56 protein-coding genes (1 of these 56 running past the window's edge) are annotated in these 56225 nt (G+C 65.8%); 26 read left to right on the top strand and 30 right to left on the bottom strand.

Features of this window, described 5'->3' with window-relative positions:
• Positions 1-26: 26 nt before the first annotated feature.
• From ribH to VFQ64_RS12900, 13 genes are all read right to left on the bottom strand, one after another.
• Positions 27-449: a 6,7-dimethyl-8-ribityllumazine synthase gene (ribH, locus tag VFQ64_RS12840; RefSeq protein WP_325103732.1), complete on the bottom strand. Its 423-nt coding sequence runs from the start codon at positions 447-449 to the stop codon at positions 27-29.
• A gap of 172 nt (positions 450-621) precedes the next feature.
• Entirely contained in the window at positions 622-1752 is a 1131-nt protein-coding gene (ribB, locus tag VFQ64_RS12845) for a 3,4-dihydroxy-2-butanone-4-phosphate synthase (RefSeq protein WP_325103733.1), read from the bottom strand.
• Complete coding sequence (locus tag VFQ64_RS12850) at positions 1736-2344, bottom strand: riboflavin synthase (protein WP_325103734.1); 609 nt, start codon at positions 2342-2344, stop codon at positions 1736-1738. The genes ribB and VFQ64_RS12850 overlap by 17 nt, the downstream gene beginning before the upstream one ends.
• Positions 2317-3339 (bottom strand): bifunctional diaminohydroxyphosphoribosylaminopyrimidine deaminase/5-amino-6-(5-phosphoribosylamino)uracil reductase RibD, encoded by a 1023-nt coding sequence (gene ribD / locus VFQ64_RS12855; protein WP_325103735.1) that lies wholly within the window; start codon positions 3337-3339, stop codon positions 2317-2319. The genes VFQ64_RS12850 and ribD overlap by 28 nt, the downstream gene beginning before the upstream one ends.
• Before the next feature lie 252 nt (positions 3340-3591).
• The gene (locus tag VFQ64_RS12860) at positions 3592-3939 is read right to left on the bottom strand and encodes a hypothetical protein (protein WP_325103736.1); all 348 of its coding nucleotides are present in this window, start codon (positions 3937-3939) and stop codon (positions 3592-3594) included.
• A 203-nt stretch (positions 3940-4142) separates the two neighbouring features.
• On the bottom strand, positions 4143-4805 hold the full coding sequence (locus tag VFQ64_RS12865) for an energy transducer TonB (protein ID WP_325103737.1): 663 nt from the start codon (positions 4803-4805) through the stop codon (positions 4143-4145).
• A gap of 107 nt (positions 4806-4912) precedes the next feature.
• Complete coding sequence (gene gltX, locus VFQ64_RS12870; RefSeq protein WP_325103738.1) at positions 4913-6253, bottom strand: glutamate--tRNA ligase; 1341 nt, start codon at positions 6251-6253, stop codon at positions 4913-4915.
• A gap of 18 nt (positions 6254-6271) precedes the next feature.
• A complete protein-coding gene (locus tag VFQ64_RS12875) occupies positions 6272-7027 on the bottom strand; it encodes a sulfite exporter TauE/SafE family protein (protein WP_325103739.1) in 756 nt (251 codons plus the stop codon).
• Positions 7028-7113: 86 nt separating this feature from the next.
• Positions 7114-8091: a hypothetical protein gene (locus VFQ64_RS12880; protein WP_325103740.1), complete on the bottom strand. Its 978-nt coding sequence runs from the start codon at positions 8089-8091 to the stop codon at positions 7114-7116.
• 131 nt (positions 8092-8222) lie between these two features.
• On the bottom strand, positions 8223-9431 hold the full coding sequence (gene rlmN / locus VFQ64_RS12885) for a 23S rRNA (adenine(2503)-C(2))-methyltransferase RlmN (protein WP_325103741.1): 1209 nt from the start codon (positions 9429-9431) through the stop codon (positions 8223-8225).
• 252 nt (positions 9432-9683) lie between these two features.
• Entirely contained in the window at positions 9684-10853 is a 1170-nt protein-coding gene (locus VFQ64_RS12890) for an NAD(P)/FAD-dependent oxidoreductase (protein WP_325103742.1), read from the bottom strand.
• 131 nt (positions 10854-10984) lie between these two features.
• Positions 10985-11449, bottom strand: coding sequence for an invasion associated locus B family protein (locus VFQ64_RS12895; protein WP_325103743.1), 465 nt, complete (start codon positions 11447-11449; stop codon positions 10985-10987).
• Complete coding sequence (locus VFQ64_RS12900; RefSeq protein ID WP_325103744.1) at positions 11449-12084, bottom strand: histidine phosphatase family protein; 636 nt, start codon at positions 12082-12084, stop codon at positions 11449-11451. Before VFQ64_RS12900 ends, VFQ64_RS12895 begins: the two co-directional genes overlap by 1 nt.
• A gap of 135 nt (positions 12085-12219) precedes the next feature.
• Here VFQ64_RS12900 and VFQ64_RS12905 point away from each other — a divergent pair, with 135 nt between their 5' ends.
• The 9 genes from VFQ64_RS12905 to gyrB all read left to right on the top strand — a co-directional run bounded on the left by VFQ64_RS12905 (position 12220) and on the right by gyrB (position 21497).
• Positions 12220-12894 carry an outer membrane protein gene (locus VFQ64_RS12905; RefSeq protein ID WP_325103745.1) on the top strand — a complete coding sequence of 225 codons (675 nt, stop codon included), beginning with the start codon at positions 12220-12222 and terminating at the stop codon, positions 12892-12894.
• A 201-nt stretch (positions 12895-13095) separates the two neighbouring features.
• Entirely contained in the window at positions 13096-14211 is a 1116-nt protein-coding gene (dnaN, locus tag VFQ64_RS12910) for a DNA polymerase III subunit beta (protein ID WP_325103746.1), read from the top strand.
• Positions 14212-14262: 51 nt separating this feature from the next.
• Positions 14263-14484 carry an AbrB/MazE/SpoVT family DNA-binding domain-containing protein gene (locus VFQ64_RS12915; RefSeq protein WP_325103747.1) on the top strand — a complete coding sequence of 74 codons (222 nt, stop codon included), beginning with the start codon at positions 14263-14265 and terminating at the stop codon, positions 14482-14484.
• The gene (locus tag VFQ64_RS12920) at positions 14477-14812 is read left to right on the top strand and encodes a type II toxin-antitoxin system PemK/MazF family toxin (protein ID WP_414712904.1); all 336 of its coding nucleotides are present in this window, start codon (positions 14477-14479) and stop codon (positions 14810-14812) included. The genes VFQ64_RS12915 and VFQ64_RS12920 overlap by 8 nt, the downstream gene beginning before the upstream one ends.
• A 51-nt stretch (positions 14813-14863) precedes the next feature.
• The gene (locus tag VFQ64_RS12925; protein WP_325103749.1) at positions 14864-15655 is read left to right on the top strand and encodes a Coq4 family protein; all 792 of its coding nucleotides are present in this window, start codon (positions 14864-14866) and stop codon (positions 15653-15655) included.
• 25 nt (positions 15656-15680) lie between these two features.
• On the top strand, positions 15681-16727 hold the full coding sequence (recF, locus tag VFQ64_RS12930; protein ID WP_325103750.1) for a DNA replication/repair protein RecF: 1047 nt from the start codon (positions 15681-15683) through the stop codon (positions 16725-16727).
• A gap of 82 nt (positions 16728-16809) precedes the next feature.
• On the top strand, positions 16810-17556 hold the full coding sequence (locus tag VFQ64_RS12935; RefSeq protein WP_325103751.1) for an OmpA family protein: 747 nt from the start codon (positions 16810-16812) through the stop codon (positions 17554-17556).
• Positions 17557-17681: 125 nt separating this feature from the next.
• A complete protein-coding gene (locus VFQ64_RS12940) occupies positions 17682-18911 on the top strand; it encodes an MFS transporter (RefSeq protein WP_325103752.1) in 1230 nt (409 codons plus the stop codon).
• 45 nt (positions 18912-18956) lie between these two features.
• Positions 18957-21497: a DNA topoisomerase (ATP-hydrolyzing) subunit B gene (gene gyrB / locus VFQ64_RS12945; protein ID WP_325103753.1), complete on the top strand. Its 2541-nt coding sequence runs from the start codon at positions 18957-18959 to the stop codon at positions 21495-21497.
• A 152-nt stretch (positions 21498-21649) separates the two neighbouring features.
• On the opposite strand, the gene VFQ64_RS12950 is transcribed toward gyrB, so the two are convergent.
• From VFQ64_RS12950 to VFQ64_RS12970, 5 genes are all read right to left on the bottom strand, one after another.
• Positions 21650-22411 (bottom strand): exonuclease domain-containing protein, encoded by a 762-nt coding sequence (locus tag VFQ64_RS12950; RefSeq protein ID WP_325103754.1) that lies wholly within the window; start codon positions 22409-22411, stop codon positions 21650-21652.
• 30 nt (positions 22412-22441) lie between these two features.
• Positions 22442-22945: a PH domain-containing protein gene (locus VFQ64_RS12955; RefSeq protein ID WP_325103755.1), complete on the bottom strand. Its 504-nt coding sequence runs from the start codon at positions 22943-22945 to the stop codon at positions 22442-22444.
• Between the two features lie 60 nt (positions 22946-23005).
• Positions 23006-24388, bottom strand: coding sequence for a phosphoglucomutase/phosphomannomutase PgmG (gene pgmG, locus VFQ64_RS12960; RefSeq protein ID WP_325103756.1), 1383 nt, complete (start codon positions 24386-24388; stop codon positions 23006-23008).
• Between the two features lie 130 nt (positions 24389-24518).
• The gene (locus tag VFQ64_RS12965) at positions 24519-24797 is read right to left on the bottom strand and encodes a DnaJ domain-containing protein (RefSeq protein WP_325103757.1); all 279 of its coding nucleotides are present in this window, start codon (positions 24795-24797) and stop codon (positions 24519-24521) included.
• Complete coding sequence (locus VFQ64_RS12970; protein WP_325103758.1) at positions 24794-25615, bottom strand: division plane positioning ATPase MipZ; 822 nt, start codon at positions 25613-25615, stop codon at positions 24794-24796. The genes VFQ64_RS12965 and VFQ64_RS12970 overlap by 4 nt, the downstream gene beginning before the upstream one ends.
• Positions 25616-25704: 89 nt before the next feature.
• Between VFQ64_RS12970 and panC the strand changes: the two genes are divergently transcribed.
• The 5 genes from panC (at position 25705) to VFQ64_RS12995 (ending at position 32253) form a co-directional block, all read left to right on the top strand.
• On the top strand, positions 25705-26547 hold the full coding sequence (gene panC / locus VFQ64_RS12975) for a pantoate--beta-alanine ligase (RefSeq protein WP_325103759.1): 843 nt from the start codon (positions 25705-25707) through the stop codon (positions 26545-26547).
• Between the two features lie 163 nt (positions 26548-26710).
• Entirely contained in the window at positions 26711-27007 is a 297-nt protein-coding gene (locus VFQ64_RS12980; protein ID WP_325103760.1) for a hypothetical protein, read from the top strand.
• A 742-nt stretch (positions 27008-27749) separates the two neighbouring features.
• Complete coding sequence (locus tag VFQ64_RS12985) at positions 27750-30638, top strand: hypothetical protein (protein WP_325103761.1); 2889 nt, start codon at positions 27750-27752, stop codon at positions 30636-30638.
• Positions 30635-31084, top strand: coding sequence for a response regulator (locus VFQ64_RS12990; protein WP_325103762.1), 450 nt, complete (start codon positions 30635-30637; stop codon positions 31082-31084). The genes VFQ64_RS12985 and VFQ64_RS12990 overlap by 4 nt, the downstream gene beginning before the upstream one ends.
• Positions 31081-32253: a hypothetical protein gene (locus VFQ64_RS12995; protein WP_325103763.1), complete on the top strand. Its 1173-nt coding sequence runs from the start codon at positions 31081-31083 to the stop codon at positions 32251-32253. Before VFQ64_RS12990 ends, VFQ64_RS12995 begins: the two co-directional genes overlap by 4 nt.
• A 305-nt stretch (positions 32254-32558) precedes the next feature.
• On the opposite strand, the gene VFQ64_RS13000 is transcribed toward VFQ64_RS12995, so the two are convergent.
• From VFQ64_RS13000 to VFQ64_RS13010, 3 genes are read right to left on the bottom strand one after another with little or no spacing between them, the layout of a single operon-like run.
• Positions 32559-35453: a hypothetical protein gene (locus tag VFQ64_RS13000; RefSeq protein ID WP_325103764.1), complete on the bottom strand. Its 2895-nt coding sequence runs from the start codon at positions 35451-35453 to the stop codon at positions 32559-32561.
• On the bottom strand, positions 35428-35859 hold the full coding sequence (locus tag VFQ64_RS13005) for a hypothetical protein (RefSeq protein WP_325103765.1): 432 nt from the start codon (positions 35857-35859) through the stop codon (positions 35428-35430). Before VFQ64_RS13005 ends, VFQ64_RS13000 begins: the two co-directional genes overlap by 26 nt.
• 10 nt (positions 35860-35869) lie before the next feature.
• Positions 35870-36103 carry a hypothetical protein gene (locus tag VFQ64_RS13010; RefSeq protein WP_325103766.1) on the bottom strand — a complete coding sequence of 78 codons (234 nt, stop codon included), beginning with the start codon at positions 36101-36103 and terminating at the stop codon, positions 35870-35872.
• Positions 36104-36523: 420 nt separating this feature from the next.
• On the opposite strand from VFQ64_RS13010, the gene VFQ64_RS13015 reads away from it, so the two are divergent.
• Positions 36524-37516 carry a hypothetical protein gene (locus tag VFQ64_RS13015; RefSeq protein ID WP_325103767.1) on the top strand — a complete coding sequence of 331 codons (993 nt, stop codon included), beginning with the start codon at positions 36524-36526 and terminating at the stop codon, positions 37514-37516.
• Between the two features lie 25 nt (positions 37517-37541).
• Entirely contained in the window at positions 37542-38603 is a 1062-nt protein-coding gene (gene cas1, locus VFQ64_RS13020) for a CRISPR-associated endonuclease Cas1 (RefSeq protein ID WP_325103768.1), read from the top strand.
• A gap of 57 nt (positions 38604-38660) precedes the next feature.
• On the opposite strand, the gene VFQ64_RS13025 is transcribed toward cas1, so the two are convergent.
• The 3 genes from VFQ64_RS13025 to topA form a co-directional block, all read right to left on the bottom strand.
• Entirely contained in the window at positions 38661-39215 is a 555-nt protein-coding gene (locus tag VFQ64_RS13025; RefSeq protein ID WP_325103769.1) for a nucleotidyltransferase family protein, read from the bottom strand.
• A 188-nt stretch (positions 39216-39403) separates the two neighbouring features.
• Positions 39404-39871, bottom strand: coding sequence for a GNAT family N-acetyltransferase (locus VFQ64_RS13030; RefSeq protein ID WP_325103770.1), 468 nt, complete (start codon positions 39869-39871; stop codon positions 39404-39406).
• Positions 39872-40070: 199 nt separating this feature from the next.
• The gene (gene topA / locus VFQ64_RS13035) at positions 40071-42638 is read right to left on the bottom strand and encodes a type I DNA topoisomerase (protein ID WP_325103771.1); all 2568 of its coding nucleotides are present in this window, start codon (positions 42636-42638) and stop codon (positions 40071-40073) included.
• Between the two features lie 103 nt (positions 42639-42741).
• On the opposite strand from topA, the gene VFQ64_RS13040 reads away from it, so the two are divergent.
• Positions 42742-43029: a type II toxin-antitoxin system ParD family antitoxin gene (locus VFQ64_RS13040; RefSeq protein WP_325103772.1), complete on the top strand. Its 288-nt coding sequence runs from the start codon at positions 42742-42744 to the stop codon at positions 43027-43029.
• A complete protein-coding gene (locus VFQ64_RS13045) occupies positions 43026-43328 on the top strand; it encodes a type II toxin-antitoxin system RelE/ParE family toxin (protein WP_325103773.1) in 303 nt (100 codons plus the stop codon). The genes VFQ64_RS13040 and VFQ64_RS13045 overlap by 4 nt, the downstream gene beginning before the upstream one ends.
• Before the next feature lie 5 nt (positions 43329-43333).
• On the opposite strand, the gene dprA is transcribed toward VFQ64_RS13045, so the two are convergent.
• Together dprA and plsY are read right to left on the bottom strand one after the other, a co-directional pair.
• Positions 43334-44407 (bottom strand): DNA-processing protein DprA, encoded by a 1074-nt coding sequence (gene dprA / locus VFQ64_RS13050; RefSeq protein ID WP_325103774.1) that lies wholly within the window; start codon positions 44405-44407, stop codon positions 43334-43336.
• Positions 44400-45020, bottom strand: coding sequence for a glycerol-3-phosphate 1-O-acyltransferase PlsY (plsY, locus tag VFQ64_RS13055; RefSeq protein WP_325103775.1), 621 nt, complete (start codon positions 45018-45020; stop codon positions 44400-44402). The genes dprA and plsY overlap by 8 nt, the downstream gene beginning before the upstream one ends.
• 163 nt (positions 45021-45183) lie before the next feature.
• Between plsY and murI the strand changes: the two genes are divergently transcribed.
• The 6 genes from murI (at position 45184) to VFQ64_RS13085 (ending at position 50671) form a co-directional block, all read left to right on the top strand.
• Positions 45184-45933, top strand: a complete 750-nt coding sequence (murI, locus tag VFQ64_RS13060; protein ID WP_414712905.1) for a glutamate racemase — start codon at positions 45184-45186, stop codon at positions 45931-45933.
• Between the two features lie 24 nt (positions 45934-45957).
• Positions 45958-47202: a 5-aminolevulinate synthase gene (gene hemA, locus VFQ64_RS13065; protein WP_325103777.1), complete on the top strand. Its 1245-nt coding sequence runs from the start codon at positions 45958-45960 to the stop codon at positions 47200-47202.
• A gap of 164 nt (positions 47203-47366) precedes the next feature.
• Positions 47367-48692 (top strand): serine hydroxymethyltransferase, encoded by a 1326-nt coding sequence (gene glyA, locus VFQ64_RS13070; RefSeq protein ID WP_325103778.1) that lies wholly within the window; start codon positions 47367-47369, stop codon positions 48690-48692.
• A gap of 5 nt (positions 48693-48697) precedes the next feature.
• On the top strand, positions 48698-48874 hold the full coding sequence (locus tag VFQ64_RS13075) for a hypothetical protein (protein ID WP_325103779.1): 177 nt from the start codon (positions 48698-48700) through the stop codon (positions 48872-48874).
• 127 nt (positions 48875-49001) lie between these two features.
• Entirely contained in the window at positions 49002-49475 is a 474-nt protein-coding gene (nrdR, locus tag VFQ64_RS13080; protein ID WP_325103780.1) for a transcriptional regulator NrdR, read from the top strand.
• Positions 49476-49591: 116 nt separating this feature from the next.
• Positions 49592-50671, top strand: a complete 1080-nt coding sequence (locus tag VFQ64_RS13085) for a TrmH family RNA methyltransferase (RefSeq protein WP_325103781.1) — start codon at positions 49592-49594, stop codon at positions 50669-50671.
• A 59-nt stretch (positions 50672-50730) separates the two neighbouring features.
• Here VFQ64_RS13085 and VFQ64_RS13090 read toward each other — a convergent pair whose 3' ends face one another.
• From VFQ64_RS13090 to VFQ64_RS13100, 3 genes are read right to left on the bottom strand one after another with little or no spacing between them, the layout of a single operon-like run.
• The gene (locus VFQ64_RS13090) at positions 50731-51747 is read right to left on the bottom strand and encodes a histone deacetylase family protein (RefSeq protein ID WP_325103782.1); all 1017 of its coding nucleotides are present in this window, start codon (positions 51745-51747) and stop codon (positions 50731-50733) included.
• A complete protein-coding gene (locus VFQ64_RS13095) occupies positions 51744-52322 on the bottom strand; it encodes an SOS response-associated peptidase family protein (RefSeq protein ID WP_325103783.1) in 579 nt (192 codons plus the stop codon). The genes VFQ64_RS13090 and VFQ64_RS13095 overlap by 4 nt, the downstream gene beginning before the upstream one ends.
• Positions 52315-53889, bottom strand: a complete 1575-nt coding sequence (locus tag VFQ64_RS13100) for a lysine--tRNA ligase (protein ID WP_325103784.1) — start codon at positions 53887-53889, stop codon at positions 52315-52317. Before VFQ64_RS13100 ends, VFQ64_RS13095 begins: the two co-directional genes overlap by 8 nt.
• Before the next feature lie 54 nt (positions 53890-53943).
• Between VFQ64_RS13100 and VFQ64_RS13105 the strand changes: the two genes are divergently transcribed.
• Complete coding sequence (locus VFQ64_RS13105; protein ID WP_325103785.1) at positions 53944-54519, top strand: Uma2 family endonuclease; 576 nt, start codon at positions 53944-53946, stop codon at positions 54517-54519.
• On the opposite strand, the gene VFQ64_RS13110 is transcribed toward VFQ64_RS13105, so the two are convergent.
• A complete protein-coding gene (locus VFQ64_RS13110; RefSeq protein WP_325103786.1) occupies positions 54516-55544 on the bottom strand; it encodes a fatty acid desaturase in 1029 nt (342 codons plus the stop codon). The genes VFQ64_RS13105 and VFQ64_RS13110 overlap by 4 nt on opposite strands.
• 205 nt (positions 55545-55749) lie before the next feature.
• Between VFQ64_RS13110 and VFQ64_RS13115 the strand changes: the two genes are divergently transcribed.
• Positions 55750-56225: the 5' portion of a hypothetical protein gene (locus VFQ64_RS13115; RefSeq protein WP_325103787.1), read on the top strand. Its footprint extends 472 nt past the window's final position; the window shows 476 of its 948 coding nt (coding positions 1-476); the start codon lies at positions 55750-55752; its stop codon lies off the right edge, out of view.

Consider the following 56225-nt stretch of genomic DNA (forward strand, 5'->3'; position numbering starts at 1 on the left):
TCCCCCCCCCCCCCCCCCCCCCCCCGTTAGACCGAGAACCGCTCCCGCAGCGCGATCATCGCCAGCGCCGCCTGCGCGGCGCCGCCGCCCTTGTCCAATTGTGCGGGATCCGCGCGTGCCAGCGCTTGCGCCTCGTTCTCCACCGTCAGTACGCCGTTGCCGATCGCCAGCCCGTCGAGCGTCAGCGCCATGATCCCGCGCGCGCTTTCCAGCGACACGACATCGAAGTGAAAGGTCTCGCCCCGGATCACCACGCCCAGCGCGACGAAGCCGTCATACCGCCCCGTCTCCGCCGCCAGCGCGATCGCGCCGGGCAGCTCCAGCGCGCCGGGCACCGTAACCACCTCGGCGGTATGCCCCGCTGCCTCCACCGCCGCCCGCGCGCCGGCGACCAGCAGGTCGTTCAGATGATCGTAGAACCGCGCCTCGGCGATCAGGATACGGGCCATGTCTGCTCCTGCAAAATCCTCCCCGTTCACGGGGAGGGGGACCACTCGCGCATCGCGCGAGTGGTGGAGGGGGTTCTCCGCACGCGATACACCCGATGGAGAGCACCCTCCGTGACGCGCTACGCTTGCGCCACTCCCCCGTAAACGGGAGGATCAGGTCTCTGCCGCCACGCTAGGTGATCGCGCGCTCGCCGACGATGCTCAACCCATACCCCTCCAGCCCCACCAGCGTGTGGTGGGTGTTGGTCAGCAGCACCATCTCCTCGACCCCCAGCTCGGTCAGGATCATCGCGCCGACGCCATAGTCGCGCAGCTCCTCCATCTCGGCCGCCGGCAGCGTGCCCGCCTTGGCCTGCACCGCCGCGGTCATCCGGTCGGGGCGCGCGCGGTTGATCACCACCACCACGCCCGATCCTTCCTCGCCGATCAGCTCCATCGAACGGTGGAGCAGCTCACCGCGCTCGCTCTCCTCGCCAAAGGTGTCGGCGAAGATCGACAGCGCGTGCATCCGCACCAGCGTCGGCTTGGTCGGATCGATGCGCCCCTTGACCAGCGCGATCTGCTCGGTGCCCGTCGCCTTGTTCCAGAAGGTCAGCGCGGTCCACTCGCCGCCCCAGCGGCTGGTGAACTTCGCCTCGGCGCGCTTCTCGACCAGATGGTCGTAGCGGCGGCGATAGGCGATCAGGTCGCGGATCGTGCCGATCTTGAGCGCGTGATGCTGCGCGAAGGCGACCAAGTCGTCCATCCGCGCCATCGTCCCATCCTCGTTCATGATCTCGCAGATCACGCCCGAGGGGTTCAATCCGGCCAGCCGCGACACGTCCACCGCCGCCTCGGTATGGCCGGTGCGCACCAGCACGCCGCCGTCGCGCGCGACCAGCGGAAAGACATGGCCGGGCGTGACGATCTCGTCGCGGCCCTTGCCGCCGTCGATGGCCACCGCGATCGTGCGCGCGCGGTCGGCGGCGGAGATGCCCGTCGTCACCCCCTCGCGCGCCTCGATGCTGGTCGTGAACGCGGTCTCGTATTGCGTGCCGTTGTTGCGGCTCATCAGGTCGAGGCCGAGCTCGTCCACCCGCTTCTTGGTCAGCGCCAGGCAGATCAGCCCGCGGCCGTGCTTGGCCATGAAGTTGATCTTTTCCGGCGTCGCCATCTGCGCCGGGATCACCAGGTCGCCCTCGTTCTCGCGGTCCTCGTCGTCGACCAGGATGAACATCCGCCCGTTGCGCGCCTCGTCGATGATCTCCTCGGGGCTCGACAGGAAAGCATGGCGAAGCCGCGCCAGTTCAGCCCGCTTTTGCACGATAAGCCTCCATCCGTTGCAGGTAGCGGGCGAGCACGTCGATCTCGATATTGACCGCCTGCCCCGTCTCCATCTCACCCAATGTGGTGTGCGCCTGCGTATGCGGGATGACGTTGACGGAGAAATGTGTGTCGCGCTCGTCGCGTACGTCGTTGACTGTCAGCGACACGCCGTCGATCGTGATCGAGCCCTTGGGAGCGATGAACGGCGCCAGCTCGGCCCCGAGCCGCAGGCCGATGCGCTTCGAATCGCCGTCCGCGCGGACATCGATCACCGCCGCGACGCCGTCGACATGACCGGTCACGATATGCCCGCCCAACTCGTCGCCGACCTTCAATGCGCGTTCCAGGTTGAGCCGCTTGCCTTCAGTCCATTGCCCCTGCGCGGTGCGGCTCAGCGTCTCGCCCGACACGTCGACCGCGAACCACCCCGTGCCCTTGTCGACCACGGTCAGGCACACGCCGGAGCACGCGATCGAGGCGCCGAGATCGACCGTCGCGGTGTCATAGGCGGTCCCGACGACGACGCGCGTGTCGCCGCGCATCTCCACCGAGCGGATTTGGCCTATGTCGGAGACGATACCGGTGAACATCGGGTGCGCCTGTAAACCTCCAGCAGGTCCACGCCAAGCGCGCGCGCATCATCGCGACGCCAGCGCCCATGCGCATCGCCGAGCGTGGCCAGCCCGATGTCCGCGAGCCCCGGCAGACCACCGCCGATCAGCACCGGCGCGCGGTACAGGAGGAGCCGGTCGACCAGATCCACGCGCAGGAACGCGGCCGCCGTCCGGGCTCCGCCTTCGACGAGGACATGGTCACCCGGCAAGGCGCTGATCTCAGCCGGCGATCCGATCCACGATACGTCGTCACCCTGGGTCGAGCCCGAGGCGACGGGAGGGCCGGCACGAGTCGACAGGACGACCCGCGTCGGCGACCGCCCCTCCAGCCCTGCCAATCGCACATCCAATGCCGGCCGGTCCGCTTCCCATGTCCCTCGCCCGACCAGGATCGCCTCATGCCGGCTCCGCTCAAGATGCGCGTGCGCCCTGGCTTCAGCACCGGTGATCCACCGCGACTCGCCCGACGCCATGGCAATGCAGCCATCAATCGACATGGCGAGCTTGCAGGTCACAAAGGGCCGCCCGAGCGTTTGACGGGTCAGGAACCCGGCCATGCTCCGCCGCGCCTCTTCGGTCCGCACCCCGACGACGACCTGGATCCCTGCTTCTCGCAACCGCCCCAGCCCGGCGCCGTCGACGCGCGCGTCAGGATCACCCAGCGCCACCACCACGCGCGTCACGCCGGCCGCGATCAGCAGGTCCGCGCAGGCGGGTCCGCGCTGCGACCGGTGCGAACACGGCTCCAGCGTCACATACACCGTAGCGCCGCGCGCCGCCGCGCCGGCCTGCTCCAAGGCCACCGCCTCGGCATGGGGCCGGCCGCCATCCCCGGTCCACCCACGTCCGACGACACGCCCATCGGCGACGATCACGCACCCGACATTGGGATTAGGCGAAGTCCGTCCGCGCCCACGCTCGCCCAAGGCCAGGGCGGCACTCATCCAGCGATGGTCTCGATCGGCGGTCATCACCTAACCGCTACCGCCCTCGACCCGCGCAGTCATGCTGAACTTGTTTCAGCATCCATGCGCGACGAGAACGTGGATCGCGGCGAAGGATTGCTGCCCCCGGGCAACGCAACCCTTCCCGATGAAAGTCGGGCTCAGCCGCCAAAAGGCGGATACGAAACGCCACGGCAAAGCCGCGTCGTCGACCCTTGGCTGTGCCAAGGCCGGCCGGCTTTGCTCGTCTCGCGTACAGCTTCGCTGTCCGCGTGCGCGCTACAGCCCCCAAGCCTTCAGCTTGTCGTCGATCTTCTTGAAGCTCTGGCGCTTCTCTTCCTCCAGGCGCTTCTGCTCGCCGATGCGCCGGGTCTGCTCGATGCCGTCGATCTTCTGCTGGGCGATGATCTCCGCGTCGGTGCGGTCGAGCCGCCATTGCTGCACATAGACGATGTCGCGCCTGTACTCCTGCTCGGCATAGCTTTCGACATAGAACGCCCACAGCGTCACCGCCGCAATCGCGATCGACAGCGCCAGGAACAGCAGCTGATGCGGCTCACGCAGCTTGCCGAAGAAGTAGCGGACGTCGCCCCAGGCGCTGCCCGGCTGGATTTTGTGGAGCTTCATGGCTTCCGAGATAGGACGTGGGCCGCCGGACTGCAAAGCCCTCTCCCGCTATCGCGGAGGAGGAGCCGCAACGCGGCGGAAGCGGAGGGTCTTCTTGGCCGACCTTCGCCGCGGCAAAGCCGCGTCAAACGGGTTGGCTTCGCTACCCGCTCGCCGAGCTTGACGGTCTCGCGCGCAGCTACGCTGTTCGCGTGCCGCCAACGCTATTCCTCCATCCGGAACCGCACCGTCATCGTCCGCCAGCTTTCATATGGTACACCGTCGCGTGTCGCGGGCTTGAACCGCCACTTGCCGAGCGCGCGCTGCTCGGTCACCCGCCAGAACGCCTCGCTGGGACTGGCGACGCGCTGCACCTCGCGCACTCGCCCGTCGACACCGATCAGCACCCGTACTGTTACCACCCCTTCATTGCCCGCGCGCCGCTCCTCCGCCGGATAGACCGGCTGGAAATCGCGCAGGTAGCGCGGGTCGACACCGGCTTCCGTCAGCACCGCCGGCGCCGGTTTGGGCGGCTCGACCATCACCGTCCCGGCGCCGCTGCCCAGGCCGTCGCCGGTGCCGAGCGTCACCGGTGGGCCGGGGTCCGGCTGCACCATGAAGGGCTCCTCCACCTTGGTCGGCACAGTGGTGATCGGCTGATCGACCCGCTGCGGCGCGGTCTTGACCTCCACCTTCGGCTTGACCTCCGGGACAGGCGGTGGCGGTGGCGGTGGGACGGTATAGGTGATGAGCGGTTTGTCGCGCTCGATCACCTCCACCACCGTGTTGCCCAGCATCGCCGCGGCGATCAGCCCGCCGACAATGCTCACCGACAGGCTCAGACTGCGCCCGTCTGCCTTTTGGGGCTGATAGCGATCCGCATGCATCAAAGCTCTCCTCGTTAGAGTGCTCACCAGTCGGATCTACGACCGACTCTGTGTGATGTTACACTATAACATGCAATGAGCAAGAGAGTTTGTGCGAGACGACTCCGCTACCTTCCGGAAAGCCGCGCGATCGTCCGCTCCCGACCGATCAACGGCAGCAACGCCGCCATATCGGGGCCATGGTCCAGCCCGGTCAGCGCCTGGCGCAGCGGCAGAAACAACGCCTTGCCCTTGCGGCCGGTACGCGTCTTCAACGCTCCGGTCAGCGCTTGCCAAGGGTCGTCGGACCAGCTCATCGTCACCGCGACCTCTGCCGCCTCGGCCAGATAGGGCCGGTCCTCTTCCGCCACGGTGACCGCAATCGGCCCCTCGATCACGGCCCACCACCGCGCCGCGTCCTCGACCCGCTCCAGATTGGGCCGCACCGCGTTCCATGCCGCGGCATCCATCCCCGCCGGCAGCCGGTCCGCGACGGTTTCGAAGGGAAGCTGATGAACGAGGCGCGCATTGACCTGCTGCAGCTCCGCCTCGTCGAATTGCGCCGGCGCCCGCCCGAATCTCGCAAAGTCGAAACTCTCGATCAACGGCTCGACCTCTGCAAACGCCTCGACCGGATCGCTGGTCCCCAGCCGCGCCAGCAACGCTCTCAGCGCGGCGGGCTCGATGCCGATCTCGCGGAAGTGATCCACGCCCAGCGACCCTAGCCGCTTCGACAATTTGCCCTCGGTTCCGGTCAGCAACGCGGTATGCGCGAAGCGCGGCGCCGCGCCGCCCATCGCCTCGAACATCTGCAGCTGCAGCGCGGTGTTGGAGACATGGTCCTCGCCGCGCACCACATGCGTCACGCCCAGCTCCAGGTCGTCGATCGCGCTGGGCAGCATGTACAGCCACGATCCGTCGGCGCGGCGCACGACCGGGTCGCTCATCGTCGCCGGATCGAGCTGTTGAACACCGCGCACCAGATCTTCCCACATGAGCGGCCGATCATGATCAAGCTTGAAGCGCCAGTGCGGCCGCGTCCCGTCCGCCTCCAGCCGCGCCCGCTCCGCGTCGCTCAACCGGAGCGCGGCGCGGTCGTAGATCGGCGGCAGGCCGCGCCCGAGCAGGATCTTGCGCTTGAGGTCCAGTTCCTGCGCGGTCTCATAGGCGGGATAGACGCGCCCCGCCTTCACCAGGGCCTGAAGCCGGGCGTCGTAGCGGTCGAACCGCTCCGACTGACGCACCTCCGCGTCCGGCGTGATCCCGAACCAAGCCAGGTCGTCCCGGATCGCATCGACATACCGCTCCTCCGATCGTTCGGCATCGGTGTCGTCGATGCGCAGCAGGAACCGGCCGCCTTCCCGACGCGCGAACAACCAGTTGCGCAACGCCTGCTGCAGGTTGCCGACATGGAGCCGACCGGTGGGCGAGGGGGCGAAGCGGGTGGTGACGACGGGTTCGGGGGTCATGCCGCGCTCGCTAAGCCCTCAAGCATAGGCGCGCCAGAAGAACACGGCGGTGGTCGCGCCCGTCACCATCAACGTCCACAGCCGCACCGCGTCCGCCGGCAGCCGCTTGCCCAGCTTCGCCCCCGCCCAGCCGCCCAGCATCGCGCCGAGCAGCATGGGCACGCACGCCGCCCAGCGAACCAGCCCGAAGCCGACGAACACCACCGCGGCGGCCAGGTTGGCGATGCCCAGCATCGTCACCCGCGGCGCGAACAGAGCGCGTGGGGAAACGCCGGCGAGCAGCCCGTACACCGCCGTCGTCATCAACCCGACGCCGCCGCCGAAATAGCCGCCATAGACGCCCAACAGCACCTGCGCGCCGATCAGTGTCGGCCGCCCTATCGTGACGCGTGCATGCAGCCAGTCGGCGGCGTGCTTGCCGAACGCGATCACCACGAAGGCGAACAGCAGCAGCCACGGGATGATCAGGTCGAACGCCCGCGTCGGCGTCGCGACCAGCAACAGGCTCCCCGCCAGCGCGGCGACGAAGGTGACTGCCGCGAGCAGCCGCCACCCGACCCCGCCGACCGGGCCGAGCTCGTCCCGGAACGCCCAGGCGCTGGTCGCAGCACCCGGCAGCAGCGCGACATTGGAAGTCGCGTTGGCCACGTTGGCGGGGAGGCCCAGCGCGATCAAGGCCGGCAGCGTCGCGAAAGTGCCGCCGCCCGCCAGCGCGTTCATCGCCCCGCCGACCGCACCGGCGGCAAAGGGCAGCAACAGCGCGGCTGGCGACATCGGACGGGCCTCTCGCAATGGCCACGTCAGCGAGGCACATCAGACCGGTGCCCGATCAGGACCGACCGTGCAATCGCGCAGCGCGCTCAGCCGGCTTTCAGCACCTCCTGCCGGACGAGGGAACCGTTCGCCTGGGCCACCGCCTGATTAGCGGCGGCGACCTGATCGAGCACGGCGCCGCCGAGCTTGTCCGTGCCCTTCTTCGCCGCTTCCATCGACACCTTCATGGCCGCATCGCGCCAGCCCACCGACGCCTTGAGGTGCGTCAGCTCCTCCCAGACGTCATCCACTTTACCGGCGACCTTGCTCGCATCCATGCCTGCGCCGAGCCCGCCGGTGACCAGCTTCATCACGCCCGCCTTGGCCACGTCGCTGCCCGACTTGCCCTCTGCGACGGCGCCCATCATCTCGAAGGTGGAATCCATCACGCAACCCATGCCGATCAGCACGCCTTTCGCGGCGCCGGTCGCCTTGGCCGCGCCGGCGACGGAGCCCCAGCCGGCCATGATGAGGCTGCTCGCCCCGGAGACCAGCGCGGAGCCGACATTGCCGGTGTCCTGATATTTGCCGATCGCAGCACCGCTGGCCGAGAACAGCGTGGCGCCGAGCACCCAGCTGCCGCCGACCGGCACCGCAACGACCGCGATCGCCGCAAAGCCCGTGTCGCGGGCGAGTTGTGCCGCGCCGACCGCCTTTTCGGCCCACCAGTCAAAGCTCTTGGCGGATGCCTCCGCGGTCGCGAACAGCTCGTCGCGCTTCTTGCGGTATCCCACCGTCTGGTTGCGCAGCGTCACGAGCAGACCCTGCCCCTGCCGATAGTCCTTCTGGATCGTCTGCACGACGAGAGGCACCGTGCTGTTGATGAACGCCTGCTTGGCCTTGCGCACCGCGGCGTGGTTGAACTCGACCGTTTTGACCGAGCCGAGCAGGTTCGACTCCTTGCCGGACTTCGCGTTCTGCGTGAACGCGCGCAGATAGGCGTGCGCGCCGACGATATTGCTCACCCGCTCCCAGTCGACCAGATAGGACTGCCCCAGATTGTCCTTGCCCCGCGTAAACGCCATCGCTTGCCCCCCTCATATGCCCGACTCGGTCTGCGACGCATTTTCTTGTCGGACTGCGGCAGGGTGCAGCGGGCGACCAGAGTGGTGAGGCAAGGAAGCGACGGCCGCGCGACGAGCGCGCAATCCGGGCTTCAGGCCAGCGCCGCCATCTTCGCCTCCGCTTGGCGGTCCAGCTCCGCGCGGCTCTTCTTCTCCGCCGCGGTCTTGAGCTGCCCGCAGGCGGCGTCGATGTCGCGGCCGCGTGGGGTGCGGGTGGGGGCGGAGATGCCGGACTGGAAGATGATGTTGGAAAACGCCCTGATCCGCTCGGGGGTCGAGCATTCATAGGGCGCGCCGGGCCAGGGATTGAAGGGGATCAGGTTGACCTTGGCCGGCAGATCATAGTGGCGGATCAGCCGGACCAGCTCGCGCGCGTCCTCGTCCGAATCGTTCTTGTCGCGGAGCATGACGTATTCAAAGGTGATCCGCCGGGCATTGTTGGCGCCGGGATAGTCGGCGCAGGCCTGTAGCAGCTCCTCGATGCCGTATTTGCGGTTGAGCGGCACGATCTCGTCGCGCACCTCCTTGGTCACAGCGTGCAGCGAAACGGCGAGGTTGACGCCGATCTCCTCGCCGGCGCGCGCCATCATCGGCACCACGCCCGACGTGCTGAGCGTGATGCGGCGCTTGGACAGTGCCAGCCCGTCGCCGTCCATCACCAGCTTGAGCGCGTCGCGGACATTGTCGAAATTATAGAGCGGCTCGCCCATGCCCATCATGACGATGTTGGTAAGCATCCGCCCCTCGGGCTGGCTCGGCCATTCGCCCAGCGCATCACGCGCGAGCATGACCTGGCCGACGATCTCGCCGGCGGTCAGATTGCGGACCAGCCGCATGGTGCCGGTGTGACAGAAGCGGCAGTTGAGCGTACAGCCGACCTGGCTCGACACGCACAGCGTGCCGCGATCGGCGTCGGGGATGAACACCGCCTCGTAATCCTGGCCGTCCGGCGAGCGCAGCAGCCATTTCCGGGTGCCGTCGGTCGAGACCTGCGCCTCGACCACCTCCGGCCGGCCGATCGCGAACCGCTCCGCCAGCCAGGGATGCTGCGTCTTGCTGATGTCGGTCATCTGCGCGAACGCGGTCGCGCCGCGATTGTACAGCCAGTGCCAGATCTGCTTGCCGCGCAGTTTTGCCTGCCGCGCGTCGAGCCCTGCGTCCGCCAGCGCAATGCGGAGCTGGTCCTTGGACAGCCCGATGAGGTCGACGCGGCCGTCGGGACGCACGAACGGCGCCCGCGCCACCGGCACGGGATCGATGTGCCCCGGAATGGGCATGAGGGCAGCCGGCGCTGTGAGCATGGCGTACATATAGCGGAACCGGCTCCAACTTTCCAGCGATGCGGGAAGGCTGCGAAGTTGTCGAAGTTGCCGTTATCGCGCTTGATCTTCGCTCCTCCGATCTTCCCCGGCGAGGCCGGGGCCCAGACACGATGATCCGACGACGTCGGTTCTCTTTTCCGGCGCCGCCGACTGGGCCCCGGCGACCGCCGGGGAGGTTGAGTGTCGAACCGCCGCGACGAAGATCGCAGGCGAAACGCATGTAGGACAGCGTTAAATCGCCTGCCCCGCCGCCCAGCCGCTCGCCCACGCCCATTGGAAATTATAGCCGCCCAGCCAGCCGGTCACGTCCACCGCCTCGCCGATGACGTGCAGGCCGGGCAGGTGCCTGGCGCTCATGTCCTTTTGCGACAGGCCGGCGGTGGCGACCCCGCCGACCGTCACCTCCGCCTTGGCGAAGCCCTCGCTGCCGTTGGGGCGGAAGGACCAGGCGCGCAGCCGCGCTTCCCACTCGCTCAGCACCGCGTCACGGGTGTCCGCCAGCCGCTCGCCGGCGCCGAGCTGTTCGGCCAGCGTCGCTGCCAGTCGGTCCGGCACAGCCTCGCCCAGCAGCTTGCGCAGCGACGCGCGTGGCGCGACGCGCTTAGCGGCGAGGAGCCACCCCTTGTCGCGCCCGGGCAGGAAGTCGATCGCGACCGCCTCGCCATGACGCCAGTAGGAGGAGACCTGGAGGATGGCTGGCCCCGACAGCCCGCGATGAGTGAATAGCGCAGCTTCGGCAAACGCCGCCGTGCCGCAGCGCGCCACCACGGGTGCCGCGACGCCGGCGAGTTCGCGGAATAGCGCCTCCCCCGGCGGCAGCGTCAGCGGCACCAGCGCGGGGCGGGGCTCCACCACCTTGAGCCCGAAGCGCCGCGCCAGGTCATAGGCGAAGCCGGTGGCGCCGAGCTTGGGGATGGACGGGCCACCGGTCGCGATCACCAGCTTCATCGCCGCATAACGACCGCGGTCGGTGGTCACCGCGAACATTCCGTCTGCATGATCGACATCCCGGATCGCCTCGCCCAGCCGCAGCGTGACGTCGCCGGCGTCGCATTCGTCGAGCAGCATGCGCACGATCTGCCGCGCCGAGCCGTCGCAGAACAGCTGATCCAGCGTCTTCTCGTGCCAGGCGATGCCGTGCCGCTCGACCAGATCGAGGAAATCCCGCGGCGTGTAGCGTCCGAGCGCGGAGCGCGCGAAATGCGGATTGGCGGAGACGTAGCGCTCGGGCGCGGACTGACGGTTGGTGAAGTTGCAGCGGCCGCCGCCCGAGATGACGATCTTGCGACCGGGTTCGGGACTGTGGTCGATCAGGAGCACGCGCCGCCCGCGCTGCCCGGCGACGGCGGCGCACATCAAGCCGGCGCCGCCCGCGCCCAGGATGATCGCGTCATAGGTCATGCGCGCCGTCCATCGACCCTCCCCGGCGAACGCCGGGGCCCAGATGCGATCATCCTACCAGCCGCGGAGCTTGCACCCGGCGCGGCCGACTGGGCCCCGGCTTCCGCCGGGAAGGGTGTACGGCAGTCCAATCAGCTACCGAGACGCGCTGCACACGCCAACGCCGCCGCGTCGATTGCGGTGGCCGCGCCCGCCAGCGCATAGGTGTCAGCAAACGGCCGTCCGCCCTCGCCCACCGCCTCCACGCTCATCGACCGGCCCGAGCGCAGGGCGGCGACGATCGCGCGGTCGCTGGGCGCGTCGGCGGCCCAGGCGTCGGCGGTGTTCGCGACCAGCGTGAAGCGGCGCTCGCCGACGGTCAGCGTCACGCCGGCGGAGCGATCGCGAGCGCGGCTGAGACGGATGTGGAGCGAGTTGCGCAAGCCCCGTCCCGGCCAGGTGGCGACGCTCGCATGACCGGTGGAGCGGCCACCGGCGACGATCGGGCGGGCAATGGCGAAGCAGCGGCGCGGCTCCGCGTCGCGGAAGGCGCCCCAGCCGCCGTGGACGCCGATCGCCTCGCGCCCCACCACGGCCGCCAGCAACAGCGCGAGCATCACGCCGGCGCGTGTCCCGTACCGAGATGCGGCACCGTTTCGCGCCCACCATCGACCAGAACGATCGACCCCTGCGGCAATCCCGGCGCGAACGGTGCGGCGAACTCGGGATGCACGTCCGCCCCCGTCATCAGCCCGCGCAGCACACGGCTGGAGATGCCGTGGGAGATCACCAGCCGGTCGCCCTCGTCGTCATCGGTATCGGCGAGCCAGCCGCCGACGCGCGCGGCGATGGACGCGTAATCCTCGCCATCGGGAGCGGGACGGAGCAGTCCCTCGGCGGTAATCACCGGCCCCACCTCGCCGATCACGTCGGCATAATAGCGACCGCCCCACGCGCCCATGCCGATCTCGACCAGCCGGTCGTCGGTCCGCGCTGCGTGCCAGTCGAGTTCCAGATGCTCCGCGATCACCGCCAGCGTCTGCAGCGCGCGCCCGGCGGACGACGACCACAGCGTCAACGCCGGCCTCGGCCCGAGCAGTTGGCGCAGCGCCCGCCCCATCTCGTCCGCCTGCGCAAAGCCGGCGCGGGTCAGCGGCGTGTGCGGGTGATCGCCCTGCAACCGGCGGCCTGCGTTGAACACCGTCTCGCCATGCCGCGCGATGAAGTCGCGGCCTCGTCGATTGGAAACCATGGCCTCCGTTCAACCCCCTGTGGCGCAATTGCAACGGTTTTTGCGGTTTAGCTGAGGTTCATGAAACGGGATCGGCGCCCATGCGCTTGGCCCGCCTTCCCGCAACGACGGGGAGTAAGATATTGGAGTCGCACAATGAATAAGTTTACTCTGGCCCTGCTCGTCACCGGCACCGCGCTGGCCGCCACCCCTGCCCTGGCGCAGGACGCCCCCACCACCAACCCCGTCTTCACCGGCCCGCGCGTTGCGGTGCTCGGCGGCTATGACGCGATCCGTCCCGGCAGCAGCGTCGATTCCGACCTGGACGGCGATGACCAGACGGTCGACGGTTTCCTCTACGGCGGCGAAATCGGCTATGACTTCGCGGCCGGCGGCGCGCTGATTGGCATCGAGGGCGAGATCACCGATTCGACCGGCAAGGTCAGCGTCGATTCGTCGGACCCCGACTTCTTCGGCTTCGGTCGTGTCGCCACCGACCGCGACCTGTATGCCGGCCTGCGCGCGGGCATCCTCGCCAGCCCACGGACGCTGATCTATGCCAAGGGCGGCTACACCAACGCCAAGCTGAAGGTCGTCGCTTCGGACGGCACGAGCAGCGAGAACGCCAGCTTCAAGCTCGACGGCTACCGCGTCGGTGCCGGTGTCGAGCATGCGATTGGCAACAGCTTCCTGTCGAACGGCTTCATCAAGCTGGAATACCGCTATTCCAACTATGGCGACGCCAAGTTCTCGTACGCCGGGACCGCGGGTTCGTTCGACATCGACACCGACCGGCATCAGGTCGTCGCGGGCGTGGGGATCCGCTTCTGATGCGAGCGTCCTGCGCTAGCGCAAGCTAGCGCAGGACTCGCTGCGGCGGGCAGCGGAGCCGCGTAGCGGTTCCGCCTGACGGCGCAGCGGAAGCTATCCACAACATAGGAGGGGCCGGCCGCTTGTGCCGGCCCCTTCGACCCGGCTAGAACGCCCATCGAATTGCCCCCGGAACGAGTGCGGGGCCCCGGGGGGTTTGGAATGAAGGCGACGATCGAACGCGCGACGCTGCTCAAGGGGCTGAGCCACGTCCAATCGGTGGTGGAACGGCGCAACACCATCCCCATCCTTTCCAACGTGCTGCTCGAGGCTACCGCAGAGGGCGTGCTGCGGCTGATGGCGACCGATCTCGACCTGCAGATCAACGAACAGGTCGCCGCCGCGGTCGATCAGCCGGGCGCGATCACCGTGTCGGCGCACACGCTGTTCGACATCGCGCGCAAGCTGCCCGAGGGCTCGCAGGTCTCGCTCGCCGCCGCCGAGGGGCGGATGACGATCGTCGCGGGCCGCGCGCGGTTCAGCCTGGCGACGCTGCCGCGCGACGACTTCCCGGTCATCGCCGAGGGCGAGTTGCCGACGCGGTTCGAGCTGCCGGCCGAGACGCTGAAGCAGATCATCGACAAGACCCGTTTCGCGATCTCCACCGAGGAGACGCGCTATTATTTGAACGGCATCTTCCTCCATGCCAGCGACGACGGCGGCAAGCCCGTGCTGAAGGCGGCGGCGACCGACGGCCACCGGCTGGCGCGCGTCACGGTCGCGCGGCCCGACGGTGCGGAGGGGATGCCCGACGTCATCGTGCCGCGCAAATGCGTGGGCGAGCTGCGCAAGCTGCTCGACGAGGTCGACGGTTCGGTCGGCGTGTCGCTGTCGGGCTCGAAGATCCGCTTCGACCTGGGCCAGGCGATCCTCACCTCCAAGCTGATCGACGGCACCTTTCCGGACTATTCGCGCGTGATCCCGACCGGCAACGACAAGATCCTCAGGATCGACCCGTCGAGCTTCATGGAAGGGGTCGACCGCGTCTCCACCATCGCGACCGAGAAGACCCGCGCGGTCAAGATGGCGCTCGACCGCGACAAGATAACGCTGTCGGTGACGAGCCCCGAGAACGGCACCGCGGCGGAGGAAGTGCCCGGCGAATATGCCGCGCAGGGCTTCGAGATCGGCTTCAACAGCCGCTATCTGATGGACATCCTGGGCCAGATCGACGGCGACATCGTCGAGGTCCACCTCGCCGACGCCGCCGCGCCGACGCTGATCCGGGAGAACGACAAGGCGTCTGCGCTGTATGTGCTGATGCCGATGCGGGTGTGAGCTGACGGTCGGTTCGTTGGCGTTGGTAAGGATAATCCTTACCTTTGGCGGATGATCTACAGCCGAGTGACCGCAAAGGCGCAAACGACGATCCCTCGCGCGGTGCGCGCCGCGCTGGCGCTCGAGCCGGGCGATGACGTCTCCTATGAAATCGACGGCGGCAAGGTGATCCTGCGTCGAGTCGACAAGGCGATGGACCCGTTCGAGAACCCCTTCGCGCTGTCCACCGAAGGGGCGAGCGAAGCCGACTGTAAAGCTTACGACAATCTTTGATTTCGGTGACCTCGTCTGGGTACCGGTCCCCTTTGTCGAGGCGCTGCGTCTTCGCCACCGCCCGGCGGTGATTGTCGGCCGACCGTGGCAAGGCGACGAGTTTCGCCTGTACCGGGCGGTGATGGTGACCAGCTCCGACAACGCCGGTTGGCCCGACGACACACCGATCGGCGATCATTATCGCGCCGCCGGTCTGCCCAACCCATCGATCGTCCGGCCGGCGAAGATTGTCAGCGTCGCCGAGAACACGGCCAGCCGGCTAGGACGGCTGCCCGAACCTATCGTCACCCGCGTCCGTGCCGCCATGGATCAAGTAGCCGAGGCTTGACCCACGCGACTTACTTCGTTACTAACATTAGTGTCAGTAAGGAGCCCTCGCATGGCCAAGATGCCTCCGTTCCCCGGCACGACCGGGCGTCGCGACTGGAAGGCGGCATTCGTCGCGATCCGCAAGCTGCTCGCCAATGGCGACGACACCGAGCAGGTGTTCCGCATCATGCGCGCGCTCAACGTCGGCTCCGGCGAGCGTGGCTATTCGCGGATGATCGCGACTTCCGACGGCGGGCGGATGGCATGCGAGCAGGTCGAACTGGCCAAGCGCTTCACCGACCGCGCCTGGGTCAACTCGTTTGCGCCGGGCACCGTGGGTGCCGCTTATCGCCACTTCCTGGAGACCACGGGCTACTCCGCCGACGGATTGGTCGAGGTCAGCCGCGTCAACCCGATCGAGGACATGGCGCATCCTTACGCCTGGTACGGCCGCCGCAGCCGCGACGTGCACGACATCTGGCATGTGCTGACCGGCTACAAGGCGGACGAGAGCCTGGGCGAGGCGGCGCTGGTCGCGTTCTCCTATGCGCAGCTGAGCGGGCTCGGCTGGGCGCTGATTGCGTCCGCGGCGTCGCTGAAGAGCGTCAGGGTCACCGGCAACGGCCTGTTCGCCAAGGCCGTGTGGGAAGGCTATCGCCATGGTCGCAAGGCCAAGTGGCTGATCGGCGAGGACTATGAGAAGCTGATGCACGAGCCGCTCGACGCAGCGAGGCTGCGGCTGAACATCGCCGATCCGGTGCTGTACAAGAAGGCCCAACGTGAGTTGGGGCCGGAGATGGCGTCGTATCTCAGTGCGCAGAAGCAGGCCGCGCAGCCCGAGCCGCAGAAGCTCGCCGCCTAGCCCTATCCCCGCTAGGGCGGGCGCGATGCTGTCGCGCCTGGTCCTCACCGACTATCGCAACCACCCCACGCTGAGCCTCGCGCCCGGCGCGGGACTGGTCGTGCTGACCGGCGAGAACGGCGCGGGCAAGACCAATGTGCTGGAGGCGGTGTCGCTGCTCGCGCCTGGACGGGGCCTGCGCCGCGCCAATCTCGGCCAGATCGCACGCGCCGATGGGCCTGGCGGGTTCGGGGTCGCCGCTACACTGACGGACGCGGTCGAGATCGCCACCGGTACGCGCGCCGACTCGCCCGAGCGCCGCGTGCTGCGCGTCCAGGGTGCCGCTGCCGCCACGACGGTGCTCGCCGAGTGGCTGAGCGTCTTGTGGCTCACCCCGGCGATGGACCGGCTGTTCGTCGAGTCGGCGGGCGGGCGGCGGCGCTTTCTCGATCGGCTGGTGCTCGCGCTCGCGCCGGGTCACGCCCACCATGCGCTGCGCTACGATGCGGCGATGCGCGCGCGCAACCGGCTGCTCGGTGACCTGCGCAGCGCCGATCCGGCCTGGCTGTCGGCGTTGGAGGCGCAATTGGCCGAACACGGCGCGGCGATCGACGTCGCGCGGCGGGACACGGTGACGCTGCTCGACCTGGCGCTCGCGGATGCCCCGCCCGGCCCCTTCGCGCGCGCGCGTTTGCGGCTGGAGGGATGGGAGGGCGACGACGCGCCGCTCATCGACGCGCTGCGACAAGGCCGCGCCCGGGACGCGGCGGCCGGACGGACGCTGGCCGGGCCGCACCGCAGCGACCTGATCGTCACCCACCGCGACAAGGATCAATCGGCGGCGCTGGCATCCACGGGCGAGCAGAAGGCGCTGCTGCTCGGCATCGTGCTCGCCCATGCCGATCTGGTCGCGCAACGCACCGGCGCCAAGCCCGTGCTGCTGCTGGACGAGGTCGCGGCCCATCTTGATCCCCGCCGTCGCGCCGCGCTGTTCGAGCGGCTGGCCGACGGTGGTCAGACCTGGATGACGGGGACGGAGGACGCGCTGTTCGCGGGCATAAACGACGCCACCCGGCTCCGCCTCGGCGACTGAACAGGGCCTTTCGATCGCGATCACGCCGCGTTCAAGCCCGCCACCACAGAACACCGGCATGGCGGGGGCCATGGAGGTGTATATGCGTAAGACCGTTTTCCGAACCGCCGCCGCGCTCGCGACCCTGCTCGCCGCCGGCCCCGCCCTCGCGCAGGCGCGGTGGGACTGGCGCCCGGGCGACTACCGCCTGATCGGCGCGGGCGCCCGCATCCTGTATCCGGAACTGCGCGATAGCGCGCGTGGCCGTGCGTTCGTGATGCGCAACTTCGATTTCAATCGCGACGGCCGTGTGCAGCCGCGTGAAGCCGACGCCGCCAACCGCGCCTTCGCCGACGCCGCCGGTCCGCGCCGGGACCGGTTCGACTGGGACAGCCGCAGCCAGGTCGTGGTGGTCGAGGAACGTGGCGGCAATTGGGATCGCGGCGCGATGCGCGACTATGGCTTTCGCCAGACCGCGCGCGGCGCGACGCTGACCTTGTCCGAGGAGGTGCTGTTCGCCACCGCCAGCGATCGGCTGCGCCCCGGCGCGATCGAGAAGCTGCGCCCGCTCGCCGCCTATCTGAGCGACCAGCGTGGCGTCCGCATCGCGATCGACGGCCACACCGACTCGCGCGGCAGCGACGCGTACAATCAGGACCTGTCCGAACGTCGCGCAGCTGCGGTGCGCGACGCGTTCGACCAAATGGGCGTCACGCGCGCCCGCTTCCAGGTCGCCGGCCATGGCGAGAGCCAGCCCGTCGCCAGCAACGCGACGGCGGCGGGCATGCGCCAGAACCGGCGCGTCGAGGTCACCCTGCTCGGCCGCCGCGCGAACGAGTTCGCGCGCTAGGCTTCCCTCCTGCGTTGATCCTGCCGACACGCCGTTCGTGCTGAGCGGAGGTTGGAGGCTCAACCTACCTTGTTCGGAGCGGCGCCCGGCTGGCTACAGGGTGCCGCTCCGGCTACGCTTTGCCGATGAGAACGGGCGATCAGGCGAGCGGCCGGGCGGAGTGGCGGCGCGGCTGGCCCGTGGTGCTGGCGGCGATGATCGGCGTCGGCACGGGCCCGGGCTTGTTCCAGAACCTGTCGAGCCTGTTCACGCCCGGCATGATCGCCGAGTTCGGCTGGACGCGCGGCCAGATCGCCACCGCCGCCGGCCTGGGTCTCGTCGGTGGGCTCGCAGCGCCGTTCCTCGGCCGCCTCACCGACCGGATCGGCGTCCGCGCGATGATCGTCACGGCGATGCTGCTGCTGGGTGCCGCCTATGCCGGCCTGGCGGTGATGAGCGGGCGGCTGTGGCAATATCAGCTCGCCGTCTTCTGCCTGGCGCTGACGGTGCCGGGGACGGGCGCGCTGGTCTATGGCAAGCTCGTTTCCGCGCGGTTCGTGGCGCATCGTGGGCTGGCGCTGGCGGTGGCGACCTCGGGCCTGTCGATCACCACGCTGCTGCTGCCGCCCGCCATCGCCGCCGCGATTTCGCTGTGGGGCTGGCGCGGCGGCTTCGTCACGCTCGCGATCATGGTCGCAGGCATCGCGTTGCCGCTGGTGCTGCTGGCGATCCGGGAAGCGCCCAGGGACGGGCCGGACCCGGCGCTGGACCCCGATGCCGCTCCCGCTACCGGCATGACCGGCCGCGAGGCGCGGCGCTCGGCGCGGTTCTGGGCGTTGGGGCTGACCGCGTTGTTCATCAACGTCGCCACCAACGGGCTGGTGACGCAGTTGGTGCCGTTCGGACTCGACCGGGGCTTGAGCGCGGGTCAGGCGGCGCTGCTGCTCGCCAGCTTCGGCGCGTCGCAGATCGTCGGTCGCTTCGCCATGGGCTTCCTGGTCGACCGCTTCGCCGCGCCGCCGCTCGCCGCGATCGCGGCGGCGATCTCGGCGGCGGCTTTCGTCGGGCTGCAGCTCGACGCGCCCGGCTTCGCGCTCGCCATGGCGCTGATCTTCGCCGCCGGGCTGATGAACGGCGCCGAGCACGACCTGCTCCCCTATCTCACCGGCAAGCTGTTCGGGTTGAAGAGCTATGGCGAGGTCTATGGCTCGCTGCTGGTGCTGGCGCTGCTCGGGACCGCGACGGGGATCGTCGGCTTCGGCCGGCTGCATGACGCCACTGGTGACTATTCCGTCGCGTTATGGATCGCCGCTGCGGGGCTGGTGGCGGCGGCCGGGCTGTTCCTGACGCTGGGGGGCGCCGACTCGCGCGATTGAGCGGTTTCGCTTCCGATTCGGCCGCCGCGTCCCTATATGCTGGGCATGAGCGACACCTCCCAGAACCAGCCGGACTCCGCCGAAAACCCCAACGCCAACAGCTACGGCGCCTCCTCGATCAAGGTGCTCAAGGGCCTCGACGCGGTGCGCAAGCGGCCGGGCATGTACATCGGCGACACCGACGACGGGTCGGGCCTGCATCACATGGTGTTCGAGGTCAGCGACAACGCGATCGACGAGGCGCTGGCGGGGCATTGCGACCGGATCGACATCCAGCTCAACCCTGATGGCTCCGTGTCGGTGACCGACAACGGCCGCGGCATCCCGACCGGAATCCACGAGGAGGAGGGCGTGTCGGCGGCCGAGGTCATCATGACCCAGCTCCACGCCGGCGGTAAGTTCGACAACACCAACGACGCCAACGCCTACAAGGTGTCCGGCGGGCTGCACGGCGTCGGCGTCTCGGTCGTCAACGCGCTCTCCGAGTGGCTGGACCTGACGATCTGGCGCGACGGCGAAGAGCACCAGATGCGCTTCGCGTTCGGCGACGCGGTGGCGCCACTCAAGCGGGTCGGCGCGTCGGACCGCAAGGGTACGCGCGTCACCTTCCTGCCCTCGCCCGCCACCTTCAAGATCGTCGAGTTCGACTTCGACAAGCTCGAACACCGCTTCCGCGAGCTCGCCTTTCTCAACTCGGGCGTACGCCTGTTCCTGACCGACGCGCGGCATGACGAGCCGAAGACGGTGGAGCTGTTCTACGAGGGCGGGATCGCCGCGTTCGTGAAGTATCTCGACCGCTCGAAGACGCCGCTGTTCCCGGAGCCGATCGCGATCACCGGCCAACGCGACGACATCGGCATCGACGTCGCGCTGGAGTGGAACGACAGCTATTACGAGAACGTCCTCGCCTTTACCAACAACATCCCCCAGCGCGACGGCGGCACCCATATCGCTGCGTTCCGCGCGGCGCTGACGCGGACGCTCAACAACTATGCCGAACGGTCGGGGATGCTGAAGAAGGAGAAGGTCCAGCTCACCGGCGACGACATGCGCGAAGGGCTGACCGCGATCGTCTCCGTCAAGCTGCCCGATCCGAAGTTCTCCTCGCAGACCAAGGACAAGCTGGTCAGCTCCGAGGTGCGCCAGCCGCTGGAGTCGCTGCTCGCCGACAAGATGGCCGAATGGCTGGAGGAGAACCCGCAGAATGCGCGCGCGATCGTCGGCAAGATCATCGACGCCGCCGCCGCGCGGGAGGCCGCCAAGAAGGCGCGCGAGCTGACCCGGCGCAAGGGCGCGATGGACATCGCCTCCCTGCCCGGCAAGCTCGCCGACTGCCAGGAGCGCGATCCGTCCAAGTGCGAACTGTTCCTGGTCGAGGGCGACTCCGCCGGCGGTTCGGCGAAGCAGGGCCGCGACCGCCATTTCCAGGCGATCCTGCCGTTGCGCGGCAAGATCCTGAACACCGAGCGCGCGCGGTTCGACCGGATGATCTCGTCCAAGGAGATCGGCACGCTGATCCAGGCGATGGGCACCAGCATCGGCCGCGACGATTTCAACGCCGACAAGCTGCGCTATCACAAGATCGTCATCATGACCGACGCCGATGTCGACGGCGCGCATATCCGTACGCTGTTGCTGACCTTCTTCTATCGCCAGATGCCCGAGCTGATCACGCGCGGTCACCTCTTCATCGCGCAGCCGCCGCTCTACAAGGCGACCAAGGGTCGGTCGGAGGTGTATCTGAAGGATGATGCCGCGCTCGACGAATATCTGGTCGAGGCGGGGGTCGCGAACACGGTGCTGGAGGCCGTCGGGGGCATGCGGTTCGGCCCAGACCTGCGCGATCTGGTCGATCATGCGCGGCGGATGCGGACGCTGATGCGCTATGTGCCGCGCCGCTACGACGCCGGCATCATCGAGGCGCTGGCGCTGGGCGACGCGCTCGACCCGACGCTCGGCCGGGAGGCGCGCAACGCCCGGGTCCAGTCCGTGACGCGGCAACTCGACGCCGGCGACCAGGACTCGCGCTGGACGGCGCGGCTGACCGAGGACGGCGGCATCCATTTCGAGCGGCTGTGGCGCGGGGTCACCGATCACCACATCGTCGAGGCGAGCTTCCTGATCTCCGCCGAGGCGCGCAAGCTCCACGCGCTCGCCGCCGAACAGGCCGAGGCCTATGCGCATCCGGGCAAGCTGGTGCCGTCCAAGGCGCCGGTGGCGAAACCCGATCCCGACCTGTCGGCGCCGACGGCGGAGGATGATACGCCGACGGATGAGGAGGGCCGGGTCACCACGACCGCGCGGGGCGAGACGCGCGTGTCGCGCCCCTCGCAGCTGCTCGACGCGGTGCTGGCGGCCGGGCGCAAGGGCTTGGCGATCCAGCGTTACAAAGGCTTGGGCGAGATGAACGCCGAACAGCTGTGGGAGACGACGCTCGACCCGTCCAACCGCTCGATGCTGCGCGTGACGACCGAGGACACCGCGATCGCGGACGAGACCTTCTCGCGGCTGATGGGCGAGGTGGTGGAGCCCAGGCGTGAGTTCATCCAGGACAATGCGCTGAACGTCGCCAATCTGGACGTCTGAAATCCTCCCCGTTTACGGGGAGGGGGACCGCTCGCGCTCTTGCGCGAGGGGTGGAGGGGCCAGGCCGCGAACGCATCGCTCGGGGAGACGCCCCTCCGTCAGCCGCTGAAGCGGCTGCCACCTCCCCATTAACGGGGAGGATCAGGTGAGTTTCAGAGCAACAGCTCCTGCGCCGACGCCTTGCCGACCGTGCCGCCACCGCTGCGCCGGTCGAACTCGGCCTGGGCGGTGAAGCGGATGTCGGGGTCGCGATCGGTGAGGAAGCCCATCAGCGCCTCGTGCCCGATCTCGCGCCATTCCTTGCCGCGATCCGGCCCGAACCGTACGCGCGGCAGCAGGCCGGGCGCGCGCGACCATTCGATCAGCTGCGCGACGCTCGCCTCGTTGAGCATGTCGCGCAGGTGGTGCGCGGTGACATAGGCGTCCGGGAAGGCGCGATGCGCCGGCAGCCCGCGCTCGTGGTCCAAGCCCACGGGATCGCGCCAATAGCGCAGGATCTGGTTGGAGAAGGCGGGGCTGTCGGGCCATAGCCGCAGCGCGCACTTCCAGGTGCAGATCCAGTCGGCGTTGCGGGTCAGCGAAGGTGTGCAGAACCCCTGCTCGAAGTCCGCCCGGTGCGCGGCCAGCGCCACGCGGCGCGGCCAGGGGTCGAGGATCGGCCGCGCGCAATCGTGCCACCAGGGGGCGTCCGCCACATCCTCGTTGCGGATGTGATGGACCGCCATCGTGACGGGCGGGATCGCGCGGCCGGGGTTGACCAGCCGCTGCCCGCCCTCGCCGTGCAGCGCCCAGCGCCCGTCGGCGCCGAGCGCCACGTCCTGCCAGCCGATCTCGACCACGCCATGCGCGGGCGGCGCATTGCCGGTGGTTTCGAGGTCGATGACGCGGACGATGGAAGGCTGAGGCGCTGGCATGCCGCCGCTAGATGGGCGCGGGCGGCGCGATTATCCAGCCAGATGACCCTCATGATCGACGTCGATCTCGCGCACGCCGCGCCGCTGCCGCGCGCGCTCCACCAGCCCGCGCAGACCCTCGCGCCGCTCGCGGGCATGCGGCACGTTACGCAGCACGAACTGCGTGTCGCCGGTGGTGCGGTCGGTCGAGGTCAGCGTGATCGTGCCGATGTCCGCCATCTGGTTGAGCAGTGAATAGTCGAGCCGCACGTCCTTGATCCGGTAGAGCTCGATCTCGTCCACTGTCTTCATGATCAGCCCGCGCCGCACGATCAGCCGCTGGTCGGTGACCTCGTACGAGGTGGCGAGCGCGCCGAGCCAGCGGACCAGCACGATGATCAGCCCGACGCCCACCAGGCACAGCAGCAACGTCCCCCAGCCGGCGAGACTGCCATACAGCCAGCGCCCGGTGGCGGTGCGGAACTGATCGACAGGGGTTTCGGGCATGGCGGGAAGGTAATGTGGATCGAGCGCGGCGGAAAGCCTTCCCGTCATGCTGAACTCGTTTCAGAGTTGAAGCAAGTTCGGGGTGACGGTGGTGCGTTCACTTAATCGTCAGTGCGCGACCTGCTCCCCCCGCCGCAAGCCCGATCGCGCGAGCTGGTCGTCGATGGCCGCGACGAGCCGGTCGAGCGCCGCACGATCCTTCGCTTCCGCCCGCGCCACCAGCACGTCCTGCGTGTTCGACGCGCGCAGCAGCCACCAGCCGTCCGCCGTCGTCACCCTCGCGCCGTCGGTGTCGTTGACGTTCGCCCCGTCCCCGCGCAGCCGCGCGAGCACCTGGTCCACCACCACGAACTTGCGCGCCTCGTCGACCTGAAAGCGCATCTCCGGCGTGGTGCACAGCGCCGGCATCGCGGTCCGCAGCTCCGTCATCGACCGGCCCGAGCGGTGCACCGCGTCGATCAGCCGCACCGCCGCGTACTGCGCATCGTCGAAGCCGTACCAGTCGTGCGCGAAGAAGATGTGCCCCGACATCTCGCCCGCCAGCGGCGCGTCGGTCTCCCTCATCTTGGTCTTGATCAGGCTGTGCCCGGTCTTCCACATCACCGGTACGCCGCCGAGTTCGGCGACCCGGTCGAACAACATGCCCGACGCCTTGACGTCGGCGATGATCGTGGCGCCGGGCATCGCCGCCAGCACCGGCTCGGCGAGGATCGACAGCAGCTGGTCGCCCCAGATCACCCGCCCCTCGCCGTCGATCGCGCCGACCCGGTCGCCGTCGCCGTCAAAGGCAAGGCCGAAGTCGAGCTGCTTCTCCGCCACCAGCCGCTTGAGGTCGGAAAGGTTCGCCTCGACGGTGGGGTCGGGATGGTGGTTCGGGAAGGTGCCGTCGACCTCGGCATGGATGACGTGGTGCTCGCCCGGCAGCAGCTGCACCAGCCGCGTGATCGCCGGCCCCGCCGCGCCGTTGCCGGGGTCCCAGCCGATCCGGTAGGCGCCGCGCGTGTCGCCGGCGACGAGGCGCTGGACATAGTCCTCGAACACGTCGGCGCTGGTAACCTCGCCGGCCCCTTCCTCCCAGTCGCCCGCCTCGGCGAGGCGCGCCAGGTCCTGGATGTCGGTGCCGAAGAAGGGCCGGTGCCGGAGCACCATCTTGAAGCCGTTATAGTCTGCCGGATTGTGGCTGCCGGTCACCTGGACGCCGGCATCGACCTCCAGCTCGGCTTCGGCATAATAGAGCATCGGCGTCGGCCCGAGTCCGATGCGAACGACGTCCACACCCGACGCGGTCAACCCTTCGACCAGCGCCGCCTCCAGCTCGGGTGACGACACCCGCCCGTCATAGCCGACCGCGATGCGCGTGCCGCCCGCGCGCCGCACCCGGGTCGCGAATCCCCGCCCGAGCGCGTGGGCGTCCGCCGGCCCGAGCGTTCGGCCGACGATGCCGCGCACATCATATTCGCGCAAGGCGGTGGGGTCGAAGCGGTGGGTCATGGCTAATCCTCTTCCGTTCGTCCTGAGAAAGCGCTGAGCCTGTCGAAGCGCCGTCTCGAAGGACACATGTGGTTCGAGACGAAGCTTCGGCTCCGCTCAGCCTCTCCTCACCACGAGCGGTTGTGGCTAATCAGTTCTGATCCTTCAACAACACGTCGCGCGCGGCGTTCACCCGCCGCGCCAGCTCGTCCGATCCGCCCGTATCCGGGTGGACGCCGGCGACAAGCCGGCGATGCGCCGCGCGGATAGTCTCGGCATCGGCGTCGGGCGAGACGCCGAGCACCGCGCGCGCCTCCCGCTCGGTCAAAATCGTCAGGGTCGGTGTGGTCGCACGGCGCTGGCGCATCGCGGCGCGCAGCAGCAGCCAGGCGCCGACGATCGCGAGCAGGACGACGACGGCCTTGATCATGCCGCGGCCTCGGACGTCGCGGGCGCGGCGAACATCGGGATCTGCGGCTCCGGCAGCGACAGCGCCGCCATCATCTCGCGGAGCTCCTGGCGCGCGGCGACATGGCTGAGCGCCATCTGTCCGAAGGCCTTGGCATCGATCATCGTCAGCCCGGCCGGGAACAGCTCGCGATAGATCACCCGCTCGCCGAGCCCAGGGATGAGACGGAAGCCGACGCGCTTGGCGAGCTGCGTCAGCGCGTCCTGCACGCGGCGCATGTTGCGCGCTTCGATATGCTGGAGGCGATTGCGAAGTACGACCCAGTCGATCGTCGCGCCATCGGCCCGCGCGCGCGACTTGCGCGCGTCCCAGATCAGCTCGGAGTAGAAGGAAGGCCGCGTCACCTTGTAGGTTTCCGGATCGACCTGCCCGATCAGGTCGAAATCGACGAAGCTGTCGTTCATCGGCGTCACCAGCGTGTCCGCGCGGGTCGCCGCCGTCCGCGCGAAGACATCGTCACGGCCCGGCGTATCGATGACCAGGTAATCCGCGCCGTCGAGCAGCTGGGCGTACAGCTTTTCGAAATTGGCCTCGGTCGTGCCGTCGCCGGTGGCGTGGACCGGCATCGGCAGGTCGGCGCCGGTGCGCTTGATCGTCGCCGCGCGGTTGTCGAGATACCGGCCGACGGTACGCTGGCGATGGTCGAGGTCCAGGCACGCGACGCGCGCGCCCTTTGCCGCCAGCGCTATCGCGACATGGACCGCGGTGGTCGACTTGCCCGTGCCGCCCTTTTCGTTGGCGAAGACGATGACGTGGGTGTTGTCCGGCCCGCTGGGCAAAGGCGTTTCCTCGGATCGAAAAAGGTTAACTTGATAGAGACCGTGCGCCTCCATAGAGACCCCGCCCGACTTTGTTGAGGGGGTGTTCGTTGCGCACTGTGCGGGAATTGAGCAGTTTGCGCGAGGCGGTCGCGGCCTTCCGCGCGGCGAGCGAGCGCGTAGCCTTGGTGCCGACGATGGGCGCGCTCCATGCCGGGCACATGGCGCTGGTCGAGGCGGCGCGGGGCGCGGGCGTACGGGTGGTCGCGTCGATCTTCGTCAACCCCAAGCAGTTCGGCGCGAACGAGGACCTGTCGCGCTATCCCCGGCGCGAGGCGGGCGATGCACGGATGCTGGCGGATGCGGGATGCGACCTGCTGTGGGCGCCCCCCGTCGAGGTCATGTACCCCGACGGCTTCGCGACCAACATCAGCGTGAGCGGCGTCAGCGAGCATTGGGACGGCGCCGCGCGGCCTGGCCATTTCGACGGGGTCGCGACGGTGGTCGCCAAGCTCCTGAACCAGGTCACGCCCGACGCCGCGTATTTCGGCGAAAAGGACTGGCAGCAGCTGGCGGTCGTGCGCCGGCTGGTCGCGGACCTGGACATGGGCGTGGAGATCGTCGGGGTGCCGACGCAGCGCGAGGATGACGGCCTCGCGCTGTCGTCGCGCAACATCTACCTGTTGCCGGAAGAACGCGCCGCCGCCGTGGCCCTGCCCCGCGCGCTGGGGGTCGCGGCGAAGGCGATCGGGCGCGGCGACGATCCCGTCGACGCGCTGGCGCAGGCGCGCGCGGCACTGGAGCAGGCCGGGTTTGAGGTCGATTACGTCGCGCTTGCCGATGCCGAGACGCTGGCACCCGATCCTGTGCCCGGACGGCCCCGCCGCCTCCTTGCTGCGGCACGGCTCGGTAGCACTCGCCTGATCGACAATGTGGCTGTGCCAACGGATTAGCGCCACGGCAAAGCCGTGTCGTCGAACGGGCCTGCGGCCCGCCGGCCGGGCTTGCAAGTCTTGCGCGCAGCTTCGCTGCTCGCATGCTTGCTGCGCCGTTAACCATTTGGTGACGCGAATCACCCCAAAGTCCTTGCCAAGGACATTCAACGGGGGATTTCACATGGGCAACAGCATCAAGAGCGCGCAGTTCCTGATCGAGAGCCGGCTGGCCGACGCGGCGAGCGGGCAGGCGGACGCGCTGTACGAGCTGGGCGTCTGCTATTCGACCGGTACGTCGGGCGTACCCATCGACCTGGTAGAGGCGCATAAATGGTTCAACCTCGCCGCCATCGCCGGTCTGGAGACCGCCAAGGACTGCCGCACCGACATCGCCGAGGACATGAGCGCGCGCGAGATCGCGTCCGCGCAGGCGGCGGCGCGGTCGTGGCTGGCCAGTACCCGCAGGATCGCGGCTTAATCTTCTTGATCCTCCCCGTTCACGGGGAGGGGAACCGCTCGCCCACTTGGGCGAGTGGTGGAGGGGGCGGGCGGCAAACGGCCCGCCCGTGGAGAGGCCCCTCCGTCAGCCGCTGAAGCGGCTGCCACCTCCCCATGAATGGGGGTGGTAAACACAAAGCAAAGCTGGACGACAGAGATTACCCACGAACGTTGCTTAAGCGTGCATGACACGCGTGTGCTCAGCTGCACCTCGAGCCTACGGAATGTGGGTCCAAAACGGCACGACATCACTTCGCCTTCGCTGGATGCGAGTCTAGCGGGCGGGCCTTAGCTCTCGATATTCCTGAGCGAACGACCCAAGGCCCTGAGGGAAAGTGCGCTTTCGCACGTGAGCCAAGAGGCTCCGCTGGTCGCCAGCGCTTTCTCTCACGTGAACGAATGCTGCTGCCTTCAGCTAATGGCCAATCTGGACGCCATGGTGGAGACTCCTGACCCGCAACATGAACATAGCGGGTGCCAGATGGCCGAGCCGACCTCGACACCGGCAATCACATCTTCGCGGTCCCAGGCGACGAGTTAGGACCGCCGACACCAATAACAGCTGATCCGACCCGCAAGTAGCTGCCGGAAAACCAGCCGTTGATCGTTCATTTGGCAAGGGCGAACCTCCCAGGCGAAAAGGCGAACGATTCTTTCCTTTCCGGCGGGACAAAGCTACGAAATTTTGAGACCGATCAGGAATGACGGCGAGGGTCCGCAAGATGCAAAGCACAACGATTTTAGACGTCCTCGATGGACGGACCCGAGACTTTTTACGAGGCCTCCTGAGCCAAAAGGAGCAGGCGCAAGTTAGACCTACCTTCGAAAGGCTCATGCAAAACGTCAGCTATCACGATCTTCCGACAGTTGACCGGCTTCTGAGGACTAACCCGCTCTACAAGCATTTAGAGTTTCGGGAAGAGTTTCCGCTCTCTGAGTCACCGTTCGCAGAGTCGTCATGTTTTGACGTAACCCCCAGGAAGAGTGCTAGGATTGAATACGTGCGGTATCGCGCGAACTTATCCGATGCGCGGATTGCCAGAGCGCTAGACAGTCTGGCGGCGATAAACCGGGCACTCTTCGACGAAGACGACGAGTCTCTATTGGTTGGGTTGGCGGATCACCTGCTAGAGTACGGGCACTCTCTCACGTTGGCCCGGAAACTTGCGTTCATCCTCGGCCATTTCAATAAAGGTACGGAAAGCTGGAAGACAGCTTCAACCGCATTTTCCAACTATGGGCTTGAGTCACGTAATTACGGCATGATGGCTGTTGCCGATACCATTAGCATCGATTTCCCGTATTTAGGTCTAAAGACAAGCTTTGCTGAATTTGGGTCGCTGGGCCCTCGCGCAACAGCATCGCGTCGCGTAGCATACCTCAGCTTCAATCCCATTATTTTTGGGCAAGAGGAGGTCTTGGACGGCCTGTCCGCGAGTTACTTCTTTTCTCTTATTGATGGTGTTATTTATTTACTAGCACATCGCGACCTTGGAATACTCCCTCCGGAGATCAGGCTTGCGCCAGCCATCGAGCAGTCATGGGATCGGATCCAGGCCGACGTCCAGCCTACGCCGACCTGCTTCAATGACGAGGATCAGTTTGCTGATGCTTGGGCGTTTCGGGCCGCTCCAGCATTCCTGGAGGTCCGGCCTTTTCGGGAATATCGGGCGGCTTTACAACGCCTGTATAATGTTCCGGAACTCCGGGCATTCGATCAGACGATTGTCAATCCATACGAGAACCGTTTTTATGCGAACGTAAAAACGGTTCGCGACTTGCTCCCCGGTGAGTATTCGCTTTACGACCCATTACCGACGCAGTTCGATCGCGAAGTTGCGGGGAGTCTTGCGCGGTCTTGTGGCTTAGTCCGCATCGCACTTCAAAACCCAGACTTTTCGGGCATTGATAGTGAGGAAATAGGCTGTTTGATGGGCCGAACGGCGGATGTAGACTGGCTGCTGCCGCCAGCCACCTTGAGGGCTGCGGCCGCCTCAGCCAAAGACCCGTTCGTAGTTCTGATACTGCTCATTCTCCTCCGGGCTCATAGTCCGCAAACGCTTGACCTGTTTCGGTTCAAAAAAGCGTTTCAGGATTATGTGAACTCTGAATGCGGCGGCAGTATTATAAGCTTTATCGACCTCGTCTATAGAACCGATCGCGGGATTGTGGAGTACCTTGTCCCGCTACTAGACGAGACCACGCTTAGTCAGATACCGTTCTTGGTGAACACGGCGGAAGGGGTATATGAGACAAGAGCGTCCATCCTCGAATGGTTTGCGCAGCGCTTTGACGAACCTACTTACAAGGATAAGGCAAAGCAGCTCCGCATAGACAGGAAAATCGCGTCTGTACGCGGGCAGATCAACGAGACTCGGATTAACATTGACGGTCTTCGATTTAGGCAATGGATCGAAACCTCCAAACAGTCCGAGTTTTCAGCTCTGATCCGCCAAGAGAGCGCGGCAGCGCCCTTCATTGGCGATGTCCACTCCAAGCGCTCATACGCGGACATCCGCCTCACCGCACATCGTGATCCGAACGCGCGTGCGGCCGTTGCTATCATGGACTGTTATCGGGAGTTCTGCGTCAACCCAGACTTCGGGATCGCCTCATATCTCGGACGCAGGATTAGGCACGGGACTCTGAAAGGCACCCTGCTTGATAATCTTCCGAACCCTGATGAACATAAGCTGTCGGCCGCGGTTCGCGCTCAATTCGAGAAGTGGCTTGATGGGTTCAAGCTTCTGATAAATCGCCTAACGGAAATGCTACACTTCCGTGGCAGGGGCACCTCAAGCGAGGCGATTATCAGTCCAGAGGTGGACAGCAAAGAGAAGTGGGATGTAGCGATGATATGCCTGCAGAGCGTCTTTGACAATTCCCAGAAGGATCATGGGGCCACTATCATCCCTATAATTGTTGAACAATACTGCTGGTATATCTTTGAGGTTGAACTACGTCATATTCAACAAGCTGTTTTGGAGACCCGTTCAGACAGTACCCTATTCAAGGTCCGGGCCGGGATCGGGGACAGTAGCGCCCTAAACTTTGAAAAGGCGGTGAATCTCGTAGTAACCACTCACTTCAACACGGTTGCGTCATGGTTCAGAAAGCCGGCCAACATCTCCCCTGTGGCGGAAGTAGGCAACATCCTCGAAGTCGTGAGACGCGAAGCTCAGGCAGAGTACGCGGCGTTCCAACCCGAGGTCAGCGTCTCCGGCGGGGGCATCAAGCTGAGTGGGGGCGTTTACTACAACGTATATGACGCGTTGTCCGTGGTCGTCCGGAACGCGGCTAAGCACGGCCTTCTGCCCGGGCGCTTGGTTGTGGATGCTCGCAGCGCCGTCAATGAAACTGGCGAGCGTCTGACCATAAACGTACTCACCGATGTCAAAGCTGACGACTCTGCCTCTCAGGGTGTTGCGCGAATCTACGCGGCGGCGAGTGGTGGTGCTGCAGATGCTGACGTGGTCGAGGGCCTCAGCGGTATGCGCAAGCTAGAAAAGATGAAGGTAGATGGGGCGCTTCTCGATTTTTGTGTAGTACCGCTGGATTGCGATCGAGTCATCGAAACCGAAGTCGTATTTGCGACTAAAGGGTCGGTATGATGCGTACGCTGATCGTCGAGGATGATGCATTTAAAGCGAAGCAAATTGAAAGTGAAGTGAGAGACACGTTACCAGGCGGGGAGGTCTTCCACGCCTCGTCTCTCCAGCAAGCCGTAGAGGCATTAGGCGGTCATCGCTACGAGTTCGTCATTCTGGATATGGCCATTCCTAGTCATTCTGAGGAAGGTGGGTCAGCCGACGTTTATTCTCAACCGATAGGCGGTTTAGATGTTCTCCTTTACCTCGCCTTGGACAATCGAGATGAGAAGGTTATCATTCTGACCCAATATCCGACTGTGGAGTATAACAGGCAGCATACTCCGCTAGCGAAGCTGAAATCCCGCCTTGAACTAGACGGCATCAGCAATCTCTCGGAAATATCGTTGTTTGGCGAAGACGGTAAATGGAAGGCCAGACTTCGAGACTTCCTGGAGAGCGGGCAATGAAGATTCTATTGATTGAAGATCACGAGGGCAAGGCTGAGCAGATCAGCCGACTGATTGAGAGCACGCTTTCTGAAGGCAGCTTTGACCTATCGGTAGTCAGGTCGATCAATGACGCTATCCTGTCTCTTGGCCGCTTCGCTTTTGATATGGTTATCGCAGACTTAGTTTTACCTCAGATCAATGACTCTGAGGACACCTGCGATGCAACCGAGCAGTGGTGTGCGTTCATCGAAAGCGAGCGGTCCATAAGACTGTCCACTTGGGTTGTGATGACGAGCTACTCGGACGTGGCGGCTGTCGCGAGAGAGACGTTCGCTCGGCACGGGGTGGCCGTAGTCGAGTATGACGAGAATGGTCCGTGGCGACAGGTGCTTCGCGGCCGACTAACAGAGCTCTACGTGAATAGGTCTAGTGACTTTGTCATCATCTGTGCACTTGCGAAAGAGCGTGCAGGGTTTGAGGCAGTTCCTGGCGCAAGGCTGGGAAATTATCGGTCTCTCGCCGGCCTAGATTGCAGGGAGTTGAAAGTCGGTGACCTCCGTGGGTCGATAGTAGTTCTTCCAGAACCGGGCTTGGTATCTGCCGCGATCGCTACGACCAAAGCGACGGCTCTTTTCAAGCCCCGTGTAGTTGCCATTTCGGGCATCTGCGGTGGCATGGTCGGCGAGAGCGAGTTAGGTGACATCATTACACCTGACGTTTCGTGGAACTACCAAACCGGAAAGCTATCCGCGGGCGGGCTCGTACCGGAGCTTATGCAAACACCGGTACCGCCTCAGACAAAACTGTTGTTGCAACGGCTAGAGTCGGAGGAAACCTCTGGCAATCTGAGGGAGGGCCTTCTGCATGGGGAGCTCAAGCATCGGTCGATTCGCGTACTGGCAATGGTCTCGGGCTCCTCAGTCGTTGCGGACGAGAACGAGGCTCTGAAAATAGCAACACAAAGTCGGAAGATCGGTGGTCTAGACATGGAGGTCTCATCCGTCTTTGCGGCCGCCCACGACTTCTTTAACGGTGGTGGTGCGTTCTTCGCGGCCAAAGTAGTCGTCGACATGGCCAATGACAAGAAAGACGACCGATATCATGAATACGGCTGTGTCTTGGCAGCCCGATATACCGTTACAGCGCTGCGTTCGCTCGGCTCATCAAGTGCGGTTAGAGCTGAATAGCGGGCTTATATGGTCTCGGCTATCCGTTTTGCCTTGTGCTCCTAAGCCGGTTCAGCATCCCGGTACTAAGCTTCCTGCTGGCGATCGCCTTTCTGAGATTGGAACCGTCAACCCCGATGCGCTCTGCGAGTGAGTAAATTCCTTCGATTATCGCTCGCTCCCAAGCCCACTCGCAGAGCTCGAATTCCTCCGCATTATCGACGTGCCATCCTTGCCATAGTCGAACCGCGACGTCCGCCAGATGAATAATTATTCGATCGGAAGCCGTCCCGCTTACGGCAGCTGCGATCGTTCGATCCGTCATCTTAGCAGCTTTTCGTAAACTTCCGAACGCTGAACCGCTGGCGAGCCAAGCGGATCGTTTCGAGGTGTGCCGCTCTCGTTTCCGGGGAAAGGCCATACAGGATTTCCGCATCGTCATCTCCGATGAAGAGCTGTTCCTCCCATCTCTCGGCTTCCTTACCGATCGATTGTGCCCCCGTGACGACGACGTGGCGGCGCTGAAGCTGACCGCCGTCACGCCGGAGTTCGCCTCCTAGAAACTTGTTTTCGGGTTGTAGGTGGTAGTCGGACAGTGCGTCCGCATATGACATCAGCCAGCGGCGTGGCACTGACAGGTTGCGATGCCGGCGATCAAAGGCCTGGCTTGCTGCCTTGGCTGGATCGCGGTCGTAAGGAGCGGTCGCGGCTGGGCCGCGTTTGTACTTGCGCCACCACGCCAGCGCTTCCGGATCGCGATGCGCCAGTGATTCCAGATTGTGAGCTTGGAGTGAGAGGAGGAACCCAAATGGCCGAACCCGCTCTCCGGCAGGCTTGCTCCGATTGTAATCCTTGAACCAGCGCAACAGCGCTGGCGTCGTTGCGGCGTATCGGCTTGCGACCGGCCCCGACAGGAGGTCGTCGCTATCGAGCACGATCACGAGGCCGCCCTCACTCGCCTGGGGATGTTCGGCTGCGACGATGATCCGCTTCCACAAATCCTCCTGCCACAAATCGACGCCGATCTGCTCTAATCGCTCGGCCCGGCGCTTTAGGTCCGGGTCACGATAGGGCGGAAGCAGATGGCCCAGACCGTGTGCGGATGCTTTCCGGACTACCGGCTGACCGTCCTCACCGTCGTTAAACAGGGCGTAGCGCTTGGAGCTGACCGCGAAGCAGTAGAGTGGGGGCGCACCGGCTAGGTCGGCGTTTGCCTTGTCGTGGACCGCGTGATTCTGGCTTTCGACTTGGAGGATCGATCCACCCTGGACCGCGTACGGGTTCAGCCCGGCAAAGCTGTCCCGGACGCGAAGCGCGGCAGCCATGAAAGGGGCGCGCTCCATCCCGACCGGCTTAGCAATCGCAATGCTGTCGGTATCGCAGAACACCCAGTCCAATCCTTCATCGACCGTCCGACGCTCCGCCAGCGCCAGCATCAGCCGCGCCGCGCCAGTTATCAGGGTCGCGAGCAACGGGTGGAAATAGCTGCCCGGTTCTTCATACTTGTTGGTAGTGACGGGAAATTCGCGGCCTTCGCCGCCATACCCCCTCAGCGTTTCGGCCTTTCCTAGATCGTTGACGATCATCTCGATAAAGATGCCGTAGCTGGTCGCGTTGGCGAGAATTTTTAGTGCAAGCTGTTCCGAGTTGAGCCGGGCGCGATCCGCCGTGGCGGTATCGGGCATCTTCTCTCGCGCCGCTTTCACTTGCTGACGAAGGTCGATCACGCTGCGGTAGAAGTCGGATTGCGCCGGCTCGACGCGGAACTCGGGCTTTCCGGCTATATCGATCGGCTGCAAATCAGATTGGGCCTTTCCGGCATCGAACCGGATGGCGCGATCGATAACCGGCACCTTGCCACCACCTAGCAGCTTGCCCGCGATCACATCCGCCAATGTGTACCAAAGCGGCTCCGCCGACGTGACGCGGTTGACGCCTATATTGGAGGTAGTGTCTTGCCCATAGTGAGCCCGTACCGGCAGGATGTCGTCTGTCGGGCGAAGTTGAACCAGCGTCGTCAGCTCGCACCATGCATCCTTGCGTAGCAGGTCGGCCGCTTCCACCCGATCAAGCATCGCCTGAGTTTCCGCTGTCGCGTCGTGCCACTGCATCCCGTTGGCGATCACGAACCGCCACAACCCCATTAGGGTGCAAACGGTCGGATACATGGACAGGAAGTCGCAGTAGAGAACTTGCCGCTTCTCACGGCGGATATTTACTTCCGCCCGACCGCCGAAATACGTCGAGATGATCTGTCCAATCATCTCGCGCGGGAAGTCAGGTTGCACCTCGCGCCATGGTTGGATTGCCATCTGGCGGAGATACGCCTTGCCTAAGCTCGCTTCGCTGTAGAGCGTCTTTGGTTCGATGGTCGAAAGGCCGTAGCCTTTTAAGCGGGTGGCTAGGGCGGCGTAACATTCCCATGTCGCCTGAACGTCGTTCAGGGCGTAGCCGACATACTCCGGCGTGACCGGCCCGCCATGCTCTTCGGTTTCGACCTTGAGATGCGCAACCTGCAATGCTTCCGACAGGGTTGCCAGACTCCAGCCGCCAGATAGCAGCCCGGCGGCAAGGGTTTTTACGTCAACGAAAGAACCGCGTGGCGGCTTAACGGTAAGGCCGCGTTCCGCTTGCCCGTCCGGCGTCAGTTTTTTCGGTGGTGCTCCAAAGCGGATGAATGCCAGCCGGGGTGATACGTGTTTGACGATCACGCGTGGCAGGTCCGTGTTGGTCGAGAGCTTGAAGCTAAAGCCGCCTTTGTTGCTTTTGCGAGCGGAGCCGTGGTCGATTGCAATCCGCGAAATGTCGAACGGGAGATTGAAACCGATAACGGCTCCGCCCGTGAGATATATCTTGTCGAGCATAATCCAATTTACAAACTGGCGGACCGTTAGGAGGCGCAACCCGCGCTCCTCGGCTACGGCCCGGAGAATTTCTAATTCAGCGGCCGCAATATCTTCTGCGTAAAAGAGCCCCGCGCCGCGCTTCGCTAGAACGCCGTGGCGGCGGAGCTGGTAGGCGCCGAACTTCAGCGCTTGCGCAGCATCCGTGCCGGTCTCGCAATCAAACGTCAGGGTCCATGCGCTCAACGGAAGCGGATCGATATCCTCGTCTGAACCGACCCGTCCGTCTCGCTTGGTGGAGTCGCGAACGACATAACCTCGAACGTAAACCGACTTCTGTTCGGTCGGGATATCAGCCAGACGGCACTTCGCAGTCATTGTCGTTGCCGTCTCGCCTACGTCGGGGCGACCGCGCCGCCGCGTCCGCGCACCATATCGGACCCAAATGCCTCAATTCGGTTACCGCCATCTCAAGGTAATCCGCTAAGCCCTCGATCTTCCGCCCGGCACGCTCCAGCGGATCGGCAGGATCGGCGTTCTTGGGAGGATGATCCTTTTGCAGGTCTGTTCGCTTGGCGTGGCAGTTCGCGCATAAGGGCCAGACGGATTTCGCATCGAACTCGATCCCGTCAGTGTGGTCGAGTTGCAGGCAACGGACATCATCCTCCCCGCAAAAGAGGCAGCGCGGGTCGGCGAACCCGAGCCGCAACAGGTGACGCCGGCGGCGCTTTTCTCGGGCGTGCTCGCGCTGTTCGCACTGCCCTTCATCGCTTTCGAACGACATTGCTGCGGGCTCAGTTCGGGTTGCGGTAGATTTGATGAAACACCGGCCGGCCTTTGGCGCGCAGCGCGTACAGCTCTTCCGGATCGGTTTCGAACGGGTGCACCTTGCCGCGCACGTCCGTCACGCCACTGCCAACAAATGGTGCGAGATGGCGTGCCTGGTTTGTACTCCAGAATTTGCCTACCGCCGCCATGTACGCGCCAAGCCGCACTGCATTTTCGTCATCTACCAGGACGCGGATCAACGCGCCCCTAGAGTACATTGGGAAATCGTTAGTGACGCGTGGCACGAATGCGTGGCGCCGCCCTTGCCGGACGTAATCACCCCTCTCCGCGATCGACCGGCGTAACCGTTCGGTCGATATGCGCAGCTCTTTAGCGGTTGCCGCCACGCTTTTCCCGCCGGCGACTAGCGCAAAACCTTCCACCAATCGCTCGTCTGGCTTTGCGGGTTTGCCAACGGCCGAAGGTTCCCCGCTCTTGCCGTGACCTCGCGCTGCACTCCTGCTAAGTCCCTTAGCGAGCAGGCGGTCGATACGTCGCCGATATACTTCCGGGCCTCGTCTGGTAGTCGCCATCAGTGTCGCTCCTCATTAGGAGCCGGACCACATAACCAGATCGTAACAGCGCGCACGCCAGATCAATGGGAGACATAAAGGTCGACCATGCTGTTTAGCGAATTCTTCCCGCGCCTGCGCGACCGGGCCTTGCAGCGCTACGGTGAGGTGCTGACGGAGCGGCAGTTTACAGGTTGGCGAGAGGACGGCCTATTGCCTGGACCGGCAGCGCCGATCGGCCGCGGGCGCGGTCGCTCGCCCGACAGGCATTGGTCACTGGCGAGCTATCGGAGAGCGCTGCGAATTTGCCGCTACAAGAGCTGGGGAGCTGGGCGTAAATCGCAGTGGTGGCTCGCGCTGTGGCTGTCTGGCGAGGTCGTTCTCCCGTCAATAATTGTTGCCAGCCTCAAACGCGAGTGCAGCATTAATAGAAGGGGCAGTCGAAGGTTGGCAGATAGCAATAGATGGAGGAATTCGACTTTTACGACCGTGGACGATATTGTACCGGGCAGGCCAGTCGAGGCTGTTAGAATAGGGGATATTCTCAAGCTATTTGGGGTAACTCCCGATCAATATAGACGGTTGTGCAATGCGGAGACTGGTTATTATCTTAGAGGCGAATACGCTTCATTAATGGGTGAGATTGCACCAAACTTTTTGGCTTTTTCACCAGAGTACGCTGATTTGGTAGTCGAGAGCGTTACGCCGATAACCTTGGCTCGCGTTCGACGATCCGGTCGGGCTAGCGCGGCCGATTGTCAGCAAGGGCAGCATTATACTGACACCATGTCCGATCTGGAGATTGGAATGGTTCGGGAACTATTCTGGCTTTCGTGCCGCGAGGGCTTCTTAATCATGTTGTTGCTGCTGAGACTTGGCGACATTCCATTAGAGCGAGTCGCGTTGCTCGTCCTCCCTCTGCTGTGGTCCCGCCCAGAGTTTCCGGATCAGCGTGCTGAAAAGCTACTGCAATTCGCCTTTGCACTGGATTTGGATAGGCGAGAAGGCAAAATTAGCGGCTGGCGGCTAGCTGGAACTGAAAAGCGCATAAAAAGATTACAGCGCCTAATTGCAAAGCAGGCAAATTCAAATAGCTCGTAGCCCTTTATTTCGCTATTCAATTGCAATGACCAGATTGCTAGATAGTGAACACGTCGAATACGCGCTGCGTAGCGAATACTGGATAAACGAAACTCGCAGACTGGACCGGCCGCGTGCGATCCGTGAGCGTCGACGCGCACCCATCATAATCAATGGCGACGGTGCGCACTTGAGAATTGAAAAGGGCACACTGCACATTCGGAACGGCTTTACTCATTATCCGCAGGAACAAGATACTTATAGGTTCTTTCGGGGCGACCTCAACCTGCCGTCGCGAATTGTGGCCGTGGATTGCAGTGGCGGTCTTTCGTTCGATGTTCTCGCCTGGCTCGCCGAACAGGGCGTCGCGCTGATCTGTGTCGATTGGAAGGGCGCTGGCGTGTCCGTTCTGGCGTGCAACGGATATGCGGCCGATCGTGAGAAGGTGGCGTGGCAAGAAGCTACTCGTGCCGATGAAGCCGCACGGATGAGGTTCTCGACTGATCTAATCGAGCAGAAGCTTTGCCGTTCAATAGCGACGTTGTCGCGCTATCTCCCGCAAACGCCAAAACGGGACGCTGCAATAGCGAGCGCGAAAGAGAACCTACAGCGGCTTCGAAATCACCCGCCCGCCGATCTTGCCGAATTGCGCGGCATCGAGGGCGGCGCTGCCGCAGCCTACTTCGCTGCATGGCGCGGTCTTCCAATCCATTGGAGCGCCACGGCAAAATATCCGGTCCCCGACGGTTGGGCGGTCTACCGGAGCCGCAGCTCACTTGCGAACGGCCTAAAGAGCAAAACCCGGAATGCGTCTCACCCGCTGAATGCCCTCCTGAACTACGCCTACGGGGCGCTGCAAAATCGATTGCAGATCCAGGCCGTCGCGGACGGCTTCGATCCGACACGGAGCATCATGCATCATAATCGGAAGGACGCGAGCGCATACATTCTCGACATTATGGAACCGGAGCGGCCCAAGGTCGATGCCGCCATACTGGCGTTCGTTGCCGATCATACTTTCAGCGGAGCCGATTTCGTGATCCGGGACACCGGAGCATGTCGCCTTTCGCCGCAGCTCGCGCGAGTCATCGCGGCTTTGATTCGGTGAACGTCCGGAGTTGGTAGGAGCCGTCTCACGGGTTACCGGCAAGCGCACCGAATACCGTCACCTCACGATCTCAAGCCAAGGCCATCGCTGCTGATAACTGTCTGCCTTTTGCTGAAACAAGTCCGGGTTAGGATTGAGCGGGTTTGGCCGCAGCAGCCCAGATGTAAGGTCGTCGAGCCCGTTAGGGGCATATAATTCACCAGTTCGCACATCAATTCCGACGCACGTGCAGGAAATAAGATACCTGTTGATGCCAGAGCGCGTCGAGTTAAGCTGCGGATAAGTTCCACCAAAGCGCTGACGGTACCAAAGGTGGACGCGCGCTTGATTCTTTATTTCGATCTGAACGTTAAGATCGGCGGCCTTCTCTGAGACCTGTTGGATCACACGGTTTTCGGCTTCCCAAGACAAATCACGATCATCAAAATAGAATACGTCATAATCCTTTATACCCCAATCGGGGGTGCGCCCGGAACGCAGGTTCCAGATGGTCTGAAACAAACATCCTGCCGTCAGATAGCATTGGTTTAGGCCAAGGGCTGAAAGGCGCTCCAGCAGTTCCTTATTGAATCGGTTCGCCAACACACAGGCGTGGAAGTCGAGTTCGGTCATCGCCGACCGTAGCATGTGAATGCCTGGTTTCGCCAACCGCCTGCTGGTCTCGAAACGGCGGCCTTTCGGCGATTGCCGCTAGTCCGCTTGCCCGCCCGGTAGCCGCCCGTCCGGTTTCGGGCACACCGACCGGCTGGCGAGCGGCGGAATGTCCGGGTTTGGTGGAGAGCGGTCGTTCCTATCGCGGGTCAGGCGATCTGGCGTCGCATGGCGACGTGGGGAAGCTGAACGCCTCTCTTTAAGTCGAAACCTCTGCCCACTTCGGTGAAAGAGAAGCGCTTGTAGAAACCAACCGCGCCCAGCGTTGCCTTCACAAACGTTAGCTTGGCCTCCTGTTGACAGGCGTCGAAAAGCGTAGAGCCTGTGCCACTTCGCTGATGCGAGGGGGCTATGAACAACGAGCGTAGTTCGTCGCCACTCCAGTTGGCAAACCCGACGATCTCTCCGTCTAACTCGGCGACGCGAAACGTCTCGCCGGAGTTGGCGAAACGCCAATAGCCCTCCGGAGAGCGCCCATGCATCCACGCCTCAAGGGCTTCGCGACTGTAGTCTGCTGCCAGCGAGGTGGTGAGGCAGGCCGTGTGGATATGGTGAACATCCACTGTGTCGGCTTCTCGCATCTCGCGAACGGTTAGCAGGTCGGGCTTAGCTGTCATGCGTTGGTATTAAGTGAGCCGTTTAGGTCCGCAAATGGGCGTTAGCAGTCGGTCCGCTTTTCAGCATTTCGCTGTACTGGTCGACGTGCGACACCGATGCCCGCCGGGCGGCTAATCGAGCTAGGCCAATGACGGGCATCGGTAGAATGTGTCGTCCGTTTCCGCGTTATGTTTACCACCCCCATGAATGGGGAGGATCTCAGGTCTTCTTCGCCGCTGCCTTCCTGGCGGGAGCCTTCTTCGCTGGTGCGGCCTTCGCGGGAGCCGCCTTCTTCGCCGGAGCCTTCTTCGCCGCCGGCTTCTTCTTGCCCTTCGCCGGCGCCAGCGCCGCGCGCGCGTCGAGCAGCTGCGCCGCCTCTTCCAGCGTCAGCTGCTCGGGCGTGATCGTCTTCGGCAAGGTCGCGTTGGTCATGCCGTCGGTGACGTAGGGTCCATAACGCCCCTCCATCAGCTTGACCGGCGCACCGTTGCGCGGATGCTCGCCCAGCTCCTTCAACGGCGCGGCGGCCCCGCGCTGCGGCCGTCCGCCGCCCGCCGCCGCTTCGGCCAACTTCACCACCGCCGCGTTCATGCCGGTCTCGAACACTTCGGCCGTGGATTGCAGCCGCGCATACTTGCCCGCGTGCATCAGATAGGGGCCGTAGCGCCCGATCGAGGCGGTGATCGGCTCGCCGCTCTCCGGATGCGTACCGACCGTGCGCGGCAGGCTGAGCAGCTTCAGCGCCAGCTCCAGCGTCAGCTCGCCCGCATCCTTGGGTATGGAGGCGCGCTTGGCCTCCTTGCCCTCGCCGAGCTGGATGTACGGGCCGAAGCGCCCGGACTTGCGCTCGACGGGCAGTCCCGTCTCCGGGTCCTGCCCCAGCTGCTCGGGCGTCGCATCCGCGCCACCTGCATTCTCGCCGCCTTGACCGAAGGGGCGGGTGAATTTGCACTCGGGATAGTTTGAGCAGGCGACGAACGCGCCGAACTTGCCGCCGCGCAACGCCAGCTTGCCCGCCCCGCAATTGGGGCACAGCCGCGGGTCGGCGCCGTCCGCACGCTCGGGGAAGAGATACGGTTCGAGGAAGATGTCGAGCTCGGCGGTGATCGCGCTGGGCTGCTGCTCCATCACCTCGGCGGTCTTCGGCTTGAAGTCGTGCCAGAAGCGGTCGAGCACCGCCTGCCAGCCGGCGCGGCCACCCGAGACGTCGTCGAGCTCCTCCTCGAGCCCGGCCGTGAAGTCATACCCGACATAGCGTTCGAAGAAGCGCTCCAGGAACGCCGTCACCAGCCGCCCGCTCTCCTCGGCGATGAAGCGGTTCTTGTCGACGCGGACGTACTCGCGGTCCTTCAGCGTCTTGATGATCGAGGCATAAGTGGAGGGGCGGCCGATGCCGAGTTCCTCCATCCGCTTGACCAGCGAGGCTTCGGAAAAGCGCGGCGGCGGCTGGGTGAAATGCTGTTCGGCCTCGACACCCTTCTTGGCGGGCGCATCGCCCTCCTTCATCCGGGGCAGGCGCTTGGCGTCCTCTTCCGCCTCGTCCGAACCCTCTTCGTAGAGCGCGAGATAGCCGGGGAAGAGCACCACCTGACCCGTCGCGCGCAGCATGTGGCGGCCAGTGCCGTCGGCGAGATCGACCGTGGTGCGCTCCAGCCGCGCCGACGCCATCTGGCTGGCGAGCGCGCGCTTCCACACCAGCTCGTACAGCCGCGCATGGTCGCCGCCGCCGACCCGATCGCGGCCGAAATCGGTCGGCCGGATCGCCTCATGCGCCTCCTGCGCGTTCTTGGCCTTGGTCTGGTACTGGCGCGGCTTGTCGGGGACATAGCCCGCGTCATAGCGGTTCGCGACCGCCAGCCGCGCCGCCGATATGGCGGAATGATCCATCTGCACGCCGTCGGTGCGCATATAGGTGATCGCCCCGTCCTCGTAGAGCTGTTGCGCGATCCGCATCGTGTGATCGGCGGAGAAGCCGAGCTTGCGCGCCGCCTCCTGCTGCAGCGTCGAGGTGGTGAAGGGCGGCGGCGGATTGCGCGTCAGCGGCCTGGTCTCGACCCGCTCGACCTTGAACTGACCGCCTTCGACGTCGGCCTTGGCGCGCAGCGCGTCGCCCTCATTGCCGATCGCCAGCCGGTCGAGCTTCCTGCCCTCCCACTGCACCAGCCGCGCGGTGAAGGGCGTGCCGTCCTGTTCCAGATCGGCGATGACCGACCAGTATTCCTGCGCCCGGAATGCCTCGATCTCGCGCTCGCGTTCGACGATCAGCCGCAGCGCCACCGACTGTACCCGCCCCGCCGACTTGGCGCCCGGCAGCTTGCGCCACAGCACCGGCGACAGCGTGAAGCCGACCAGATAATCGAGCGCGCGCCGTGCCTTGTACGCGTCGATCAGGTCGGTATCGAGCTGGCGCGGCGCCTTCATCGCGTCCGTCACCGCCTGTTTGGTGATCGCGTTGAAGGTGACGCGCTCCACCTCTTTGGGCAGCGCCTTGCGGTTCCGCAGCACCTCCTGGACATGCCACGAGATCGCCTCCCCCTCACGATCGGGATCGGTCGCGAGGATCAGCCGGTCGGCAGTCTTGGACAGGTCGGCAATGGCGCGGAGCTGCTTGGCCTTGTCGGCATAGTTCTCCCAACTCATCGCAAAGCCGTCGTCCGGGTCGACCGATCCATCCTTGGGCGGCAGGTCGCGGACATGGCCGTACGACGCGAGAACGCGGTAGTCCGCGCCGAGATACTTCTCGATGGTCTTGGCCTTGGCCGGCGATTCGACGATGACGAGCTGCATGGGGTGAGCGAGTGTCCTTACGTGTACGCGCGAGGGTGGGGAGCCGGAGCCGGCCGCGTCAAGCGGCGTTGCGTGAGCACGGTGGTGAGCGTACATTCCGATCATGAGCGCAATCGGGCATCTCACGGTCAAGCTGCCGCCGGCGATGGCAGACCAGGTTCAGGCATGGGTCGACACTGGTGACTTCGCCGACGCGGAGGGCGTCATTCGCGACGCTCTCCTCGCCTATGGCCGACCTGAAGATCGTCATAGCGATCCAAGTGTCGAGGAGTGGCTGCGGACGAAGGTAGTCGCTGCTTATGACGCGCATAAGCGCGATCCGTCACGGGCCGTTCCGCTGGATCAGGTCGTCGCCAGGCTTAAGACGGAGCGCATGGCGCGCGGGGAATGATCCAGTATAGAGTGGTTCTGTCACAAGAAGCCCAAGACGAGATCGAGAGCCTGCGCCGGTACATCTCGGAAGCTGCCAATCCCGGGACGGCAAATGGTTACATCGATCGTGTCCTCGCGCACACGGGCAAGCTGACGAACTTTCCCCATCGTGGCTCCCCGCGCGATGATCTGCGGCCCGGTACCCGAACCATCAGCTTCAAACGTCGCATGACCATCGCATACACCGTCGATGAACAAGATGTGGTCGTTCTTGGCTTCGCTTATGGAGGACGAAATCTGGACGATCTGCTGTCCTGACAAAGCTACCGCAAGCTAACCCGCCCGCCGGCGTGCCGCTCCAGCCGCCCCGCCAGCTCCAGCTCCAGCAGCACCGTCTGCACCACCGCCGGCGCCAGGCCGGCCTGGCGGATCAGCTCGTCGACGCCGACCGGGACCGGGCCGAGCAGGTCGGTGACCCTCGCCCGATCGCGGTCGCTCGCGTCCTCCGGCGGCGCGGCGTCGAACGGGGATGCGGGCGCGCGGACACTGCGGGGGTCTATCGGGCGCAGCAGCTCCAGCACGTCGGCCGCACTCTGCACCAGTGTCGCGCCTTCGCGGATCAGCAGATTACACCCCTGCGCCCGCGGATCGAGCGGCGAGCCGGGGACCGCCATCACCTCGCGTCCCGCTTCCGCCGCCAGCCGCGCGGTAATCAGCGAGCCCGACTTGGGCGCCGCCTCCACCACCACCGTGCCCTGCGCGATGCCGGCGATGATGCGGTTGCGATAGGGGAAGTGGCGCGCGCGGGGCTCGGTGCCCGGCGGCATCTCCGCGACCAGCAGGCCTTCGGTCGCGATCCGTTCCTGCAATTCGGCATTCTCCGGCGGAAACGCGACGTCGATACCGCCCGCGATCACCGCCACCGTGCCGCCCGACAGGCTGCCGACATGCGCGGCGGTGTCGATGCCGCGCGCCAGCCCCGATACGACCGTCACGTCGCCCGCCAGGTCGTGCGCGAGTTGTCGCGCGAAACGGCATGCCGCCGCCGAAGCGTTGCGCGCGCCGACGATCGCGACGCAGACCCGCCGCAGCAACGCGACATCGCCGCGCACGATCAGCGCGGGCGGCGCGTTGTCGAGTTCGCCCAGCAGCGCGGGGTAATCGGCGTCGCCCAGGATCAGATAGCGCGCGCCCAGCCGCGCCACCGTCGCCTGCTCGCGTTCAACCATGGCGAGATCGGGCACCCGCGGTGCGTCACCGCCGCCGCGACGCGCCAGTTGCGGCAACGCATCCAATGCCGCGCCCGGTGTGCCGAACCGCGCCAGCAGCTGACGGAAGGTGACCGGCCCCACGCCCGGCGTACGCAGCAGCCGCAGCCGCGCGGCGACGTCACTCACCGACCGGCACGTCCCGCGACCCGTCGACCCGGGGCTCGGTGCCCGCCAGCAGCCGCTCGATATTCTGGCGGTGCTTCCACAACAGGATCAGCGCCAGCGACAGGAACAGCAGCACCAGGTCGAAGCGCTCGAACAACGCCGCCGATACCGGCGCGGAGACCGCCGCGATGATGCCCGCGAGCGAGGACAGGCGCAGCACCGCCACCACCGTGATCCACACGCCCGCATAGACCAGCCCGACCGGCCAATGCAGCGCGAGCGCGATGCCGAGCAGCGTCGCCACGCCCTTGCCGCCCTTGAACCCCAGCCAGACCGGATAACAATGGCCCAGGAACGCACCCGCCGCCGCCAGCGGCTCGTCTGCCGGCGAGAATTGCCGCACGATCAGCACCGCCGCCACGCCCTTCAGCGCGTCGAGCACCAGCGTCGCCGCCGCCAGCCCCTTGCGCCCGGTGCGCAGCACGTTGGTCGCGCCAATGTTGCCGGAGCCGATCGCGCGCACGTCGCCGGCGCCGCCAAGGCGGGTGAGGATCACGCCAAAAGGTATCGAGCCCAGCAGATAGCCGAGCAGCAGCACCGCCAGAGGCGCCAACCAGATAACCTGTGTTTCCACCCCGTTCCCTTCCTCAGGGTAGATAGCCGAAACTTCGATGTCCGCCAAACAACCTGCGGCAGATTTGGTACGGCTGCACCAATGTCCTAAACGGTCGCGCGTGAGCAACGCGCCACTCCTCTTGTTCGACTCAGGCGTCGGCGGCCTGTCGGTGGTCGCGCCGATGCTGGCGCTGCTGCCGCGCGCGCCGATCGTATACGCGGCGGACTCCGCGGGGTTTCCCTATGGGACGCGCGACGAAGCAGAGATTTCCGGCCGTGTGCCCGCGCTGCTCGGGCGGTTGGTCGAACGCTTCCGGCCCAGGCTCGTGGTGGTCGCCTGCAACACCGCCTCCACCATTGCACTGGCGGCAGTCCGCGCGGCGCTGGACGTGCCGGTGGTCGGCACCGTCCCCGCCATCAAACCCGCGGCCGAACTGAGCAAGACGCGCGTGATCGGTGTACTGGGGACGCAGGCGACGGTGCGCCAACCCTATGTCGACGATCTCGCGCGCCGCTTCGCCGCCGACTGCACGGTGCTGCGGCACGGCTCGGCGCGGCTGGTCGATCTAGCCGAGGCCAAGCTCGCCGGTGCCGTGCCGGCCCGCGAAGAGATCGCCCGCGAGCTCGCAGGGCTACTCGATCAGCCCGGCGGCGAGCGCATCGACGTGATCGTCAATGCCTGCACCCATTTCCCGCTGCTCGAAACGGAGATGACCGCGATCGCGCCGCATGTCCGCTTCGTCGATGGCGGCGCGGGCATCGCGCGGCGGATCGCGCACCTCACCGCCGGGCAGGACTGGCCGCGCGACCCGCCGCCGCACCGACTGATCTTCACCCGCTTGGGCGAGCGCGAGCACGGGATCGCGGCGACTTTGCGCGCGCGCGGCTTCGCCGAAGCCATGGACCTTTCGTCCACTGGCGAACGCGCATAAAAGCGGCTAGGCGCACGCCCCATCATGATCAGCGACGCGTCCGTCCCGCCTCGAGTCGACTATGGCCGCGTCTTTTCGCAGGCGATTGACCGGCTGCATGCCGAGGGGCGCTATCGCGTCTTCATCGACATCCTGCGCAACAAGGGCGCCTATCCCAACGCGCGCTGCTTTGCCGGGCATAACGGCCCGAAGCCGATCACGGTGTGGTGCTCGAACGACTATCTCGCGATGGGCCAGCACCCCAAGGTGATCGCGGCGATGGAAGAAGCGTTGCACGATGTCGGCGCCGGTTCGGGCGGCACCCGCAACATCGGCGGCAACACGCATTACCATGTCGATTTGGAAGGCGAGCTCGCCGACCTGCACGGCAAGGAAGCCGCGCTGCTGTTCACCAGCGGCTATGTCTCCAACGAGGCGACGCTGTCGACGCTCGCCAAGGTACTGCCCGGCATCGTCATCTTCTCCGACGAACTCAACCACGCCTCGATGATCGCCGGCATCCGCGGCGCTGGTTGCGAGAAGCGCATCTTCCGCCACAACGATCTCGTGCATCTGGAGGCACTGCTCGCCGCCGAGGATCCCGCCGCGCCGAAGCTGATCGCGTTCGAGAGCGTCTATTCGATGGAGGGCGATATTGCCCCCGTCACCGCGATCTGCGACCTCGCCGACCGCTACAACGCGCTGACCTATTGCGACGAGGTCCACGCCGTCGGCATGTATGGCCCGCGCGGCGGCGGCATCACCGAGCGCGAGGGCGTCGCGCATCGCATCACGGTGCTGGAGGGGACGCTCGGCAAGGCGTTCGGCGTGATGGGTGGCTACATCGCCGCCGATCGCACCATCGTCGACGTGATCCGCAGCTACGCGCCGGGCTTCATCTTCACGACCTCATTGTCGCCGGTGCTGGTCGCCGGCGTTCTGGCGAGCGTCCGCCATCTCAAGGCGTCCACGGCCGAGCGCGATGCCCAGCAGGCCGCCGCCGCGATGCTCAAGGCGATGATGACCGATGCCGGGCTGCCGGTGATGCCGGGCGAGACGCACATCGTCCCGCTGATGGTCGGTGATCCGGTCAAGGCGAAGCGGATCAGCGACGTGCTGCTCGCCGAGTACGGCATCTACGTCCAGCCGATCAATTACCCGACCGTGCCTCGCGGCAGCGAGCGCCTGCGCTTTACGCCGGGCCCCGCGCATGACGAGACGATGATGCGTGAGCTGACGCAGGCGCTGGTGGAGATCTGGGGCCGGCTGGAGCTGCGCCAAGCAGCCTGATCGTCGTGTAACACGCGCATCCGCTCGGGTCGCCGTTAGCGCCGAGCAGATGGGAAATCCGCGCAGCAGTCACCGAACATGTTCACGCGCGAGTGGGCGGTGGCGCGGATGCATGACAGCGGCTATGGCGCGTGGCGAACCCGCCTCAGCCAAGGAGCTCGCCCATGAGCACCCAGCCCGCCCATATCCAGGACGTCCAGCCGCCCCATGAACTGGATGGCGGCTTCTTCACGCGCAGCCTCGCCGACGCCGACCCGGCGATCGCCGCCGGCATCGCGCACGAACTCGACCGCGAGCAGACGCAGATCGAGCTGATCGCGTCCGAGAACATCGTGTCGCGCGCCGTGCTGGAGGCGCAAGGGTCGGTCTTCACCAACAAATACGCCGAAGGCTATCCGGGCAAGCGCTATTACCAGGGCTGCCACCCGTCGGACGAGGTCGAGCAGCTCGCGATCGACCGGGCCAAGCAACTGTTCGGCTGCGCCCACGCCAACGTCCAGCCGCATTCGGGCGCGCAGGCCAATGGCGCGGTGATGCTGGCGCTGGTCAAGCCCGGCGACACGATCCTGGGCATGAGCCTCGACGCCGGCGGCCACCTGACCCACGGCGCGCGCGCGGCGATGAGCGGCAAGTGGTTCAACGCGGTCCAGTACGGCGTCCATCCCGACACCCACCTGATCGACTATGACCAGGTGGAGGCGCTCGCCCGCGAGCACCAGCCAAAACTCATCATCGCCGGCGGCTCCGCCTATCCGCGCCATATCGACTTCGCGCGCTTCCGCGCCATCGCCGATGCGGTCGGCGCCTATTTCATGGTCGACATGGCGCATTTCGCCGGCATCGTCGCGGCGGGTCTTCACCCGACCCCGTTCGGTCACGCGCATGTCGTCACCACCACGACACACAAGACGCTGCGCGGCCCGCGCGGCGGCATGATCCTCACCGACGACGACGCCATCGCCAAGAAGATCAACTCCGCCGTCTTTCCGGGCCTGCAGGGCGGGCCGCTGATGCACGTCATCGCCGCGAAGGCGGTGGCGTTCGGCGAGGCGCTGCGGCCGGACTTCAAGGGCTACATCGCCGCCGTGGTCGAGAACGCCAAGGTGCTCGCCGCCACGCTCAACGAGCGCGGCGCTGACCTCGTCTCCGGCGGCACCGACACGCATCTGGCGCTGGTCGACCTCACCCCACTCGGCGTGACCGGCAAGGACGCCGATGAGGCGCTGGAGCGCGCCGGCATCACCTGCAACAAGAACGGCATACCCAACGATCCGCTGCCGCCGGTCAAGACCAGCGGCATCCGCATCGGCTCCCCCGCCGGCACCACCCGCGGCTTCGGCCCGGCCGAGTTCCGCGAGATCGGCCACATGGTCGCCGACGTGCTCGACGGCCTGGCGAAGAATGGCGAGGGTGGCGACGCGCAGGTGGAACATGCGGTCCGCGTGCGCGTCCGGGCCTTGTGCGCGCGCTTTCCCATCTATCAAGGATAAGACCCATGTCCCAGATCGACGACGTACAGGACACGATCAAGAACACGCCCGGCCTCGGCAAGAGCATGGCCAAATGGGGTGCGCTGGGCGCGGTGGTCGCGATCCCGGTTCCTTTCATCGGCCCGCCGCTCGGCGCGATCGCCGGCGCAATTTACGCTTATACCAAGCGCAACAAGGCGTGACCTTGCGGCGCTCGCGCGCCGAGGCCGCAACGGCCCACACCCCCACCCGGCCTCCCAATCAGGATACTCTGTGGGAGGCCGGGTGGGGGTGTGGGCCGGTGCGGCGCGACCGTGAGGTCGTCGATTAATGCGCTGCCCGTTCTGCGCGCATGAAGACAGCCAGGTAAAGGACAGCCGCCCGACCGAGGACGGCGCCGCGATCCGGCGGCGGCGGCAGTGCGAGGGCTGTGCTGCGCGCTTCACCACCTTTGAGCGCATCCAGCTGCGCGAGCTGACCGTGTTGAAGTCCGAGGACCGACGCGAGCCGTTCGACCGCGACAAGCTGCTCCGCTCGATCAGCATCGCCGCGCGCAAGCGGCCGATCGACCCACCGCGCCTCGAGCGGCTGGTGTCCGGCATCCAGCGCCAGCTCGAGACCGGCGGCGAGAGCGAGGTCACCTCCAAGCGCATCGGCGAGCTGGTGATGGACGGGCTGAAGGGGCTGGATTCGGTGGCGTATATCCGCTTCGCCTCCGTCTACCGCGACTTCAGCGAGGCACGCGACTTCGAGGCGTTCGCGGGATCGGTGGGGGAAGTCGGCACCCCAACCCGTTCGTCCTGAGCGACTGTTGCGCCTGCAGGTGCGTGGCGAGGGCAACATTCGGGGCTCCTACTCCCGTTCGTCCCGAGTAGCCGTCGAGCTTGTCGAGACGGCATATCGAGGGATAAGCGCAACAGATGAGCTTCTGGGCCTATGTCGTCCGCTGTGCCGACAACAGCTACTACACCGGCCACACCGACGAGCTTGAACGCCGCCTCGGGCAGCATAACCTCGGTACGATTGCTGGCTATACGCAAAAGCGCCGCCCCGTGACGCTTATGTGGTGCCAGGATTTCCTCACCCGTTTGGAAGCGCTCGAGGCGGAGCGGCAGATCAAGGGCTGGTCTCGGGCAAAGAAGGAGGCTCTGTTTCGAAGTGACTGGGCGGCCCTGAGCGCGGCGGCGAAGAAGCGACCGGAGAGCTTCCCTCGATACGCCGTCTCGACAAGCTCGACGCCTAGTCGGGACGAACGGGAGGTGGAAAAGACCACCAATCCCAACCCCGTCATCGTCCTCGTCCGCCCGCAACTCGCCGAGAACATCGGCAAGGCGGCGCGTGCGATGCTCAATTTCGGGCTCACCGAACTCCGCCTCGTCGCCCCCCGCGACGGGTGGCCCAACCCGCTCGCCGGCCCCGCGGCGTCGGGCGCGGACCAGGTGCTCGCCAACGCCCAGGTCTATGACACCACCGCCGCGGCGGTCGCCGACTGCGCGCATGTCTATGCCACTACCGTGCGCAAGCGCGGCGTCACCAAGCCGGTGGTCACCCCCGAAGCCGCCGCTCAGGCGATCCACGCCGCGCCCGGCCGCTCGGCGGTGCTGTTCGGGCCGGAGCGGTCGGGGCTCGACACCGACGACGTGGCGCTCGCGCGTGCGATCCTGACGGTGCCGATCAACCCGCAATTCGGCTCGCTCAACCTCGCGCAGGCGGTGATCCTGGTGGCCTATGAGTGGTCGAAGGGCGAGACGCTCGCGCAGCCGCCACAGGTCGACCTCGAACCGCCGGCACCCCAGGACGAGCTCGAAGGCATGATCGCACAGCTCGACGCGATGCTGGTGCCCGCCGGCTTCTTCTTCCCGCCCGACCGTGTGCCGACGATCCGCCGCACCGTCCGGACGCTGCTGACCAAGCCGGGCTGGTCGAGCCAGGAGATACGGACGGTGCGCGGCATCCTGTCGGCACTCGCCGGGGCCAAGCGTCAGGGTCGGCCCGACTGAAGCAACAGCGGAGCGCCCCCACCTCCGTTCGCCCTGAGCGAAGTCGAAGGGCATCAACCTCAGCCCCGGGGTGAGAACCCGCCGAGGAAACTTGCCACATTCGCGCCCAGCGCGTCGACCGCATAGCCGCCCTCCATCACGATCACGGTCGGCCAGCCGCACGCGGCGATGTCGCGCGCCAGCAGCGCGTAGTCGGCCGTCTTCAACGCGAAGCGGCTGATCGGATCGCCCTCCCAGGTGTCCGCGCCGAAGCTGACCACCAGCAGCCCCGGGCCGAAAGCCGCGATCGCCGCCAGCGCTTCGCCCTGCGCTCGCCGGAATTCGTCGAGCGTCGTCCCGTGCGACAGCGGCAGGTTGAGCGTCGCGCCCTCCCCCGCCCCTTCCCCGCGCTCGTCCGCATGGCCCCAATAGAAGGGATAGTCGGTCGCCGGATCGGCATGAACGGAGGCGTAGAACACGTCGCCGCGGTCCCAGAAGATGTCCTGCGTGCCGTTGCCGTGATGATAGTCGATGTCGAGCACCGTCACCCGCGCGACGCCGGCATCGCGTGCCGCTTGCGCCGCGATGGCGGCGACGTTGAGGTGGCAATAGCCCCCGCAATAATCCGCCCCCGCATGATGCCCCGGCGGCCGGCACAGCGCGAACGCGGTCCGCTCGCCGCCGAGCACCGCGCCCGTCGCGGCGAGCGCCGTCTGCGCGCTCCAATAGGCGGTGTCCCAGGTGTCCGGCGTCAGTGGCGTCGTGGCGTCGAAGCCGTAGCGCCCGAGCAGCGCGTCGATCCGGTGGAGCCTGAGCGGCCGCCGCCCGACTACCGGAAAGGCATAGGGGATCGCATCCCCGCTCCGTCCCGCCGCGCGCCACAACCCCGGCGCCTCGCGCAGGAAGGCGAGGTAATCGGCATGGTGCACCGCCTCGATCGGCGCCATGCCGGCGTCCACCGGCTCTGCCGCGCCGCCGATCGCGGCCAGGATCATCGCCGCCCGCGCGGGCACCTCCGCGTACGGGACGAAGCCGCCATTGTGCAGCTCCAGCGCCGGCGCATGGGCGAGCTGGCGGGGCGAGAAGAACCGCCTCATGCCCGCGCCACCGTCAGGCTCCCCGCCGGCAGCGGCCGGCACAGTTCGGCCGACGGCACACCGGGGTCGAGCCACCGCCCCCAATCCTCGCGCCCGAGCACCACCACCTGCCGGCCATGATAGGGTGCTACGTCCGGCCCCGGCGGACAGGTCAGCATCGTCCACGCCTCGCCCACCGTGGGATCGGTCCGCCACAGCCCGGCGATGCAGAACCAATCGTGCCCAGCGAGGCGGAACGCCCATTTGTCCTTGCGCTTCTGCTTGGGGTCGGCGGGCGCGGTGAACTCGTAGAATTGATCCACGGGGATCAGGCACCGACCTTTGTCCAAAGTCCGTCCGTCCGACCGGAAATTATACACCGGCTTGCCGCCTGCCCCCGGCCAGCTCCACCGCCGCGTCACCAGCTCCGCCTGCGCCGTATCGCCGCGAATGATGACGGAGGAGTCGGTGATCTTGAACCCGTCGAGCGGCGCCATGTTCGGCAGCCCTTCCGGAAAGGTCAGCGGGATCCGCGTCTGCCCCCAATCCTCGCGCAACAGGCCCAGCTCGATTCGCCGCGCCGCCTCGTTACACACGCGCCAGCGCCTCCGCGATCAGCCGCCGCGAGTTCGCTACCCCGTACAGCGCGATGAAGCTCCCCATCCGCGGCCCCTGGCTGGTCCCCAGCAGCGTCTCGTACAGTGCCTTGAACCAGTCCCGCAGCGCCTCCTTTCCGAACACCGCCTTGCCCGCTTCATAGACCACATTCTGGATGTCCTCCGCCGAGGCCGCCACCGGCAGCGCCGCCAGCCCATCGTCAAGCGTCCGCAACGCCTCGGCCTCCCGCGCGTCGGGCGCGCGCTTCACCAGCGTCGGCGCGACGAAATCCCGGGCATAAGCCAACGCATAGTCGATCAGCCGGTCGAGCGCCGGATAGTCCGCCGCCGTCGCATCCGGCAGGTAGTTGGCGAGATACCCCCAGACCTGCGGCTTGGTCGCCTCCCCCAGCACGCCTACCAGGTTGAGCAGCAGACCGAACGTCACCGGCAATACGTCCTGCGGCACCTGGCCGCCATGGACGTGGTGCACCGGATTGCCGAGCCGCTCCTTTGCCTCCTGGCGATGGTAATTGTCGCGGAACTGCCAGTAATCGTCGATCGCGCGCGGGATCAGCCCCAGGTGCAGCGACTTCGCCTTCCTGGGCTCCCGATAGATGTAGAAGGCGAGGCTCTCCTCCGGGCCATAGGTCAGCCACTCGTCGATCGACAGCCCGTTGCCCTTCGACTTGGAGATTTTCTGCCCAGCCGCGTCCAGGAACAGCTCGTACACCATGCCCTCGGGCTTCCGCCCGCCCAGGATGTGCGCGATCCGCCCGCCTAGCATGCCGCTGTCGATCAGGTCCTTGCCGTACATCTCGTAATCGACGCCGAGCGTTGCCCAGCGCATGCCCCAATCGGGCTTCCACTGCAGCTTGGCCCGACCGCCCAGCACCGACTGCACGATCGTCTCGCCCTCGTCCACGAACCGCACCAGGCCGGCGTCGGCGTCCACCACCTCGACCGGCACCTGCAACACGACACCCGACTTGGGCGAAATCGGCAGCACCGGCGAATAGGTCGCGGCCCGCTCGGCGCGGAGCGTCGGCAGCATCACTGCCTGGACCGCATCGAAGTTGCGCAAGACGACTTTCAGCGCCTCGTCGAACCGCCCCGAGCCGTAATAGTCGGTCGAAGACACGAACTCGTAGTCGAAGCCGAACCGGTCGAGGAAGTCGCGGAGCATTGCATTGTTGTGCGCCGCGAAGCTCTCATGCGTCTCGAACGGATCGGGAATGCGGCTGAGCGGCTTACCGAGAAATTCGGTCAGCATCGCGCCGTTGGGCACATTGTCGGGCACCTTGCGCAGCCCGTCCATATCGTCGCTGAACGCGAGCAGCCGCGTCGGCCGACCGGTCATCTCTTCATAAGCGCGACGCACCATCGTCGTGCGCAGCACCTCCTGGAACGTGCCGATATGCGGCAGCCCCGAAGGCCCATAGCCGGTTTCGAACAGCACCGGCGCGCCGCCCGGCTTCCCCTCCGGCCAGCGCGCCAGCAACTTGCGCGCCTCCTCATACGGCCAGGCCTTGGACTCGAGAGCGGCAGTGCGGAGATCGTCGGTCATAGCGTCGGCGCATGTGCCGCTTTGGCAAGCCTCACGCAAATGCTATGGCAAGATATGGACCTGGCGCTCGCCTTCGAAGACTCGCAGCCGTTCAAGCTCACGGTGGACCAGTATCACGACCTGATGGAGCAGGGCGTTGTGGAAGAGGGTTCGAACGTCGAACTCCTCGAGGGGATGATCGTCAGCATGAACTCGCAAGCGGTTTCCCACACCTTCTTGAGCTTCGAGCTTGCAGTCCGGCTTCGCGAAGCCTTGAAGGAGATTGGCTCCCCGCTGGTGGCTGTCACCACGCCGACAGTGTCAATGCCTCCAAACAATGCGCTGGACCCAGATGTGGCGGTCACCGACGCGCCTGAGATGGGCCCGGGGTTCCTGCCGGTATCGGGCGTTCGGCTTCTCATCGAAGTGTCGCGCACCACCCTGCGCAAGGACATGAAGGTCAAGCGCGACATCTATGCCCAGGCCGGTGTGCCGGAATATTGGGTCGTGGACGTCAACAAGGCCGAGGTACACCGGTTCGCCGAGCCTGCCGAGGGCGTCTACCGTCAGGAACAGCCAATCCCTCTCGCCGGGCCGCTGGCATCCCTGACCATCCCCGACCTCGCGATCGACGGCTCCGCCATCCTTTAACCCAGCGCCGCGCGCGCCTCGCGGAACGAGATCAGCCGCCGCGCGCGCTCGTCCCACAGCACCAGCCGCACCGAGCGCAAGCTGTCGCGCAGCGTCAGCCGGTTGACGTTCGCCAGCTCCGGCAGCGCCTTCAACGCCGCGGGCAGGCGGTAAAAGGGCACGCCGCTGCACAGATGGTGCAGGTGGTGCATGCCGATATTGGCGGTGAACCAGCGCAACACGCCCGGCAGCGCCAGGTGGGAGCTGCCGTACACCGCCGCCTCGTGATAGCTCCACTCTTCCTTGGGCGACCAGTGGGTATGCTCGAACTGGTGCTGGACATAGAACAGCCACACCCCCGCCGACGCCGCCATCAGCGTCACCGGTATCTGGATCATCAGGAAGGTCTTCCACCCCACCAGCAGGATCAGCCCCGCCGACAGCGCGACGATCGCGACGTTGGTGCCCATCGTGCTCAGCCACGGCCGCCAGCCGCTCTTGGCGAGCCCCAGGGGCAGCCGATAACGCAAGAAGAACAGATAGGCCGGCCCCAGCCCGAACAGCACCACCGGATGCCGGTATAGCCAGTAGCGGAAGCGCGCGACGCGGGGCAGTGCTGCATATTCGGCGACCGTCAGCGTATCGACGTCGCCGATGCCGCGCTTGTCGAGATTGCCGGTGCCGGCGTGGTGCATCGCATGGGTGCGTCGCCAGAAGTCATACGGGCTCAGCGTCAGCACCCCCAGGCACCGTCCCACCCAATCGTTCGCGCGCCGCTGCCGAAAGAACGCGCCGTGGCCGCAATCATGCTGGATCAGGAACAGCCGCAGCAGGAACCCGGACGCCGGGATCGCGATCAGCAGCGTCAGCAGATAACTGACGTCGAACACCAGCCACATCGCCAGCCAGCACAGCACGAACGGGGCCACCGTGATCGCCAGCTCCACCCAGCCCCGGGTGGAATTGACCTCCCGATGCCGCGCCAGCTGCTTGGCCGCGGCGCGCACATCGAGCGCCATGGTCGAGGACGGAACGGACTGGGTCATGCGAGACAAGACAACCTTCATCAGCGGGCACGACGCGGGCCGTCCCCCATACATCGCCCTACCCTGCCGAAAGATCAACGCGCCGGGGCGGAGAAAAGCTGCATGGATCAATCTTGAGGCAACGGTCGCGCAGGCGCCGCACGGCCGCATCCGAGCGCGAAAAACCGCTGTCCTACAACCACCCTTGTCTGTCTTACCCTGTCGGATGACAGACGAATCCCACAGCAACCCCGCCGCGGCTCCGGTCGCGTGCGTCCCTTCCACTCCCAGCGGCGGCCGCGCCGCCACTCCACGCGGCGGCAGCGTTCTCGACGCGAACGGCTTCGATCCGGCCGAGTTCGAATGGCGACCTGTCCCGCGCCGCGCGCGCAAGGATGGTTGGACGACGGAGGTGCAACAGGCGTTCATCGAGGCGCTGGCGCGCACCGGCATCGTCGAACAGGCATGCCAGGAGGTCAACCGGTCCGTCCAGTCGGCCTACACCCTGCGCAACGCTCGCGGCGGCGAGGGGTTCGCGCGCGCCTGGGCCGCGGTGCTGACGCGCGCCGCCGACCGGCTGCTCGATGTCGCGTTCGAACAGGCGATCCTGGGCGAGGAGATCCCCGTCTTCGACCAGGACGGCGTCCGCGTCGGGTCGAAGCGCCGGTATAACACCCGCATGGCGATCACCCTGCTCAAGGC

It is taken from the genome of Sphingomonas sp. (genome assembly GCF_035714405.1).
In the GTDB taxonomy this organism is placed as follows: Bacteria; Pseudomonadota; Alphaproteobacteria; order Sphingomonadales; family Sphingomonadaceae; genus Sphingomonas.

What these genes read in the sequence shown, in the direction of transcription:
- ribH (WP_325103732.1), bottom strand. Translation starts at nt 449, where the DNA reads ATGGCCCGTATCCTGATCGCCGAGGCGCGGTTCTACGATCATCTGAAC.
- VFQ64_RS12850 (WP_325103734.1), bottom strand. Translation starts at nt 2,344, where the DNA reads ATGTTCACCGGTATCGTCTCCGACATAGGCCAAATCCGCTCGGTGGAG.
- ribD (WP_325103735.1), bottom strand. Translation starts at nt 3,339, where the DNA reads ATGACCGCCGATCGAGACCATCGCTGGATGAGTGCCGCCCTGGCCTTG.
- VFQ64_RS12860 (WP_325103736.1), bottom strand. Translation starts at nt 3,939, where the DNA reads ATGAAGCTCCACAAAATCCAGCCGGGCAGCGCCTGGGGCGACGTCCGC.
- VFQ64_RS12865 (WP_325103737.1), bottom strand. Translation starts at nt 4,805, where the DNA reads ATGCATGCGGATCGCTATCAGCCCCAAAAGGCAGACGGGCGCAGTCTG.
- gltX (WP_325103738.1), bottom strand. Translation starts at nt 6,253, where the DNA reads ATGACCCCCGAACCCGTCGTCACCACCCGCTTCGCCCCCTCGCCCACC.
- VFQ64_RS12875 (WP_325103739.1), bottom strand. Translation starts at nt 7,027, where the DNA reads ATGTCGCCAGCCGCGCTGTTGCTGCCCTTTGCCGCCGGTGCGGTCGGC.
- VFQ64_RS12880 (WP_325103740.1), bottom strand. Translation starts at nt 8,091, where the DNA reads ATGGCGTTTACGCGGGGCAAGGACAATCTGGGGCAGTCCTATCTGGTC.
- rlmN (WP_325103741.1), bottom strand. Translation starts at nt 9,431, where the DNA reads ATGCTCACAGCGCCGGCTGCCCTCATGCCCATTCCGGGGCACATCGAT.
- VFQ64_RS12890 (WP_325103742.1), bottom strand. Translation starts at nt 10,853, where the DNA reads ATGACCTATGACGCGATCATCCTGGGCGCGGGCGGCGCCGGCTTGATG.
- VFQ64_RS12895 (WP_325103743.1), bottom strand. Translation starts at nt 11,449, where the DNA reads ATGCTCGCGCTGTTGCTGGCGGCCGTGGTGGGGCGCGAGGCGATCGGC.
- VFQ64_RS12900 (WP_325103744.1), bottom strand. Translation starts at nt 12,084, where the DNA reads ATGGTTTCCAATCGACGAGGCCGCGACTTCATCGCGCGGCATGGCGAG.
- VFQ64_RS12905 (WP_325103745.1), top strand. Translation starts at nt 12,220, where the DNA reads ATGAATAAGTTTACTCTGGCCCTGCTCGTCACCGGCACCGCGCTGGCC.
- dnaN (WP_325103746.1), top strand. Translation starts at nt 13,096, where the DNA reads ATGAAGGCGACGATCGAACGCGCGACGCTGCTCAAGGGGCTGAGCCAC.
- VFQ64_RS12915 (WP_325103747.1), top strand. Translation starts at nt 14,263, where the DNA reads ATGATCTACAGCCGAGTGACCGCAAAGGCGCAAACGACGATCCCTCGC.
- VFQ64_RS12925 (WP_325103749.1), top strand. Translation starts at nt 14,864, where the DNA reads ATGGCCAAGATGCCTCCGTTCCCCGGCACGACCGGGCGTCGCGACTGG.
- recF (WP_325103750.1), top strand. Translation starts at nt 15,681, where the DNA reads ATGCTGTCGCGCCTGGTCCTCACCGACTATCGCAACCACCCCACGCTG.
- VFQ64_RS12935 (WP_325103751.1), top strand. Translation starts at nt 16,810, where the DNA reads ATGCGTAAGACCGTTTTCCGAACCGCCGCCGCGCTCGCGACCCTGCTC.
- VFQ64_RS12940 (WP_325103752.1), top strand. Translation starts at nt 17,682, where the DNA reads ATGAGAACGGGCGATCAGGCGAGCGGCCGGGCGGAGTGGCGGCGCGGC.
- gyrB (WP_325103753.1), top strand. Translation starts at nt 18,957, where the DNA reads ATGAGCGACACCTCCCAGAACCAGCCGGACTCCGCCGAAAACCCCAAC.
- VFQ64_RS12950 (WP_325103754.1), bottom strand. Translation starts at nt 22,411, where the DNA reads ATGCCAGCGCCTCAGCCTTCCATCGTCCGCGTCATCGACCTCGAAACC.
- VFQ64_RS12955 (WP_325103755.1), bottom strand. Translation starts at nt 22,945, where the DNA reads ATGACGGGAAGGCTTTCCGCCGCGCTCGATCCACATTACCTTCCCGCC.
- pgmG (WP_325103756.1), bottom strand. Translation starts at nt 24,388, where the DNA reads ATGACCCACCGCTTCGACCCCACCGCCTTGCGCGAATATGATGTGCGC.
- VFQ64_RS12965 (WP_325103757.1), bottom strand. Translation starts at nt 24,797, where the DNA reads ATGATCAAGGCCGTCGTCGTCCTGCTCGCGATCGTCGGCGCCTGGCTG.
- VFQ64_RS12980 (WP_325103760.1), top strand. Translation starts at nt 26,711, where the DNA reads ATGGGCAACAGCATCAAGAGCGCGCAGTTCCTGATCGAGAGCCGGCTG.
- VFQ64_RS12985 (WP_325103761.1), top strand. Translation starts at nt 27,750, where the DNA reads ATGCAAAGCACAACGATTTTAGACGTCCTCGATGGACGGACCCGAGAC.
- VFQ64_RS12990 (WP_325103762.1), top strand. Translation starts at nt 30,635, where the DNA reads ATGATGCGTACGCTGATCGTCGAGGATGATGCATTTAAAGCGAAGCAA.
- VFQ64_RS12995 (WP_325103763.1), top strand. Translation starts at nt 31,081, where the DNA reads ATGAAGATTCTATTGATTGAAGATCACGAGGGCAAGGCTGAGCAGATC.
- VFQ64_RS13000 (WP_325103764.1), bottom strand. Translation starts at nt 35,453, where the DNA reads ATGACTGCGAAGTGCCGTCTGGCTGATATCCCGACCGAACAGAAGTCG.
- VFQ64_RS13005 (WP_325103765.1), bottom strand. Translation starts at nt 35,859, where the DNA reads ATGTCGTTCGAAAGCGATGAAGGGCAGTGCGAACAGCGCGAGCACGCC.
- VFQ64_RS13015 (WP_325103767.1), top strand. Translation starts at nt 36,524, where the DNA reads ATGCTGTTTAGCGAATTCTTCCCGCGCCTGCGCGACCGGGCCTTGCAG.
- cas1 (WP_325103768.1), top strand. Translation starts at nt 37,542, where the DNA reads ATGACCAGATTGCTAGATAGTGAACACGTCGAATACGCGCTGCGTAGC.
- VFQ64_RS13025 (WP_325103769.1), bottom strand. Translation starts at nt 39,215, where the DNA reads ATGACCGAACTCGACTTCCACGCCTGTGTGTTGGCGAACCGATTCAAT.
- VFQ64_RS13030 (WP_325103770.1), bottom strand. Translation starts at nt 39,871, where the DNA reads ATGACAGCTAAGCCCGACCTGCTAACCGTTCGCGAGATGCGAGAAGCC.
- topA (WP_325103771.1), bottom strand. Translation starts at nt 42,638, where the DNA reads ATGCAGCTCGTCATCGTCGAATCGCCGGCCAAGGCCAAGACCATCGAG.
- VFQ64_RS13040 (WP_325103772.1), top strand. Translation starts at nt 42,742, where the DNA reads ATGAGCGCAATCGGGCATCTCACGGTCAAGCTGCCGCCGGCGATGGCA.
- VFQ64_RS13045 (WP_325103773.1), top strand. Translation starts at nt 43,026, where the DNA reads ATGATCCAGTATAGAGTGGTTCTGTCACAAGAAGCCCAAGACGAGATC.
- murI (WP_414712905.1), top strand. Translation starts at nt 45,184, where the DNA reads ATGCTGGCGCTGCTGCCGCGCGCGCCGATCGTATACGCGGCGGACTCC.
- hemA (WP_325103777.1), top strand. Translation starts at nt 45,958, where the DNA reads ATGATCAGCGACGCGTCCGTCCCGCCTCGAGTCGACTATGGCCGCGTC.
- glyA (WP_325103778.1), top strand. Translation starts at nt 47,367, where the DNA reads ATGAGCACCCAGCCCGCCCATATCCAGGACGTCCAGCCGCCCCATGAA.
- VFQ64_RS13075 (WP_325103779.1), top strand. Translation starts at nt 48,698, where the DNA reads ATGTCCCAGATCGACGACGTACAGGACACGATCAAGAACACGCCCGGC.
- nrdR (WP_325103780.1), top strand. Translation starts at nt 49,002, where the DNA reads ATGCGCTGCCCGTTCTGCGCGCATGAAGACAGCCAGGTAAAGGACAGC.
- VFQ64_RS13085 (WP_325103781.1), top strand. Translation starts at nt 49,592, where the DNA reads ATGAGCTTCTGGGCCTATGTCGTCCGCTGTGCCGACAACAGCTACTAC.
- VFQ64_RS13090 (WP_325103782.1), bottom strand. Translation starts at nt 51,747, where the DNA reads ATGAGGCGGTTCTTCTCGCCCCGCCAGCTCGCCCATGCGCCGGCGCTG.
- VFQ64_RS13100 (WP_325103784.1), bottom strand. Translation starts at nt 53,889, where the DNA reads ATGACCGACGATCTCCGCACTGCCGCTCTCGAGTCCAAGGCCTGGCCG.
- VFQ64_RS13105 (WP_325103785.1), top strand. Translation starts at nt 53,944, where the DNA reads ATGGACCTGGCGCTCGCCTTCGAAGACTCGCAGCCGTTCAAGCTCACG.
- VFQ64_RS13110 (WP_325103786.1), bottom strand. Translation starts at nt 55,544, where the DNA reads ATGACCCAGTCCGTTCCGTCCTCGACCATGGCGCTCGATGTGCGCGCC.